Source organism: Corallococcus sp. CA047B (genome assembly GCF_003612065.1).
GTDB lineage: Bacteria > Myxococcota > Myxococcia > Myxococcales > Myxococcaceae > Corallococcus > Corallococcus praedator.
Genome location: NZ_RAWD01000012.1, coordinates 1 through 57345, shown reverse-complemented (window position 1 = coordinate 57345; position 57345 = coordinate 1). Strand labels below are relative to the sequence as shown.

General features: G+C 70.3%; 46 protein-coding genes (1 of these 46 only partly in view). 17 read left to right on the top strand and 29 right to left on the bottom strand.

What is annotated here, in order from left to right:
- Window positions 1-942 carry the 5' portion of a glutamate-1-semialdehyde 2,1-aminomutase gene (gene hemL / locus D7X74_RS04125; protein WP_120531594.1) on the bottom strand. The gene continues 354 nt to the left of window position 1, outside the view, so only the first 942 of its 1296 coding nucleotides appear in the window; its start codon is at window positions 940-942; its stop codon lies beyond the left edge, outside the window.
- A gap of 192 nt (window positions 943-1134) precedes the next feature.
- Here hemL and gloA point away from each other — a divergent pair, with 192 nt between their 5' ends.
- The 4 genes from gloA to D7X74_RS04105 all read left to right on the top strand — a co-directional run bounded on the left by gloA (window position 1135) and on the right by D7X74_RS04105 (window position 6860).
- Window positions 1135-1521, top strand: a complete 387-nt coding sequence (gene gloA / locus D7X74_RS04120; RefSeq protein WP_120531603.1) for a lactoylglutathione lyase — start codon at window positions 1135-1137, stop codon at window positions 1519-1521.
- A 123-nt stretch (window positions 1522-1644) separates the two neighbouring features.
- Window positions 1645-4392, top strand: coding sequence for a YncE family protein (locus tag D7X74_RS04115; RefSeq protein WP_120531593.1), 2748 nt, complete (start codon window positions 1645-1647; stop codon window positions 4390-4392).
- 193 nt (window positions 4393-4585) lie between these two features.
- Window positions 4586-5914: a magnesium transporter gene (gene mgtE, locus D7X74_RS04110; RefSeq protein ID WP_120531592.1), complete on the top strand. Its 1329-nt coding sequence runs from the start codon at window positions 4586-4588 to the stop codon at window positions 5912-5914.
- Window positions 5915-5951: 37 nt separating this feature from the next.
- Window positions 5952-6860: a hypothetical protein gene (locus D7X74_RS04105; RefSeq protein ID WP_120531591.1), complete on the top strand. Its 909-nt coding sequence runs from the start codon at window positions 5952-5954 to the stop codon at window positions 6858-6860.
- A 22-nt stretch (window positions 6861-6882) separates the two neighbouring features.
- Here D7X74_RS04105 and D7X74_RS04100 read toward each other — a convergent pair whose 3' ends face one another.
- The 3 genes from D7X74_RS04100 to D7X74_RS04090 form a co-directional block, all read right to left on the bottom strand.
- A complete protein-coding gene (locus D7X74_RS04100; protein WP_120531590.1) occupies window positions 6883-7632 on the bottom strand; it encodes an SDR family NAD(P)-dependent oxidoreductase in 750 nt (249 codons plus the stop codon).
- A gap of 105 nt (window positions 7633-7737) precedes the next feature.
- Entirely contained in the window at window positions 7738-8658 is a 921-nt protein-coding gene (locus D7X74_RS04095; protein ID WP_120531589.1) for a tetratricopeptide repeat protein, read from the bottom strand.
- Complete coding sequence (locus tag D7X74_RS04090; protein ID WP_120531602.1) at window positions 8655-8867, bottom strand: hypothetical protein; 213 nt, start codon at window positions 8865-8867, stop codon at window positions 8655-8657. Before D7X74_RS04090 ends, D7X74_RS04095 begins: the two co-directional genes overlap by 4 nt.
- A 231-nt stretch (window positions 8868-9098) precedes the next feature.
- On the opposite strand from D7X74_RS04090, the gene D7X74_RS04085 reads away from it, so the two are divergent.
- A complete protein-coding gene (locus tag D7X74_RS04085) occupies window positions 9099-9926 on the top strand; it encodes an SDR family NAD(P)-dependent oxidoreductase (protein ID WP_120531588.1) in 828 nt (275 codons plus the stop codon).
- A gap of 7 nt (window positions 9927-9933) precedes the next feature.
- Here the strand turns inward: D7X74_RS04085 and D7X74_RS04080 are convergent, their stop codons facing one another.
- Window positions 9934-10356, bottom strand: coding sequence for a hypothetical protein (locus D7X74_RS04080; protein ID WP_370450706.1), 423 nt, complete (start codon window positions 10354-10356; stop codon window positions 9934-9936).
- 223 nt (window positions 10357-10579) lie between these two features.
- On the opposite strand from D7X74_RS04080, the gene D7X74_RS04075 reads away from it, so the two are divergent.
- Window positions 10580-11200: a cupin domain-containing protein gene (locus D7X74_RS04075; protein WP_233601955.1), complete on the top strand. Its 621-nt coding sequence runs from the start codon at window positions 10580-10582 to the stop codon at window positions 11198-11200.
- Between the two features lie 3 nt (window positions 11201-11203).
- Here the strand turns inward: D7X74_RS04075 and D7X74_RS04070 are convergent, their stop codons facing one another.
- The 6 genes from D7X74_RS04070 to lspA (D7X74_RS04045) form a co-directional block, all read right to left on the bottom strand.
- Complete coding sequence (locus tag D7X74_RS04070; protein WP_147446463.1) at window positions 11204-11539, bottom strand: hypothetical protein; 336 nt, start codon at window positions 11537-11539, stop codon at window positions 11204-11206.
- Between the two features lie 15 nt (window positions 11540-11554).
- Entirely contained in the window at window positions 11555-12076 is a 522-nt protein-coding gene (locus tag D7X74_RS04065) for an HAD family hydrolase (RefSeq protein ID WP_120531586.1), read from the bottom strand.
- Window positions 12077-12088: 12 nt separating this feature from the next.
- Window positions 12089-13150: an MXAN_5187 C-terminal domain-containing protein gene (locus tag D7X74_RS04060; RefSeq protein ID WP_120531585.1), complete on the bottom strand. Its 1062-nt coding sequence runs from the start codon at window positions 13148-13150 to the stop codon at window positions 12089-12091.
- Between the two features lie 39 nt (window positions 13151-13189).
- A complete protein-coding gene (locus tag D7X74_RS04055) occupies window positions 13190-14491 on the bottom strand; it encodes a prolipoprotein diacylglyceryl transferase (RefSeq protein ID WP_120531584.1) in 1302 nt (433 codons plus the stop codon).
- Window positions 14492-14601: 110 nt separating this feature from the next.
- Complete coding sequence (gene lspA, locus D7X74_RS04050; RefSeq protein ID WP_120531583.1) at window positions 14602-15210, bottom strand: signal peptidase II; 609 nt, start codon at window positions 15208-15210, stop codon at window positions 14602-14604.
- A 32-nt stretch (window positions 15211-15242) separates the two neighbouring features.
- The gene (gene lspA / locus D7X74_RS04045; RefSeq protein ID WP_120531582.1) at window positions 15243-15875 is read right to left on the bottom strand and encodes a signal peptidase II; all 633 of its coding nucleotides are present in this window, start codon (window positions 15873-15875) and stop codon (window positions 15243-15245) included.
- 140 nt (window positions 15876-16015) lie between these two features.
- Here lspA (D7X74_RS04045) and D7X74_RS04040 point away from each other — a divergent pair, with 140 nt between their 5' ends.
- Window positions 16016-16369 carry a hypothetical protein gene (locus D7X74_RS04040; protein WP_120531581.1) on the top strand — a complete coding sequence of 118 codons (354 nt, stop codon included), beginning with the start codon at window positions 16016-16018 and terminating at the stop codon, window positions 16367-16369.
- A gap of 73 nt (window positions 16370-16442) precedes the next feature.
- Here the strand turns inward: D7X74_RS04040 and D7X74_RS04035 are convergent, their stop codons facing one another.
- Window positions 16443-17774: an endonuclease/exonuclease/phosphatase family protein gene (locus D7X74_RS04035; RefSeq protein ID WP_120531580.1), complete on the bottom strand. Its 1332-nt coding sequence runs from the start codon at window positions 17772-17774 to the stop codon at window positions 16443-16445.
- A gap of 255 nt (window positions 17775-18029) precedes the next feature.
- Between D7X74_RS04035 and D7X74_RS04030 the strand changes: the two genes are divergently transcribed.
- The gene (locus tag D7X74_RS04030) at window positions 18030-18791 is read left to right on the top strand and encodes a Mut7-C RNAse domain-containing protein (protein ID WP_120531579.1); all 762 of its coding nucleotides are present in this window, start codon (window positions 18030-18032) and stop codon (window positions 18789-18791) included.
- A gap of 1 nt (window position 18792) precedes the next feature.
- Here the strand turns inward: D7X74_RS04030 and D7X74_RS04025 are convergent, their stop codons facing one another.
- The 5 genes from D7X74_RS04025 to D7X74_RS04005 all read right to left on the bottom strand — a co-directional run bounded on the left by D7X74_RS04025 (window position 18793) and on the right by D7X74_RS04005 (window position 27599).
- A complete protein-coding gene (locus tag D7X74_RS04025; protein WP_120531578.1) occupies window positions 18793-19935 on the bottom strand; it encodes a (2Fe-2S)-binding protein in 1143 nt (380 codons plus the stop codon).
- The gene (locus D7X74_RS04020) at window positions 19932-22742 is read right to left on the bottom strand and encodes a xanthine dehydrogenase family protein molybdopterin-binding subunit (RefSeq protein WP_120531577.1); all 2811 of its coding nucleotides are present in this window, start codon (window positions 22740-22742) and stop codon (window positions 19932-19934) included. Before D7X74_RS04020 ends, D7X74_RS04025 begins: the two co-directional genes overlap by 4 nt.
- Before the next feature lie 65 nt (window positions 22743-22807).
- Complete coding sequence (gene ileS, locus D7X74_RS04015) at window positions 22808-25702, bottom strand: isoleucine--tRNA ligase (RefSeq protein ID WP_120531576.1); 2895 nt, start codon at window positions 25700-25702, stop codon at window positions 22808-22810.
- 89 nt (window positions 25703-25791) lie between these two features.
- A complete protein-coding gene (locus tag D7X74_RS04010; protein ID WP_158622175.1) occupies window positions 25792-26127 on the bottom strand; it encodes a hypothetical protein in 336 nt (111 codons plus the stop codon).
- Between the two features lie 38 nt (window positions 26128-26165).
- Window positions 26166-27599, bottom strand: coding sequence for a sigma 54-interacting transcriptional regulator (locus D7X74_RS04005; RefSeq protein ID WP_199732682.1), 1434 nt, complete (start codon window positions 27597-27599; stop codon window positions 26166-26168).
- Between the two features lie 77 nt (window positions 27600-27676).
- On the opposite strand from D7X74_RS04005, the gene D7X74_RS04000 reads away from it, so the two are divergent.
- Together D7X74_RS04000 and D7X74_RS03995 are read left to right on the top strand one after the other, a co-directional pair.
- On the top strand, window positions 27677-28696 hold the full coding sequence (locus D7X74_RS04000; RefSeq protein WP_120531574.1) for a RimK family alpha-L-glutamate ligase: 1020 nt from the start codon (window positions 27677-27679) through the stop codon (window positions 28694-28696).
- Between the two features lie 202 nt (window positions 28697-28898).
- Window positions 28899-29570 carry a DsbA family protein gene (locus D7X74_RS03995; protein WP_120531573.1) on the top strand — a complete coding sequence of 224 codons (672 nt, stop codon included), beginning with the start codon at window positions 28899-28901 and terminating at the stop codon, window positions 29568-29570.
- 63 nt (window positions 29571-29633) lie between these two features.
- On the opposite strand, the gene D7X74_RS03990 is transcribed toward D7X74_RS03995, so the two are convergent.
- A complete protein-coding gene (locus D7X74_RS03990; protein ID WP_120531572.1) occupies window positions 29634-30632 on the bottom strand; it encodes a hypothetical protein in 999 nt (332 codons plus the stop codon).
- A 197-nt stretch (window positions 30633-30829) separates the two neighbouring features.
- Between D7X74_RS03990 and D7X74_RS42905 the strand changes: the two genes are divergently transcribed.
- From D7X74_RS42905 to D7X74_RS03975, 3 genes are all read left to right on the top strand, one after another.
- Window positions 30830-31801, top strand: coding sequence for a hypothetical protein (locus D7X74_RS42905; protein ID WP_158622174.1), 972 nt, complete (start codon window positions 30830-30832; stop codon window positions 31799-31801).
- A 260-nt stretch (window positions 31802-32061) separates the two neighbouring features.
- The gene (locus tag D7X74_RS03980) at window positions 32062-32904 is read left to right on the top strand and encodes a carboxypeptidase regulatory-like domain-containing protein (protein ID WP_120531571.1); all 843 of its coding nucleotides are present in this window, start codon (window positions 32062-32064) and stop codon (window positions 32902-32904) included.
- A gap of 242 nt (window positions 32905-33146) precedes the next feature.
- On the top strand, window positions 33147-35141 hold the full coding sequence (locus D7X74_RS03975; protein WP_158620298.1) for a cell wall metabolism sensor histidine kinase WalK: 1995 nt from the start codon (window positions 33147-33149) through the stop codon (window positions 35139-35141).
- Here the strand turns inward: D7X74_RS03975 and D7X74_RS03970 are convergent.
- Window positions 35138-36190, bottom strand: a complete 1053-nt coding sequence (locus D7X74_RS03970) for an LpqB family beta-propeller domain-containing protein (RefSeq protein ID WP_370450707.1) — start codon at window positions 36188-36190, stop codon at window positions 35138-35140. The genes D7X74_RS03975 and D7X74_RS03970 overlap by 4 nt on opposite strands.
- A gap of 76 nt (window positions 36191-36266) precedes the next feature.
- Window positions 36267-37886 (bottom strand): N-acetylmuramoyl-L-alanine amidase, encoded by a 1620-nt coding sequence (locus tag D7X74_RS03965; RefSeq protein ID WP_120531568.1) that lies wholly within the window; start codon window positions 37884-37886, stop codon window positions 36267-36269.
- 431 nt (window positions 37887-38317) lie between these two features.
- Between D7X74_RS03965 and D7X74_RS03960 the strand changes: the two genes are divergently transcribed.
- Both D7X74_RS03960 and D7X74_RS03955 read left to right on the top strand, forming a co-directional pair.
- Window positions 38318-39055 (top strand): metallophosphoesterase, encoded by a 738-nt coding sequence (locus D7X74_RS03960; RefSeq protein WP_120531567.1) that lies wholly within the window; start codon window positions 38318-38320, stop codon window positions 39053-39055.
- Between the two features lie 208 nt (window positions 39056-39263).
- A complete protein-coding gene (locus D7X74_RS03955; RefSeq protein ID WP_120531566.1) occupies window positions 39264-39845 on the top strand; it encodes a DUF2378 family protein in 582 nt (193 codons plus the stop codon).
- Window positions 39846-39896: 51 nt separating this feature from the next.
- Here D7X74_RS03955 and D7X74_RS03950 read toward each other — a convergent pair whose 3' ends face one another.
- Both D7X74_RS03950 and D7X74_RS03945 read right to left on the bottom strand, forming a co-directional pair.
- Window positions 39897-40910 carry a hypothetical protein gene (locus tag D7X74_RS03950; protein WP_199732684.1) on the bottom strand — a complete coding sequence of 338 codons (1014 nt, stop codon included), beginning with the start codon at window positions 40908-40910 and terminating at the stop codon, window positions 39897-39899.
- Between the two features lie 419 nt (window positions 40911-41329).
- Window positions 41330-43177 carry a potassium transporter Kup gene (locus tag D7X74_RS03945; protein WP_120531564.1) on the bottom strand — a complete coding sequence of 616 codons (1848 nt, stop codon included), beginning with the start codon at window positions 43175-43177 and terminating at the stop codon, window positions 41330-41332.
- Window positions 43178-43506: 329 nt separating this feature from the next.
- Between D7X74_RS03945 and D7X74_RS03940 the strand changes: the two genes are divergently transcribed.
- Window positions 43507-46101 (top strand): GAF domain-containing protein, encoded by a 2595-nt coding sequence (locus tag D7X74_RS03940; RefSeq protein WP_120531563.1) that lies wholly within the window; start codon window positions 43507-43509, stop codon window positions 46099-46101.
- Window positions 46102-46104: 3 nt separating this feature from the next.
- Here D7X74_RS03940 and D7X74_RS03935 read toward each other — a convergent pair whose 3' ends face one another.
- From D7X74_RS03935 to D7X74_RS03920, 4 genes are read right to left on the bottom strand one after another with little or no spacing between them, the layout of a single operon-like run.
- The gene (locus D7X74_RS03935; RefSeq protein ID WP_120531562.1) at window positions 46105-47136 is read right to left on the bottom strand and encodes a hypothetical protein; all 1032 of its coding nucleotides are present in this window, start codon (window positions 47134-47136) and stop codon (window positions 46105-46107) included.
- A 16-nt stretch (window positions 47137-47152) separates the two neighbouring features.
- Complete coding sequence (locus D7X74_RS03930; RefSeq protein WP_147444208.1) at window positions 47153-47809, bottom strand: hypothetical protein; 657 nt, start codon at window positions 47807-47809, stop codon at window positions 47153-47155.
- A 30-nt stretch (window positions 47810-47839) separates the two neighbouring features.
- Complete coding sequence (locus tag D7X74_RS03925) at window positions 47840-49561, bottom strand: hypothetical protein (protein WP_147446462.1); 1722 nt, start codon at window positions 49559-49561, stop codon at window positions 47840-47842.
- Window positions 49562-49585: 24 nt separating this feature from the next.
- Window positions 49586-50098, bottom strand: coding sequence for a hypothetical protein (locus tag D7X74_RS03920; RefSeq protein ID WP_233595339.1), 513 nt, complete (start codon window positions 50096-50098; stop codon window positions 49586-49588).
- Between the two features lie 456 nt (window positions 50099-50554).
- Between D7X74_RS03920 and D7X74_RS03915 the strand changes: the two genes are divergently transcribed.
- Window positions 50555-52048, top strand: a complete 1494-nt coding sequence (locus D7X74_RS03915; protein ID WP_120531559.1) for a DUF4397 domain-containing protein — start codon at window positions 50555-50557, stop codon at window positions 52046-52048.
- Here the strand turns inward: D7X74_RS03915 and D7X74_RS03910 are convergent.
- From D7X74_RS03910 to D7X74_RS03900, 3 genes are all read right to left on the bottom strand, one after another.
- Window positions 52045-52731: a hypothetical protein gene (locus D7X74_RS03910; RefSeq protein WP_120531558.1), complete on the bottom strand. Its 687-nt coding sequence runs from the start codon at window positions 52729-52731 to the stop codon at window positions 52045-52047. The two genes, D7X74_RS03915 and D7X74_RS03910, sit on opposite strands and share 4 nt — an antisense overlap.
- Window positions 52732-52817: 86 nt before the next feature.
- Complete coding sequence (locus tag D7X74_RS03905; RefSeq protein ID WP_120531557.1) at window positions 52818-53477, bottom strand: DUF3575 domain-containing protein; 660 nt, start codon at window positions 53475-53477, stop codon at window positions 52818-52820.
- A 174-nt stretch (window positions 53478-53651) separates the two neighbouring features.
- Window positions 53652-57257, bottom strand: coding sequence for a M1 family aminopeptidase (locus tag D7X74_RS03900; protein ID WP_120531556.1), 3606 nt, complete (start codon window positions 57255-57257; stop codon window positions 53652-53654).
- Window positions 57258-57345: the final 88 nt, after the last annotated feature.

The window sequence follows — 57345 nt, the reverse complement described above, 5'->3', positions numbered from 1 at the left end:
CACGCACGCCATGCCCGCCGCCACCGCCACCGGGTTCCCGGACAGCGTGCCGGACTGGTACACGGGCCCTTCCGGCGCCACCTTGGACATGATGTCGCGCCGGCCGCCGTACGCGCCCAGCGGCATGCCGCCGCCCACCACCTTCGCCAGCGTGGTCAGGTCCGGCTTGAGCTTGTACAGCTCCTGCGCCCCACCGCGCGCCAGCCGGAAGCCCGTCATCACCTCATCCAGCACGAAGAGCACGCCGTGCTTCTGGCAGAGCGCCTGCAACCCCTCCAGGTAGCCCGGACGCGGCACCAGCACGCCCATGTTGCCCACCACCGGCTCGATGATGGCGCAGGCGATGTCCTGGCCCTTCTCCGCGAAGATGCGCTCCACCGCCTCCAAATCGTTGAAGGGCGCGGTGAGCGTCAGCGCCGCCAGCGCCGCGGGCACGCCCGGCGAGTCCGGCAGGCCCAGCGTCTCCACGCCGCTGCCCGCCTTCACGAGGAACGGATCGCCCGCGCCGTGGAAGCAGCCCTCGAACTTGAGGATGTGCTCGCGGCCGGTGAAGCCGCGCGCGACACGGACGGCCGCCACCGTGGCCTCCGTGCCGCTGGACACCAGGCGCACCTTCTCCAGCGAAGGCATCGTGGCGCAGAGCAGCTCCGCGAACTCCACTTCCGCCGCGACGGGCGCGCCGAAGGTGGTGCCGCGACGGGCGGCCTCCAGGATGGCCTCGATGATGGGCGGGTATGCGTGTCCGAGGATGAGCGGGCCCCAGCTGCCCACCAGGTCCACGTAGCGGTTGCCGTCCACGTCGGTGAGCCACGCGCCGGCGCCCTCCCGGAAGAAGACGGGGTCACCCCCCACGCCACGGAAGGCGCGCACTGGAGAGTTCACGCCACCCGGGATGCGAGCCTGCGCACGGGCGAAGAGGGCCTGGCTTTGAGCGTGTTTCATGCCGCGTTCCATAGCACGCGCCGGGCGCCGCTCCCCGCCTTGCGTAGGGCTCCGGTGTCGCCTTTCCACCCCCATGCGGATGCCTGCCCGCACGGCGACGGACCGCCCTCCCGGACCCGGGGGCTCGCCCTCCCCGGTGGACACCGCACACGCGGCTTCACCCTGACGGCCCCGGCGGTTATGACCGCCCGCATGCGAATCCTCCACACCATGCTCCGCGTCGGCGACCTGGAGAAGTCGCTCGACTTCTACACCCGCGTCGTCGGCATGACGCTGCTGCGCCGCCACGACTACCCGGAAGGCCGCTTCACGCTCGCCTTCGTCGGCTTCGGCCCGGAAGACACCCACCCCGCGCTGGAGCTCACCCACAACTGGGACACGGCGAAGTACGAACTGGGCACCGCCTACGGCCACATCGCGCTGGGCGTCAGCGACATCCACGCCACCGCCAATGCCATCCGCGCGGCCGGCGGCAAGGTCATCCGCGAGCCCGGCCCCATGAAGCACGGCACCACCGTCATCGCCTTCGTCGAGGACCCGGACGGCTACAAGGTCGAGCTCATCCAGCAGAAGACCTGATCCTCCCTACGAGGTCACCTCTTCCGCTTTTCCGGAATCAGCCCGCAACTTCCCGCGGGCCTCCGGGTTCGACGGGGACGCTCCGGTGTCCCCCCGTCGAACCCCAAGAAAAGTGGAGAGTCCATGCGTGTCATCCGTCTGGCCATGGCGGCGCTGCTGCCATGCCTCGTGCTGTCCGGCCCCGCCCGGGCCGCCGGCTCGTTCGTCAACTGGGAGCATCCGCACGTCCACCCGCTGGACCTGACCCCGGACGGCTTGAAGCTGCTGGCGGTCAACACCGCGGACAACCGGCTGCTCGTCTTCAACGTGGCCGGCACGGGCGAACCGGTGCTCACCGCCACCATCCCCGTGGGCCTGGACCCCGTGTCCGTGCGCGCGCGCAGCAACACCGAGGCGTGGGTCGTCAACCACGTCTCCGACAGCGTCAGCATCGTGGACCTCACCACGCTCAACGTGAAGGCCACGGTGCCCACCGACGACGAGCCCGCGGACGTCATCTTCGCCGGCCTGCCCAAGCGCGCCTTCGTGTCCTGCTCCCAGGCCAACACCGTGCTGGTGGTGGACCCCGCCAACCCCCTCAACGCGCCCACGCGCATCCCCATCGAGGGTGAGGAGCCCCGCGCGCTCGCCACGAACGCGGCCGCCACGGAGGTCTACGTGGCCCTCTTCGAGTCCGGCAACCGCAGCACCGTGCTGGGCGGCGGCAACGCCATGGGCCCCGGCGCGTTTCCGCCCAACGTGGTCAGCAACAGCGTGGGCCCGCACGGCGGCGCCAACCCGCCGCCCAACGCGGGCAGCGCCTTCCAGCCGCCCATGAAGCCCGGCAACCCCACCCCTCCTCCGGTCAGCCTCATCGTGAAGAAGAACGCGGCCGGACGGTGGATGGATGACAACGCCGGGGACTGGACGACGCTCGTCTCCGGCCCCAACGCGTCCTTCTCCGGCCGCCCCTTCGGTTGGGACCTGCCCGACCACGACCTGGCCATCATCAACACCACCCTGCTCGACGTGACGTACGCCTCCGGGCTGATGGCGCACGACATGGCGCTCGCCGTGCACCCCTCCGGCCGCGTCACCGTGGTGGGCACCGACGCCACCAACGAGGTGCGCTTCGAGCCCAACCTCAAGGGCCGCTTCCTGCGCGTCATGGGCGCGTCCGTGGACCCCGGCAACCCCAACACGAACACCACCCGCTTCGACCTGAACCCGCACCTCACCTACACCACCAGCACCGTGCCCCAGGCCATGCGCGACCTGTCGCTGGGCGACCCGCGCGGCATCGTGTGGAACGCCAATGGCAGTCGGGGCTACATCACCGGCATGGGCTCCAACACCGTCGCGGTGGTGGACGCCACCGGCGCGCGCATCACCCAGTTCCCCGTGGGTGAAGGCCCCACGGGCATCGTCATCGAGCCGTCCGGCTGGCGCCTGTTCGTGCTCGACAAGTTCGCCTCCACCCTCTCCGTGGTGAACACCGCCACGAACATGGAGGTGGCGCGGGTGCCCTTCTTCGACCCGACCCCCATCCCCATCCGGATGGGACGCCCGCACCTGTACGACACGCACAAGACCTCCGGCCTGGGCCACATCGCGTGCGCGTCCTGTCACATCGACGCGCGGACGGATGGACTGGCGTGGGACCTGGGAGACCCGGCCGGCGACATGAAGTCCCCCACCGGGCAGAACCTGGGCATGGGCCTGCCCGTGCTCAGCACGGGCTTCCAGTCCTGGCACGCGATGAAGGGGCCCATGACGACCCAGACGTTCCAGGACATCATCGGCAAGGAGCCGCTGCACTGGAGAGGCGACCGCGAGGGCATCGAGGCCTTCAACCCCGCCTTCATGTCCCTCAACGGCGACGACGTGCAGCTCACCGTGAATGAGATGCAGCAGTTCGAGAACTTCCTCGCCACGCTCACCTTCCCGCCCAATCCCTACCGCGCGCTGGACAACTCGCTGCCCACGCGCGTGCCCCTGCCCGGCCACTTCACCACCGGCCGCTTCGGCCCCGCGGGCCAGCCCCTTCCGGACGGCAACGCGGTGCGCGGGCTGAACCTGTTCCGGCCGCCCCGGCTGCTCGACAACAACCTGGTGGCCTGCTCCACCTGCCACACACTGCCCACGGGCCTGGGCCCGGACATGTCCTGGAACGGCAACCGCTACGTGCCCCTTCCCGTGGGCCCCAACGGCGAGCACCACCTGGGCCTCGTCGCCATGGATGGCTTCACCAACGTGACCATGAAGGTGCCCCAACTGCGCAACCTCTACGAGAAGGCGGGCATGAACCTCACCCAGACGGTGAGCCAGTCCGGCTTCGGCGTCATCCACGACGGCAGCGTGGACACCATCGAGCGCTTCCTCTCCGAGCCCGTGTTCGCCTTCCAGAGCGACCAGGAGCTGGCGGACATGGTGGCCTTCATGCTGGCCTTCTCCGGCTCGGAGCTGCCCACGGGCTCCAACACCCGCCTGATGGAGCCGCCCGGCCCCCCGAGCCAGGACACGCACGCGGCGGTGGGCCAGCAGGTGACGCTCACCACCGCCAGCCCCACGGCCGCGCAGCAGCTGCGGCTCACCGCCTTCCTGTCCCTGGCGGACGCGGGCAAGGTGGGCGTGGTGGTGAAGGGCCGGCAGGGGGGCATGGCCCGAGGCTTCACCTACGTGGGCGGCAACAGCTTCCAGTCCGACCGGGCCACCCAGACGGTGAGCACCTCCCTGCTGCGCACACTGGCCTCCGCCGGCAGTGAGCTGACCTGGACCGTGGTGCCCAAAGGAACCGAGCGTCGCATCGGCATCGACCGGGACGAGGACGGCGTGTTCGACCAGGACGAGCTGGACCACGGCACCCGGCCGGACGACCCGAACCACCCCTGAGACAGGCCGCGAAGGCAGACAGGCCCCCGGGCCATGAGGCCGTGGCCCGGGGGGCGATGGACGGACCAGGCAGGCGGGCGAAGTTTCAGGGCGATGTTTCGCGCCTTCCACTCGCCGCGCCCTCCTCGGGGGTGTAGAGAGGCCGGCGCGCCGCGCATCGAAGCGCGCGCGCCCTCCCCTTCCGAGGCACTTCATGGTGGAGAGTCCCCAGAGCCAGAACGCGTTGTCCCCCGACGAGCTCCACGAGGCCTGGGCCGTGCTGTCCGTGGACGAGCGCCTGGAAGGCTTCCGCCTGCTGCCCCCGGCGGTGGCGGACGACTTCTTCCTCGGGCTGTCCGCGCGAGAGCAGGCCGAGCTCATCCTGACCCTGCCGCAGGGCGAGCGCCGCACCTGGGTGCGCCTGCTGCCCCCGGACGACCTGGCCGACCTGGTCCAGGCGGTGGAGCCCGAACAGGTCAACGCCATCCTGTCGCAGTTGGACGACGCCAGCCGCCGCGAGGTGAACATCCTCCTGGCCTACGCGGAGGACGACGCCGGCGGTCTGATGAACCCGCGCTTCGCCCGCGTGCGCCCGGACATGAGCATCGACGAGGCCATCGGCTACCTGCGCAAGCAGGCGCGCGAGCGGGTGGAGACCGTCTATTACGCCTACGTGCTGGACACCGAGCAGCGCCTGCAGGGCGTGCTGTCCCTGCGCCAGCTCTTCCAGGCCGCGCCGGACAAGCGCGTGGCGGACGTCATGCAGCGCGACGTCATCACCGTGGCGGAGAACACCGACCAGGAGGCCGTCAGCCGCACCTTCTCCGAACACAGCTTCATGGCCATGCCGGTGGTGGACGAGGCCCAGCGCATGAAGGGCATCGTCACGGTGGACGACATCGTGGACGTGGTGCAGGAGGAGGCCACGGAGGACATCCAGAAGGTCGGCGGCATGGAGGCCCTGGACGCGCCGTACTTCGACGTGGGTTTCCTGGCGATGCTCAAGAAGCGCGCCGGCTGGCTGATGGTGCTCTTCCTGGGGGAGATGCTCACCGCCACGGCGATGGGCTACTTCGAGCATGAGATCGCGCGCGCCGTCGTGCTGAGCCTCTTCATCCCGCTCATCATCAGCTCGGGCGGCAACTCCGGCAGCCAGGCCACCACGCTCATCATCCGCGCGCTGGCGCTGTCGGAGATGCGGCTGAAGGACTGGTGGCGCGTGGCCCGGCGGGAGCTGGGCACGGGGCTGGCGCTGGGCTCGGTGCTGGGGCTCGTGGGCTTCATCCGCGTGATGGTGTGGCAGGCGCTGTTCCACAGCTACGGGGACCATGCGGTGGTCATCGGCCTCACCGTGGGCGTGTCGCTGGTGGGCGTGGTCCTGTTCGGCACGCTGTCCGGGTCCATGCTGCCGTTCATCCTGAGGCGCGTGGGCTTCGACCCCGCGAGCGCGTCCGCGCCCTTCGTGGCCACGCTGGTGGACGTGACAGGACTCGTCATCTACTTCACGGCGGCCAGCCTCTTCCTGCGCGGCACCCTGCTGTAATCCGCGACGCTGCGCCCCCAGGCTCGGAGGCCGTTCCATGATCGTCACCACCCCGCGGCGCACGCTGACCCTGACGGACCCGCCCGGCCATGTCGCCGCCGCCAGCGGGCTGGTGCGCGTGGGGGACTGGCTCTACGTGGTCGCGGACGACGCGCTCCACCTGGCCGTGTTCCCCGCCACCGGGGACGCGCCGGGCCACTCCGTGCGCCTGTTTCCCGGAGAGCTTCCCGACGAGCACTCGGCACGCAAGGCAGCCAAGCCCGACCTGGAGGCGCTGTGCCGGCTGGGCCCCTCCGCCGCGTTCGCGCACGGCGCGCTGCTGGCGCTGCCCTCGGGTTCGACGCCGGTGCGGCGCCGGGCGTCGGTGCTGCCCCTGAACGCGGACGGGACGCTGGCGGGGCCGCCGCGCACGGTGGACTGCACGGGGCTCTACGTGCAGTTGGAGCGCGAGCTGGTGGCGCTCAACGTGGAAGGCGCGGCGGTGACGGGCAGGTTCCTGCGGCTGCTCAACCGGGGCAACGGCGAGGGCGGCGTGGACGCGCTGGTGGACCTGGACCTGGACCGCGTGCTGGGCGGCGTGGACGCGGGCGCGCTGGGGCCGGCGGCGGTGCGCACCGTGCGCCGGTGGGAGCTGGGGGAGGCCAACGGCGTCCGGCTGTCCTTCACGGACGCGTCCGCGCTGCCGGATGGACGCGTGGTGTTCACCGCCACGGCGGAGGACTCGCGCGACCGCGTGGCGGATGGGCCGGTGAAGGGCTCCGCGGTGGGCGTGCTCGCGCCGGATGGGACGCCGGTCTACTTGGACGCGGTGGACGCGGGCGTGAAGCTGGAGGGCGTGGACGCGCGCGTGGAGGGCGGCCGCATCCACCTGCTGCTGGTGGCGGACGCGGACGACCCTTCGGTGCCCGCGCCGCTCCTGGAAGCAGTCCTTCCCGTACCGGGCTGAAGCGGGGCCCGGGCGTCGGACTTCAGCCCTGGCGCTTCACCGGCAGCGCGCCGAAGGACTGCGCCACCGGCATCATCGACACGATGTTGATGTTCACGTGCGCGGGCCGCGAGGCCACCCAGTGCACCGTGTCCGCGATGTCCTCCGGCGTGAGCGGCTGCGTGTTCGCGTACATGGACGCGGCGCGGGCGTCATCACCCCGGAAGCGCACGTTGGAGAACTCCGTGCCGCCCAGGAGCCCCGGCTCGATGTCCGTCACGCGCACCGACGTGCCGTGCAGGTCCGCGCGCAGGTTCAGGCTGAACTGGTGCACGAACGCCTTCGTCGCGCCGTACACGTTGCCGCCCGGATAGGGGAACTCCCCCGCGACGGAGCCGATGTTGATGACGTGGCCCCGGTCGCGCGCCACCATGCCCGGCAGCGCCGCGCGCGTGCAGTACAGGAGCCCCTTGACGTTGGTGTCCACCATCACGTCCCAGTCCTCCAGCCGCGCCGTCTGCGCGGGGTCCAACCCCAGCGCGAGCCCCGCGTTGTTGACCAGCACGTCCACCTGCGCGAAGTCCGCGGGCAGCGACTCGAAGGCCTGCTGCACGGCCGCCCGGTCCGTCACGTCCAGCGTCACCGGCAGGAGCCTTTCGCCCAGCTCGGCCTTCAGCGCGTCCAGCCGCTCGCCCCGGCGCCCGGTGGCGATGACGCGCGCGCCTTCCTTCACGAAGCGGCGCGCGACGGCCAGCCCGATGCCCGCGGTGGCCCCTGTCACCAGCACGTTCATGTGATTCCTCCCACGAGAGAGATGCCCGGCCCGACAGGGCCCGGCCTCGCCGTTACATGGCATGCGTGGGAGGACGGCGCACGCGAATGCGCCCGCCAGCCGGCTTCAGTCCCCGCGGTCGCGGGCGGCTTCCTCGGCGGTGCCTCCCATGGCTTCCACGGAGGTGCGGGCCTGCTTGGCGCGGTCGAACGCCACTTCCTTCTTGCCGATGCCTTCGACCGTGAGGTTCGCCAGCCGGCGGCGTGCCCTCACGATGGCGTCCTGCACGAGCGTCGGATCCGGGTGCGTCTTGAGCGTCTCCACCCAGGTCTCGATGGCCTTCTCGTTGTCGCCCGCGTCCGCGCGCAGCTTGCCCATCTCGAAGAGGGCGTGCGGCGCCAGCTCCGAGTCCGGGAAGCGCGAGCGCAGGTCCGCGAAGGTGCGCAGCGCTTCCTGCCGCTTGCCCTCCATCATGGCCAGCGCCTGGGCCTGGAGGTAGATGGAGTCGTCCACGTACACGCTGGTGGCGAAGCGCTCGGGCAGCTTGCGCGCCTCCAGCTCGCACTGCGGATAGTCCGCCAGCTCGAAGTAGAGCTTGGCCACCTGGTACTGGAGCTCCGCGCCCTGCGGCGGGTTGCGGTGCAGCGCGGCGGTGAGCTGGTCGATGGAGCCGCGCAGGTCGCGGTAGTGCACCCGCAGCAGCTCCGCCAGGATGATGCGCGCGTCCAGCGCCTCCGGGGACTCCGGGCACTGCTGGATGAGCTGGCGGTAGACGGACACCGCCTCCTTCACCTTGCGCTGCTCCAGCCAGTACACGTCCGCGGCGCCCTTGAGGGCCCGGGCGCGCATCACCAGCGCCTCCGGTGCCTCGTCGCGCAGGAGCATGTCGTACGCCTTGCGGTACTCCACCAGCGCTTCGTCCGGACGCTTCTCGAAGATGGCGTCACGCGCGCGCTGCATGTGGTCCACCGGCTTGTCGCGGCAGCCCGTGACGGCCAGCGTCCCCACCGCGAACGCGAACACCCAGCGTCGGGCTGCCTGCTTCATTCGCACGACTCCGGGATGAGGCGCACGCAGCGCGTCTCGTCGCAGCGCACGCATTCACGCTCCGAGGACACGTCCGTGACGCACACGGAGACGCGCGAGGTGCGGGGGCAGTCCTCGGACGTGACACAACGGTAGAGACTCCCGTCGGTCCGGGTGATGTCCACGGACGTGGAGCCGCAGGACTCCAGGTTGTTGCATCCCAGGAGCATGGCCGACACCACCGCCAGAGCTCCGAACCAGGCGCATTGCACGGCCTGCGTTCTAGCCAACTTCCGCCCCCGGGTCACGAATCGTGCGCCCGCCTGCCCGCTCGTCGGGAAACGTGAGGCCGCCCCCCCGGGCCCTTCCGGGCGCATGGCCACTCCCTCACCCGGCGTGCTAGCCCTGTCGCGTCACGACGTTCCACGCCGCCCCATCACCGGGTCAGGAGCCTTGAAACCATGAGCCTTCCCTCTCGTCCCCGCGCGGTGGTGACCGGTGCCGGCAGTGGCCTGGGCCGCGCGCTGTGTGAAGCCCTGGCGGCCCGTCAGGCGCGGGTCGTGGTGTCGGACGTGGACCCGGCCACCGCGGAGGAGACCGCCCGCCGCGTCACCGAACGGGGCGGCGAAGCGCGCGTGTTCCCGTGCGACGTCACGGACCCCGAAGCGGTGGAGGCCCTGGCGCGCGCCGCGGACGACGCGTTCGGCGGCGTGGACCTGCTCGTCAACAACGCGGGCGTGGGCGCGGCGGGGGACGTGGGAGAGCTGCCGCTCGCCGAGTGGCGGCGCGTGCTGGACGTGAACCTGTGGGGCGTCATCCACGGCTGCCACAGCTTCGTGCCGCGCCTGCGCAAGCAGGGCACCGGACACGTGCTCAACATCGCGTCCGCCGCGGGGCTCATCTTCGCGCCGCACCTGGCGGCCTACAACGCGTCCAAGGCCGCCGTGGTCGCGCTGTCGGAGACGCTCTACGCGGAGCTGAGGCCGCTGGGCCTGGGCGTCACGGTGGCGTGTCCCACGTTCTTCCGGACGAACATCGCAGCGTCGGCGCGCTATTCGGATCCGACGCTGAAGGGCATGGGCGCGAAGCTGGTGGATGGCTCGAAGGTGGGACCGGAGCTGGTCGCCGCGCGGTTGCTCACGGCCGTGGACCGGAACGCACCGCACGTGCTGCCCATGATGGATGCGCGCTGGTTCTGGCGCATGCGCCGGTGGATGCCCGGCCTGTTCCTCCACGGCGTCATCGCGGTGGACAAGCACTTCCGCGCGCGCCTGGCGCGCGGAGGCTGAGCGGACTTCAGTTGCTGCGCTGCGAGGACGCCTTGCCGGAGGTGAGCACGGAGGTGTCCACGGACGCCATCGAGTTGCGCTGCTTGACGGTGCGCGCCTTCTGGTCCTGCTTGTCGTAGTGCTTCATGATGGCGGCGAGGTGCGCGTCCGCCACCTTGCACTGGACGACGCTGACCTCCTGGTGACGCCGCCCCAGCTCGCTCCACATCGCGAGCCGGCCCTGGCTGCCCATGAGCCGGTCCTCGACCGCGTCCAGGGCCTGGTCCATCTGCTTGCCTTCGGCCTCCAGCACCGCGAGCCGCGCTTCGGCGTCTTCCGGCGTCGGCCCCCCGCATCCGGTGGACACCACGGCGAGCCCCACGACCGCTGTCAGTCCGAGCCACATCCGCCGCATCCCCACGTCGCCTCCCAGGTGGTTCGGGTCGTCCACCGACCGTCAGGCAGCGCAAGGTAGGAACGGCCTCCGGGAGCGACAACCTGGACTCACGATGGGGGAGCAGGCTTTTTCAGGAACGAACGTTTGGGCCATTTACCCATCCCTCCGGTTTGACGATGAGTCAGAAGGGCCCCCGTTCCAGCGTTGCGCAGCCCCCGGACCCTTCACAGGTTGGCACTGTCATGTTCGCGGTCCGACGCCGCGAGGGAGGTGCGTGATGAAGGACTTCCGCAAGCCGAAGGACTCCCACACGCCGGGCGCTTCACGGTGGATGTCCGTGGGTGCGGTCGCGGGTGCTGCGCTGTCGCTCGCCTCGGCCGGCGCGCACGCGGAAGCCCCGGAGCCCACGCGGCTCTTGTTCAAGGACGACGGGCAGGTGCCCAACAGCCGCTTCCCGGTGCTGGTGTACCGCGCGGTGTTCGCGAAGGAAGGCGACGTGGCCGCGGCGTTCGAGCAGCGCTTCGCCGCCAACGGCTGGCCGCCGCAGTGGCGCTCCAGCGTCTACGACTTCCACCACTACCACTCCACCGCGCACGAAGTGCTGGGCGTGGCGAAGGGCACCGCGAAGCTGATGCTCGGCGGTGAAGCGGGACAGGTCGTCAGCGTGCAGGCGGGGGACGTGGTGGTGCTGCCCGCGGGCACCGGCCACAAGCGCGTGGAGTCGAGCGGCGACTTCCTCGTCGTGGGTGCGTATCCGCGGGGGCACGGCCAGTGGGACCTGCAGCGGCCGGATGCGAAGACACACGACGCGTCGGTGAAGCGCATCGCGCAGGTGCCCGTGCCTTCCAGCGACCCCGTCACCGGGAAGGACGGCGCGGTGCCGCGCTCCTGGAAGTAACCGTCACGACTCCGGCGACGGAGTGCCAGCGTCGGCGGGGAACAGGCGTCCACCGTCGGCGGGAGGCATCGGATCCCGGAACTCGAAGTGGAAGGTGTAGGGCACGTCCAGCGGCTTGCCGTTGTACGTGACGGGCTTGTACTCGCGGGACTGGATGTGGCCAATGAGCTCGCGGACCTGCTCGGGAGAGAGGGCCGCATCCCACTTGCGGGCCTGGCAGTTCTCCGCCCGTCCCAGCTTCGTGATGATGCACTCCACGACCGCGCGTGCCTTCACGGGCCGCGTGCTCGCGCAGCCCGCGAGCACCACGAATCCCGCCAACAACATCCCCCTCTTCATGCGGTGCTTCCTTCTTCAAGGCACCGGGGCGATGCGCGCCCGGTGCTTCAGGATGAACTCACACACCTCGCGCGCGGCGCCGAAGCCCGCGGCGCGCTGGGCCACGTAGTGCACCTTGGAGCGCACCTCGTCCGGGGCCTCGGGCACGGTGGCGGAGAAGCCCACCGCGTTGAGCAGCGGCAGGTCCACGACCTCATCCCCCATATAGCCGCAGTGCTCGGCGGACACGTTGAGGATGCCCAATAGCTTCTCGAAGTGCGCCACCTTGTCGTTGCTGCCGAAGTGCACGTGGCGCAAGCCCAGCGACTGCATGCGCATCTGCGCGGACAGGCTGTCGCCGCCGGAGATGGCGGCCACCTCGATGCCCACTTCCTGGAGGCGCTTGATGCCCATGCCGTCGCGCACACTGTACATCTGCGTCCACCCGGAGTTGGGCACCCAGAAGATGCGGCCGTCGGTGAGCGTGCCGTCGATGTCGAAGATCATCACCGACAGGCGCGCCACCCGCGCCTTGAGGGATTCCAGGTCCTGGTTCATCGCGCGCGACCCCTACTTGGGCACGGCCTTGAGCGAGGCCTTGCCGTCCTTGATGACGACCTTGAACTCCACGGCCTTCGCATTGTGCTGCTTGAGCAGCTCCGGCACCTGCTTGCGCAGCGTGGCCGCCACCGACTCGTAGGACAGCTTGGACGTGTCCTCCTGGCAGCGGCGCTTCGCGGTGACATACGCGTCGTACACCGCGCGCAGCTTGTCGTCGGACATCCCGCCACCCGGGCCGGCAGCAGCAGGCCGGGGTGCGGCGGCGGCAGCAGCCACGGGACGCGCGGTAGCACCCGCCGCCGGGGGCGCGGACTTCGCGGCCATGCCCGGAGGCACGGCAGGACGTCCGGCGACGGGCGTGCCCCCGGCCACCGCGGGCACCGCGGGCGTCAGGGAAGGCAGCTTCGTGGCGCCGGCCACCGCTGGAACGGCGGGGGTCCCCCGGAACGGCGTGCCACCGGCGGGCGCCACCGGGGCGGTGATGGGAGCCACCGCGGGCGTCCCCCGGAACGGCGTTCCTGATGCCGCCACCGCGGGCACCACGGGCTCGTTGATGGGACGGCCGGGGACCTTGGGCTCGTTGATGGGACGGCGGCCCGTCAGCTCTTCAATCTCCTCGATCTCCATGTCGGAGATCTCCTCCGGCAGCTCCACCACGTCCTTGCGGCGCTCACCGGCGGCGGCGGGCTTCTTCTGGGCCTCGGAGCGACGGCGGGCCTTGGCCAGGTCGCGGTGGTAGGTGCCGGCTTCGATCTCCTGGATCGTGCGCACCCACAGTCGCTCATAGGTGAGGAACTTGTTGTGGATGGTCTGCACGCGGAACTTCACCGACGTGCTGCGCACGAAGGCGCCCTTGAGGCGGATCATCCGCTTCTTCAGGTCCTCGTGCGCGCGGATGGGCGCCTGCCGCTCCATGCCCAGGAAGTACTGCTCGTAGGTGTGGCGCAGCTCCGCGAGCTCCGCCTCCAGCGCCTCACACTCCTGAAGGGCGGCTTCGCTGGAGGAGCTGGCGTCCTGCGCGGACCGGGCCCCACCTTTGTTGGCGGACCGGGCGTTATCGGGCGGCGGCATGTATCGGGAGTGTCCTCAACCCGGGGCCTGCTCGCAACCTCAGGCCGCCGACGGTGTCGGTCCCAGGCCAGCGGCCTCACCCGCCGGTCGGTGGCGCGCCAGCAGGATGGCACCAAAGGTGAACATGCACAGGGAGATGAACTGGCTGGTGGACACGTTGTACCAGGCCTCCAGGGGCACGGCCGCCGCCAGCCCTTGGGCCCCCAGCGACTCCAGCAGGCCGTGCAGGGTGCCGCGCTCCACGTCGCCCCGGAACAGCTCCACCGTGGTGCGCAGGACGGCGTAGGCCATCAGCCAGAGGGCGAAGATGTGCCCGTGGAAGCGGCGGAAGCGGCGCGCGTACAAGAGCGCCACGAAGAGCCCCAGCTGTCCCACCGACTCGAAGAGCTGCGTGGGGTACACCGGCAGCGTGGTGCCGTGCTGGACCACCCAGTCGGAGATGCGCACCGCGCCCGGCGCCGCCTGGTGGAGCACCTGCCCGGTGGCCTCCACGACGAAGCGGTCATCCCCCGCCTGGGAGCCGTAGGCCAGGCTGGACGCGTGCCCCAGCCGGCCGAACAGGTCCTGGGCCAACCCGGCGCCAGGGAAGGTCACCCCGGTGTGGGAGTGGCTGCCCGCCATGTCCCCCCAGCAGCAGCCGGCGGAGAAGCACCCCAGGCGCCCCAGGCACTGGCCCAGCGACACGGTGGGGATGCACACATCCGCCAGCCGCAGGAAGTCCAGGTCGTACTTCCGGGCGAACAGGTACGCCGCCAGCCCCGCGCCGATGAGGCCGCCGTAGAACACCAGCCCGCCGCCCAGCGAGAACGCCTGCGTCCAGTCCTTCGCGTAGTCCTGCCAGTTCACCATCACGAACAGCACGCGGCTGCCCACCAGCCCGCCGACGAGCACCCAGAACGCCAGGTCCATCACCTGCTCGCGCTTCTTGGGGCCCTCCGTATCCACGAAGCCCCGGCCCGGCACCGCGGTGACCCGGCGCCACTCGTCCTGCGCCAGCCGCCCCGCCACCGCCACCGCGCAACTGAACCCGGCGGCCAGGAGCACGCCGTAGGTGTGCAGCGGGATGCCCTCGCCCTTGCCGCCCGGGAAGGCGTCCGCGGGCAGCGCGTACATCAAGCCGAAGTACGCCAGCGCCAGCCCGATGGCGGCGAAGCCCCCCGCGCGCAAGAGCTTGTCCTGGAGCGACGCGGGCGCGGCCTTGTCCGTCTTCGCGTCCACCGGCCCCACCGCGCCCTGCCAGCCATTGTAGGCGATGGAGGACACCACCCCCACCGCGACGGCGTACAGCAGGAGCTGCATCCAGAGGCTGGTGAAGGACAGGCGCAGGAGGACGGGGATCATGGGGACCTTGGCCAGGCGGCGAGAAGGCGAACCGCGCCCGGAAACGGCGGGGACAACCAGAGCGGCCGGGCGGGACATTCCCGCGCACCGGCCACGCACCACAGCAGGCGTCAGGCCTTGGCGGGCTCGGAGGAGGGCTTCTCCTTGCGGACGAAGGCGTCCACCACGAGCATGCCCACGCCGATGCAGATGGCCGCGTCCGCGACGTTGAACGACGGCCAGGCGGCCTTGTCGTACCAATGCGCTTCCAGGAAATCGATGACGAAGGCCCGGGCCAAACGGTCGATGTAGTTGCCCAGCGCGCCGCCCAGCACCAGCGGCAGGCCCCACAGCGCCCACTTCTCCGCGGGGTCCGTGCCGGTGAGCTTCCGGAAGTAGAAGAAGATGAGCAGCACCGCGCCCAGGCTCACCAGGTGGAAGAGCGGGCCGCGGACGTTGGGGGGCAGGTCGCGGAACATGCCCCACGCGGCGCCCGGGTTCTCCGCGTAGCGCAGGCGGAAGAAGTCATCCACCACCTCCACGTGCCTGCGCGGCTGGAAGTGCAGGCCGTAGCGGCCGGCCGCCTCCGCGGGCGAATACATCGCGCCCAGGCGCTGGCCCAGCGTGGTGGCCCCGTCGAAGCGGGTGGTGAGGTCCCGCACGACCAGGTACTTCGTCCACTGGTCCAGCACGATGACGCCCAGCGTGAGGGCGAGGAGGATGACGTATTTGCGCGGCACGGGGACGGCTTATACCAGCCCACCCCGGCCCGTCACGGCTGAGGGCTCTGGGGGGTGAGCGGCGGGGTGGAGACGGGCTCCGGCCGGCGCACCCACACGGAGTCCAGCAGCATCAGCGCCACGCCCACCACGATGGCCGCGTCCGCCACGTTGAACGTGGGCCAGCGCATGCCCGGCTGGTTGCGCCAGTGCCAGTCGATGAAGTCGATGACGTAGCCCCGGATGAGCCGGTCCACGAAGTTGCCCAGCGCGCCGCCGGTGATGAGCGCCAGCGCCAGCCGCACCGACTTCTGGGACGCCTCCGTGCGGCGGTACAGCACCAGGATGAACGCCAGCGCCGCCAGGCTCACCACGTGGAAGAACGCCTTGCGCGCGGTGTCCGGCAGGTTGGCGAACATGCCCCACGCCGCGCCCGGGTTCTCCACGTAGCGGAAGTGCCAGTAGTCCTCGATGAAGCGGTACGGCCGGGTGTTGCGCCGGAACTCGCCCTCCTTCGGAGGGTCGTTGTCCAGGTTCTGCTCGCTCAGGAAGCCGGACACGCGCGCCATGCCCTCGCGGCCATCCAGGGCTTCCGTCAGCCGGGACACGGCCAGGTACTTGGTCACCTGATCCGCCGCGAGCACGGCGAGGACCACGACGAGGAGGAGGCGGAGGGAGGCTTTCATGCGGTGTCCGACCTCTATCGCGCCCCCGGGAGCCCTGACAACCCGGGGCCCTCAAGGCGCCCGCCGGGCCGCCTGCCCGAACACTCCCGGATGTCGCCGGTTTCGGGCATGGTGCGCCCATGGCGCCTGTTGAGCCCGACGTGAAACCTTCCACTCCCGACATTGCCCCACCCGGAACCACCACGGCCCCGGCGACGAAGCCGTCGCTGATGGCGCGCTTCAAGGCGCTGATGGTGGATTACGGCCCGCTGGCCATCGCGGTGAACTACGTCATCTTCGGCCTGGTCATCGTGGGCTTCTGGGCGGCCATCCGCGCGGGCTTCCGGCCGGAGAGCACCGGGGCGCAGGCGGGCGCCTGGGGGGCGGCCTACATCGCGTCGCAGGCGGTGAAGCCGTTGCGGCTGGCGGCGGTGTTCGTGCTCACGCCGCTCATTGCTCGCATCCCGCCGGTGGCGCGCTTCCTGGCGAAGAACAAGCACAAGTGGAGCTTCTGAAGCGCTTCTGAAGGCGAGGACCCCGGCCGGACACCGAAGGACTTCCGGTGCCCGGCCGTGTCGCGTCCGCCGGCTAGAAGTTGGGCGTGAGGAAGTCCTTCACCACGCCCATGTGCTGCATGTTGGAGGCGCCGCTGTCACTGGACAGCGCCGGGTAGATCTCCGACAGCGGCGTGTAGACGCGGCTGTCGAGCACGAGCCCGTTGGCGAAGCTGCTGGCGCCAATCACGGTGGGCACGCGGTACTGGTACAGGTCGTTGTCCACGAGCACGTGGTCGTAGGGCTTGCTGCGGCTCGCGTTGGTGCCGTCCTTGTTGTTCTTGTCCACCGGGTGCGGCCCCACGGTCGTCACCACCTGCTTGAAGGTGGTGAGGCAGGACTCGGAGCGGCTGTCGGTGTTGAAGTCGCCGCCGATGGTCAGGTAGTCGGACTCACGGACATTGTCCTTGATGAACTTCACCAGGTTGGTGGCCTCCGTGTTGCGGACGCCAGAGCCGCTGGTGAGCAGGTGCACGCTGACGGCCCAGAGATCGTGCGGCCCCGGGATGTCGATGCGCGCCCAGGCGAAGTCACGGTTGGACACCTGCGTGTCCTTCCACTCGCCGGACTCGATGATGGGGAAGCGGCTGATGATGCCGTTGGGGATCTGCGCGCCGGTCTCGCGGTAGTACGAGAAGCTCGGGCCGAAGGTCGTGTCGACCATCTCGCGGATGTCCGCCGTGGAGTTCGCCTTGTAGTTGAACTCCTGGATGAGCACGACGTCGGGCTTCACGCCCTGCATCAGCCGGATGCCGTGACCCTGGTCGTAGTCCTGGCCGTTACCGCTGGTGATGTTGGCCGCCATGATGCGGATCTTCGTGTAGCCAGCATCGGAGTCCGAACCACCGTCCGTGGTGCCCGCGTCGCCTGAGCCCGCGTCCGTGGTGCCAGCGTCCGTGGTGCCAGCGTCCCCGGAGCCCGCGTCGACCGTGGTGCCCGCGTCGACCGTGGTGCCAGCGTCCCCGGAGCCCGCGTCGACCGTGGTGCCCGCGTCGACCGTGGTGCCTGCATCCACCGTGGTGCCTGCATCCACCGTGGTGCCAGCGTCGACCGTGGTGCCCGCATCCACCGTGGTGCCCGCATCGACCGTGGTGCCCGCATCCACCGTGGTGCCAGCGTCGCTCTCGGAGCCCGCATCGGCGTCGGGGCCCGCGTCGATCGAGCGACCGCCGTCCTCTCCGCCGCCGCCCGCATCGACCGTGCTGCTGCCGGCATCCGTCCCGGTCCCCGCGTCGTTCTGGGTTCCTGCATCCACCGAGGTCCCGGAGTCCGGAGGCCTCGTCGGCTCATCACCCGGACCGCAGGCGGTCGCCAGGGTCCCCACCGCCACGAGGGCGCGGAGAAACGGGGGGAGCTTCATCGACATACGGGAACCTGAATCCTTGCTTCCGAGGGGGACGAGGGGCTGACCCGTCGGCTTCGGCGCGCCGACTGGCGCGTGATTATAGAAGTTTGCAGGGTGGCTGTCCCATGACCGCCCGTGAGGTTTTTGCTGCTCCTTTCGCAGAATCCGAGAGCCCCCATCCGCATGTATCTGCGGAAGGCTTGAATTCAAGGAAAGGCATCGCCACAACAGGCAACGACGCAGCGATACAACGCAGCGGGACGTGAGGAGTCCACGATGTCAGCACGGCAGCTCACGGTGCGTTTCCACGGCGCACTGAACGACTTCCTCGCGCCGGAGCGCCGGGGCGTGGCGTTCACGCATGCCCTGCAGGGTAGCCCTTCGGTGAAGGACCTCATCGAGTCATTGGGGCCGCCGCACCCGGAGGTGGACGTGGTGTTGGTGGACGGCGAAGCGGTGGGCTTCGAGCACCGGGCGCAACCGGACACGAGCCTCGTCGTCTACCCCGCACTCCAGGCGCCCGGTGTTCCCCCGGAGGCGCGCGTGGGACCGCCGCTCCCGGAGATGCCTCGCTTCGTGCTGGACGTGGGCCTGGGGCGGCTGTCGGGCTTCCTGCGGATGCTCGGCTTCGACACCCTGTGGCGCAACGACTTCGCGGATGATCATCTGGCGCGCTTGTCACGCCAGGAGTCGCGCGTGCTGCTCACGCGCGACCTGGGCGTGCTCAAGCGTTCGGAGGTGGTGCACGGCTACTTCCCGCGCGCCACGGATCCCGCGCACCAGTTGGTGGAGGTGGTGCGCCGCTACGAATTGACGTCGCGCATGCGGCCCTTCAGCCGCTGCATGGCCTGCAACGCGCCGCTGTCCACCGCCACGCCGGACGAGGTGCAGGGCCGCGTCCCCGAAGGCGTGGCCGGACGCCACTCCCACTTCCGCCAGTGTCCCGGCTGTCAGCGCGTCTTCTGGCCCGGCACCCACCACGACCGCATGCAGGCCCTGGTGGACACGCTGCGAAGGCTGGAGGCCGTCGGCACCTGAATCAGCGGCTCCGGGGGACCGTGGCCCACACTTCCGGGCCCCGGGGTTCGTTCTTCTCCAGCACCAGATCGAAGGTGAATTCCACCGTGCGCGCCAGCCGGAGGAAGAACTCCTTGGCGAAGGAATCGACGGAGAGGCCCAGGTCCCGCATGTCCAGCGTCACCGGAGCGCGCGAGGTGATGCGCAGGCTGGTGCCCTCCAGCACCGTCACCACCGCATCCGCCGTCACCGGCAGCTTGATGCCGGCCGCACAGACGCGCCCCCGGATGTTCACCGGGATGGCCGTGCCGAAAGGCACCGCATCCAGTTGGTAGCGGCCGTCCAGCGTGTCCACCGAGTCCAGCGTGAAGTCCACGGACTCGAGGGTCTTGAAGAAGAACTTCCCCAGGTTGAAGTCGCGGACCGGCTCACCCGTGCGCACGGAGCGGGTCTTCGCGCTCACCTGCGCGGTGCAGGTGTCCAGGCGGAGCCACTCCTCGAACCGGATGGTCGCCTCCACCTCGTCCAGGAAGCCCACGAGCGCCTTCTCCTCCAGGTCGTTCGAGGACTGCTTGCGCACCCGGAAGGTGACGACCGAGCGCTGCGGCTCCGCTGGCCCCGGCGTCTCACAGGTGAGCCGCGGGTCCGCGAGGATGGTCTTCTTGATGGCCTCCGCGTACTTCACATACCCCGTGCAACGACAGACGTTCCCGGAGATGGCCTGACGGATGCGATTGTCCAGCTGGGCCACGGGGATGGGCCTGCGGGCCAGCTGATCCATCAGCACGTCGGCCGCCATCAGGAAGCCCGGGGTGGAGAACCCGCACTGGAAGGAATAGCACTCCAGGAACTCGCGCTGCAGCGGGTGGAGCTGCTCGCCCGGACCCGGGAGTCCCTCCACCGTCGTGAAGTGCAGCCCTTCGATGGAGTCCATGCGCGCGTAGCACGCCAGCATGGCCATCTTGGGACTGCCGGGCGCCTTCTGCGCCACGACCTTGCAGGCCCCGCACGAGCCGATGCCGCAGCTGAGCTTCGTGCCGGTGAGGTTGAGCTGTTCATGCAGCACGTCGACGAGCAGGTCCTCTCCCGACGCGACGACGGTCCTCGGGGTGCCGTTGACGTGGAGGGTGTATTCGCGCTCGGTGCGATTGAGGGACTCGGTCATGGCTTCAGCGCCTCCAGCACGCGCGCGGGGGTGAAGGGCAGGACGCTCAGGCGTACTCCCGTGGCATGGGCGACCGCGTTCGCGATGGCCGGCATCACCGTGGTCATCACGGCCTCCGCGATGCCCTTCTTCCGGATGGGAGGGCCGGACTTCAGGATCTGCTGTCCTTGCGGAAGCGTCAGCAGCCGCAGCTGCACGCCCGAAGGTGGCATGTGCGTCGCCCGGGGGACCGGATAGCGGTGCAGGTTGAGCAGGCCGTCCACGCCGACGGGCGCCGGAGGGATGTTCTCGAACAGGGTCATCCCCAGTCCCATCGCGAAGCCACCGTCCACCTGGCCTTCGAGGATCTTCTGGTGGTGGACCTCGCCCGCGTCCAGCAGGGTGACGGCGTCCACGACATCAATCACCCCGGAGCGGGTGTTCACCGTCACCGCGATGAGATGACCGGCCGACGCGTAGACGCTGCGGACGTGGTGCTTCGCGTCGTTCGCCACGCCGTCGAAGGGGACGTCCACCCGGGCGACGTGCCGGTAGCCCTTCACGTCATCGGCATCGCCTCCGTGGAGGACGGCGAGCCCGTCGATGTAGCGCAGCCGCGTCGTGCCCCCCACGGTGTACTCCGAACAGGCGTACGCGTTGCGGTAGTAGGTGTGCACGATGGCGCCGGTGCACAGGCCGTCCTCCTTCGCCCGGGCGTGGGCCCTGGCCGCGAGGTCCTCCATGGGAATGGGACAACGGCCCGACGCCACCAGCTTCCCATCCTCCCAGTGGGCGTCCTCCGGGACGTCGCCCCAGATGGCCGCCGCGCACGGCTTCAGGCCGTGATCGAAGACGACCCGCGCGGCCTCCTCGACCGCGTGGATGTGGAAGAACGCCGTCACCGAAGCACTCATCGTGTTGTCCAGCTTCGGCGTGTTCCGCGGCTGGCCCGGGGCGTAGGCGCCCTTGGTCAGCCGGATGTGTTCGGAGTCGAAGCGGCCCAGCACGCCCATGACGACCCGGGACGCATCCCGGCCCAGCAGCGGTCGGGTGGCGATGGCGAGCGAAGTCTCACTGCCCTGCCCCATCTCGATGGCGGTGGAGCGCACCGTCACCTCGCCCGTCGGACCGATGCTGACCTCGGCGAAGACCGCGTCCTCGCTGGTGCCAATCGCTTGCATCGCGCAGGCGAACCCGACGCCGTACTTCACCAGCCCGTTGCCCCGGGCGGCGTACTCGGCCCGCTTCGCCTCCCGCCCGGTCCAGAGCGGCTCCTTCGCGGCCAGTGCGCAGAGATGCTCGGTGTCCAGATGGTGCCGCAGCTCGAAGCCCGTGATGTCGACGTCGTTCTGCTTGAGCAGCTTCTCGCGCCGGAACGCGATGGGATCCACGCCAACCGTGGTCGCGACCTCGTCGATCATGGACTCGATGGCGAAGGCCGCCTGCGGAATTCCGAAGCCGCGCATGGAGCCGGAGGGAGCGCCGTCCGTGCTGATGCCGTAACCGCTGATGGCGTTGTGCGTGAAGCGGTACGGCCCGGCGGCGTGGAGGGCACACAGCTGCACGACGGGCTTGGTGAGGTTCAGCACGCCGCCGCCGTCCATGGAGATGGTCGAGTCGAGCGAGTGGAGGACGTACCCGTCCTCCGGCTTCTCGGGGTCCTTGAGACCGTAGGCCAGCACGTTCTGGACCACGGCGGCGTGTCGCTTGATGCCGCTGAGGAACTGCTCGTACCGGTCAAAAGCCAGGCGCACGGGCCCGTCGCAGAAGAAGGCCGCCAGGGCCAGGTACATCGGGAAGGTGGCGAGGTCCCGTCCCCCGAAGCCCCCGCCAATCGCATAGGTCGTCAGCTCGACCCTGGGGGCCTCATCCTCGGGCCACAGGGCGGTGAGCGTCTCCACGCCTTCCCGGTCCTTGCGCGGAGACTGCGTCCCCGCCGCGATGCGCAGGACCCGCTTGCCTTCACCATCCCGGGTGAGAAAGGCGAGGCCCGTCTCCAGCTCCATGAACATCGGATCGATGCTCTGGCTGAAGAAGGTGCGGCGCAACACGGTCATCCCCTCCTCGGAGACGGACCGGCGGATGGCCTCGCGTGCCTTGTTCGCCTGGAGGTTGATGGCCCGCTTCGCGGGGTCCACGTCCGGCCCCAGCGCGTTGGGGTCGTGGTCCTTGTGCCCCTGGGAGGAGAATTCGAAGTCCTTCACCTGGCTGCGGATGAAGTGGGTGGCGCCGTAGATGGCCTCTTCCTTGGAGACCCTGGCGCCCAGCAGCGGATTGACGAGCCGCTGGATGTCCTGCTGCCACTCCACCCGCGAGCTGGCATCGAAGCGCAGCAGCGGGCTGCCTTCATGTCGGCTGGGGTCCCGGTTCCAGGTGGCGAACTTCCGCAGGTCGTGGCTCTTGCGGAACAGGAGGATGGCCACGGGCTGACCGATGTGGTCCGCGTAGCCGCCGGGCGGGGTCAGCCAGTACATCCCGAAGAAGTCGGGCGCCACGCTCTTGTCCCCCAGCGCCAACCCCTGGGCCGGGTGCACGACCGTCCGAGCCCCACCCCCACCGGGGGGCTTCTGCCTGTACGGCGCCGTGAAACCGCGCGCGTGGAGGTCCGCGGCCTGGAAGACTTCCGGCGGCTGGATCTCCAGCATCGCGAAGACCTCCGCCAGCCGCGCGTCATCCAGTCCCAGATACTTGCGGTCCGCGGAGGTGACGCGAAGCAGGTAGGCGTGACGGCACTCCCCCTCCCAGCCCAGGTCCCGCGTGTTGAAGTCGCGTCCGTAGACCTTCTTGCCGCGGACCTTGTCTTCACGGTCACCAAGGAATGGGGGCATGTGGCCCCATGACCTAACACACCCAAAGTACGGGCATGCATCCCCTCAGGGTGAGACGTCTGTCTTCAGGACAACGCTTCCCGACACTTGAGGCACACCTCGTCGCCCTGCCCCACCGCCTCCGAATACACCCAGCAGCGCGGGCACTTCGTCCCCTGGGCCGGCAGCACCTCCACGGACAGGGACGCGCCGTCACCGAACGCCTGGGACACATCCAGCGCCGTCGCCGCGTCGGAGGCCGTCTGTGCCCATTCCACCTGGCTCACGATGAACAGCCCGGGCAACTCCGACAGGTGCGCCTGGAGCAGCTCCGCCACCGGGCCCGTGGCCGACAGCACCACGCGCGCCTCCAATGACGCGCCAATGCGCTTGTCCCGCCGCGCCACCTCCAGCACGCCCTGCACCGCGCTGCGCACCGCGAAGAGCTTCGCGTAGCGCTCCGCCAGGCCAGGCGCCATCGCGCCCTTCGGCTCCGGGAAGCCCGCCAGGAACACGCTCTCCGTGTGCTCACCCGGCAGGTGCTGCCACGCCTCCTCCGCCGTGAAGCTCATCACCGGCGCGAGCAGCGGCAGCAGCACGGTGACGACCTCATGCAGCACCGTCTGCGCCCCCCGGCGCGCGGGCCCGTCCGCCTTCGCCGTGTAGAGCCGGTCCTTCAGGATGTCGAAGTACACGGCGGACAAGTCGTTGGCGCAGAAGTCCACCACCGTCGCGTAGACGAGGTGGAACTCGTAGTCCTCATAGGCCTGCCGCACCCGGGTCACCACCTGCGACAGCCGCCCGCGCGCCCACTGGTCCAGCGGCGACAGCGCCTCCGCCGGCACCGCGTCCTTCGCCGGGTTGAAGTCGTGCAGGTTGCCCAGCGCGTAGCGCAGCGTGTTGCGGATCTTCCGGTAGCCCTCCGACAGCCCCTTGAGGATGGCATCCGACAGGCGCACGTCGTTGCGGTAGTCGCTGGCCGCCACCCACAGCCGCAGCACCTCCGCGCCGTATTGCTGGATGACCTTGTCCGGCGCCACCGTGTTGCCCCGGCTCTTGGACATCTTCTCGCCGTGGCCATCCACCACGAAGCCGTGCGTGAGACACGCCTTGTAGGGCGCCACGTCGCGCGCGCCCACCGACACCAGCAGCGAGGAATGAAACCAGCCCCGGTGCTGGTCGCTCCCCTCCAGGAACAGGTCCGCCGGCACGCGCTGCCGCTTCTCCAGCACCGCGGAGGCCATGCACGCGGAGTCGAACCACACGTCCAGGATGTCCGTCTCGCGGTGGAAGTCTCCCGTGCCGCAGCGGGGGCAGCGGAAGTCCTCCCCGAGGAAGGCCTTCACCGGCGTGCGGTACCACACGCCCGCGCCTTCCTTCTCCACCGCCGCCGCCACGCGCTCCATCACCTCCGGAGACACCACCGCGTCGTCACACCCGTCGCAGTACGCGATGGGGATGGGCACGCCCCAGCTGCGCTGCCGGCTGATGCACCAGTCCGGCCGGCCCTCCAACATGCCCCGGATGCGCGACTGGCCCCACGACGGCACCCAGCGCACCTTGTCCACCTGCTCCAGCACCGCCTGACGGAACGTCTGCGTGCCGTGGAAGGCCGCGTCCATCGGGATGAACCACTGGTAGGTCGCGCTCTGGATGACGGGCTGGTGGCAGCGCCAGCAGTGCGGATAGCTGTGCGTGACCGTGTCTGACTTGTCATTGAGCAGCGCGCCCCGCTGCACCAAGAGGTCCAGCACGACAGGGTTGGCCTCGAAGACGCGCCGGCCCGCGAGCGCCTCGCCCACCGTGTCGTCGTAGCGGCCGTCCGAGCGCACCGGGTTGTAGATGTCCAGCCCGTACGCGAGCCCCACCTCGTAGTCCTCCTGCCCGTGGCCCGGCGCCGTGTGCACCAGCCCCGTGCCCGCATCCAGGGTGACGTGGCCGCCCAGCAGCACGCGCCCCTGCCGCTCCAGGAACGGGTGCTGGTACGTCACGTGCTCCAGGTCCTCGCCCGTCGCGTACGCGAGGATGCGCGAGGGGTCCACCAGCGCCGGGGACGACACCTCCCCGGTGGGAAGCTGCACGTGCTTCACCGCCAGCTCGTCCGCCTTCACCTCCGCCAGCACCTTCGCCAGCAGGTCCTTGGCCACGCACAGGACGCGGTCCTCCAGCCGGTAGAAGACGTATTCGAACGTGGGGTTCACCGCGATGGCCAGGTTCGCCGGCAGCGTCCAGGGCGTGGTGGTCCAGATGACGAAGGACACGCGCTGGCCGCGCAGCTGCGGCAGCCGCTCACCGAGCGAAGCCCCCGCGTCGAAGGCCACGTACACGGACGGAGAGGTGTGCTCCGCGTACTCCACCTCCGCCTCCGCGAGCGCCGTCTGGTCCTGGAGGCACCACGCCACCGGCTTCTTGCGGCGGTACAACATGCCCCGGCGCGCGAACGTGGCCAGCTCCCGCACCTCCTGCGCCTCGTAGGTGAAGTCGAGCGTCTTGTAGGGCGCGTCCCACGAGCCGAAGACGCCCAGCCGCTGGAACTCCGCCTTCTGGATGTCCACGAACTCCAGCGCGTACTCGCGGCAGCGCTCCAGGAGCGCGTCGCGCGACAGCGTGCGCTTGTCCAGCTTCTGTTCCTTCAGCCGCTTCTCCACCGCCTGTTCGATGGGGAGGCCATGCGTATCCCAACCGGGGATGAAGTCACACGGGCGTCCGGAGAGGTTCCGGTACTTCACCACGATGTCCTTCAACACCTTGTTGAGCGCGTGCCCGGCGTGCAGGTGGCCGTTGGCGTACGGGGGCCCGTCCGCCAGCACGAAGGGCTCACGGCCCGCGTTCTTCTCCAGCAGTTGCTTCCACACCCCGCGCTCCGCCCACCACGTGAGCAGGCGCGGTTCGAGCTGCGACAGGTTCCCCTTCATGGGGAACTCCGTGCGCGGCAGGTGGACGGTGGCGTCGAGGTCCTTGCGGGAGGGGGCGTCGCTCATGGCTCAGCGGCCGTAACATCCTCCCGCCAGGGCTTCAATCCGGACGGCCCGGGGCCGGACGCTCGCGGCGCCCCGCCCCCTGCCCTGCGTCACTCGTCGTGGTGATCCTCGTCGCCGTCGTGCCCGGTGTGCGCCGGCTTGGCCTTGGGGCCGCCCTTGGGGCACTTCTTGTTGCACTTGGCCATCGCGGTCTTCATCTTCACCGCGCAGCGCTGCATGCAGGCCTGGTTGTCCGACGTCGCCTTCGCGGACGCATGGCCCGGCTTCGGACAGGCGAGGGTGCACGACTGCATCTGCCCCCCCACCGACTGGTTGCAGTTCGTCTGACACTGGTTGGGCGCGCCGGCGAAAGCCGGAGGGGCCAGCAAGGCGACGCCCAGGGTCAGTGCTCCCATCCAGCCACGCACAGCGGTTCGGGTCTTCATGGTCATGATGATGTCCGACGCAGGGCGGGAACTCTACTTCAGCGCGGTTTCAGGCCCTTGGCGTCCAGTTGGTACTTCTTCACCAGCCGCTCGATGGACTTGCGGTGCAGGCCGCTCTCCCGGGCCGCGCGGGACAGGTTGCCCTCGCAGCGGGTGAGGACGCTGGTGACGTACTCCCGCTCGAAGTTCTCCAGCAGCTGCTCCTTGGCGTCCTTGAAGGCCAGGTGCTCGTTGAAGGGCAGCGGCCCCTCGCGGGCCTGGCCCCGGACGCGCGGGGGCAGATGGGAGGGGAGAATCTCCTCGCCCTCGGAGAACGTCAGCACGTGGGACAGGACGTTCATCAGTTCGCGCACGTTGCCGGGCCACGCGTAGGCCATCAGCAGGCCCAGGGCCTCCGCGGAGAAGCGCTTGCGGCCGTGCTTGTCCACCACCTCCGGCTCCGCCAGGGCCTGCTTCAGGATGAGCGGGATGTCGTCGCGGCGCTGGCGCAGGGGCGGCAACTGGATGTTGATGACGGACAGGCGGAAGTAGAGGTCCTCGCGGAAGTTGCCCGCGGCGATCTCCTTCACGAGGTCGCGGTGCGTCGCCGCGATGACGCGGACATCCACCTCGATGACGTCGTTGCCGCCCACCCGGCGCACCTCGCGGTTCTCCAGCACGCGCAAGAGCTTGGGTTGCAGGTCCAGGCGCAGCTCGCCCAGCTCGTCCAGGAAGATGGTGCCGCCCTGCGCGCGCTCGAAGGCGCCGGGGCGGCCGGACGTCGCGCCGGTGAAGGCGCCCTTCTCATGGCCGAACAGCTCGCTCTCGATGAGGTTGGGCGGGATGGCGCCGCAGTCCAGCACCACCATGGGGCCCTTCTTGCGGCCGGACAGTTCGTGGATGGCGCTGGAGACCAGCTCCTTCCCGGTGCCCGTCTCCCCCTGGATGATGACGGACACGTCCATGGGCGCGATGCGCTTGATGAGCCCGAACACCTGCCGCATCTTCACGCTCTGGCCCACCATGCCGCACAGCTCGCCCTCGCGGTCGGGCTCCACCGCCACCTCCTCCTCCAGCGGCGCGAAGGTGATGACGGAGGAGCCGGCGCGGATCTGCGAACCCGGGGACAGGTAGGCCCGCTCAATGCGCCGGCCGTCCAGGAAGGTGCCGTTGGTGGAGTTCAGGTCCACCAGCAGGTAGCCGCGCTCGGTGTACTGGACCTCGAAGTGGTGGCGGCTCGCCGTGCGGTCCTCCACCAGCACCAGGTCGTTGCCCGGGTGGGCGCCGCAGCGAAGCCGCTCCTTGTCGCTGGCCATGGAGCGCCCGGTGTCCGGCCCCGCCGTCACCAGCAGCCGGCACTTGTGCAGCTTCACGCTGGCGCGCGGATCCACCACCTGCGTCTCCCCGAGCAGGGAGGACTGGGACGCCAGTTCGAGTCCCACGTCGCCTGGATTCGTGTGGATGTCGTCGGGATGCGGGTTGGAGGCGGTCATCAGTGAACGCGAGGATAGCAAAGGGAGCCCACGCACCATGCCTGACGGCCCGTGCGTGCTAGTGTCCCGCGCCCCGCATGCCCCCCCGAAAAGTGAAGCCGAAGAAGGCGCCCGTCCCGCCTGGAGCGCAGGCACCCGAGCGTGGCGACGCACCGCGCCCACGCCGCCCACGCGCCAAGAAGACCGTGGCCATCCTGTCCCGCAAGCGCTCGCTGTACTCGACGCGCCGGCTGGTGGAGGCCATCAAGGCGCGCGGGCACCGGGCGCTCGTCTTCGACACGCTGCGCTGCTGCCTGATGCTGGCCCAGGGCCGCCCGCGCATGACGTACCGCGGTGCGGAGGTGAAGGGCGTGGACGTGGTGATTCCCCGCATTGGCGCGTCCATCACCGCCTACGGCCTGGCGGTGGTGAACCACTTCGAGATGATGGACGTGCCGGTGCTCAACCCCCCCACCTCCATCGCGCGCAGCCGCGACAAGCTGCGCGCGCTCCAGTTCCTGGCCCGCGCGGGCCTGGACATGCCCAGGACGGTGATGGCGCATGACCGCGGCAACGTGCGCAAGCTGGTGCAGGAGGTGGGTGGCCTGCCCGTCATCATCAAGCTGATCAAGGGCACCCAGGGCGTGGGCGTGATGATCGCCCACACGCTGCCGGAGGTGCAGACCATCCTCGACACCTTCTGGGACCTGGGCCAGGAAATCGTGCTGCAGGAGTTCGTCGCGGAGAGCGAAGGCCGCGACGTGCGCGCGCTGGTGGTGGGCGACACGGTGGTGGGCGCCATGCGCCGCAAGGCGAAGAAGGGCGAGTTCCGCTCCAACATCCACCGGGGCGGCGAGGGCCGCGCCATCGTGCTGCCCCCGGACTACATGGAGGCCGCGGTGAAGGCCGCGCGCATCATCGGGCTGGAGGTCGCGGGCGTGGACATGCTGGAGGGCCGGCATGGGCCGCGCCTGATGGAGATCAACTCCAGCCCCGGCTTCGAGGGCCTGGAGGGCGCCACCGGTCAGGACATCGCCGGGACCATCGTCGAACACGCGTTGGTGTACGCGGGGACCCGGGGCAGTGCGCTCGTCGCGCGCGCGGGGCGTGCGCTCTAGCGGGGGGGCCTGCTAATGGTGTGACAGCAGGCACGCGAGCAGTAAATGGGCGCCTGCCCGCCTGCTTCACGGCGTGCGTGCGAGGCCTCACGGTGCGCACGGTGCCTTGCATGCTCCACAGGAATACGGGAATGCCAACCGGCGCGGATTGTCGGGGGGTGTTGGCAGCGACAGGGATGCGCCTCTAATCTGGCAACCCCCGATGAAAACGCTGCACAAGCCGCTGCAGATCACCGTCTACCAGGATGTGTTGTGCTCCTGGTGCTACCTCGCCGACCTGCGGTTGGACGTGCTTCGCCAGGAGTTTGGCGAAGCCGTCCGCTGGAGCGTGCGACCCTACCCGCTGCGGCTGCACGACGTGCTGCCCACGGAGCGCGAAGTGCGCGGATTGGTGGAAGAGGTGAAGCGCGCCCAGCGCGAAGCCGAACCCACCGCCGCGCTGCTCTCCACGGACCTGTGGCTGGGGGGTGACCCTCCCCGCTCCAGCGTGCCGGCCCTGGCGGCGCTCGAAGCCGCGCGATTGCAGGGTCCGCAGGCGCGGGCCTTCCTCGCGCGGTCCATGCAACGCGCGGCACTGGAACAGGGCGTCAACGTGTCGCGCTCGGACGTGGTGTTCGAGCTGGCATCGCGCGTGGGCCTGTCCATGAACCAGTTCTCCGCGGCCTTCCGGTCGGAAGAGACGCGCCGGCTCATCCACGACGAGCACCGGCTGGCCAACAGCCGCGGCGTGAGGGGCGTCCCCACGCTGGTCATCGGCGGCCGGTGGATGCTGTGCGGCCTGCGCGAGCTCACCGAGTACCGCGAGCACATCCTCGCGTGCCTGGGCAAGGTGACCCTGCCGCGCTCCGGCTCCGCCGAGCGGCTGGTGCACTGATCCTCCCCCCACGGCGCGCCTTCACTTCCTTTTGCGAAGGCGCGCGGTGGAGACGAAAGGACGTCAGCCGTGCAGCGGGCCCGCGACCTCATCCGAACGGGGGCGCAGCGCCAGATACATGCCCGAGATGAGCAGCTGGGCCAGCGCCATGGCGGGGATCAGGCCCACGCAGCAGGCGAAGAAGCCCGCCAGGGCGATGGCGCCCACGAGGAAGCCCACGCCCACCATGGCCAGGCGCTGGCCCCGGGCGTACTCCCAGCAGCGACGCAAGAGCTGCAGCGGGCCCGGCGGCACGTCCTCGTACGCGAGCTCCGGCTGGACGAAGTACAGCGGGAGCGTCACGTAGATGAAGGGGATGAGCAGCACCGCGGAGACACCGCCCATCACCGCCAGCACGGGCGCCACGGCGTCCCAGCGCGCGGCGGGCGACGTGTCCGCGTCCATGTTCCACGGCATGTCCCCCCCGAAGCCCGCGCCCATGGCCACCAGGAACCCCAGGGCGCCCAGGATGAGCAGCGGCACCACGATGATGGCGAAGACGACGAGCATCGTCAGCAGGTACGGCCCCACCTTGTGCATCTGGCTGAAGAGGCGCGCCACGTCCGCGCGCCCTCCCTGCAGCACGTCGAAGCACACGCGCAGGAGGCCCAGCTGCACCAGCCCCTGCACCACCAGCTGCGCCAGGAAGCCCACCAGGCTCAACACGACGGCCAGCACGGTGCTGTCCAGCGCGCTGCCGATGCCCTGGCCCAGGGTCACCAGCAGCTGCGAGCCGAAGGACACGCCGAAGCTGATCAACACCGCCAGCGACAACATGCCCCACTCGCGCTGGAAGATGGGCCAGCACACCTCCCACAGCCCACCAATGCTCCAGTTGTCCCGGTTCAGCGGGAACTCCGCGCCGAAGCGCGCCCGGCACGTGGGGCAGCGCGGGGAGGTTCCGCCCTGGCTGCACGTGTCGCACATGAAGTTGCCGCACCGCGCGCAGGTGCCCGTGGCGACCTGTTCGGGGTGCAGCGCGCAGGACGCCCCCGCCTCCCGTCCGAAATCCATGTCCGACATCCGTGTGTCTCCCTGTGGCGCGGTCCCCGGCCCCAGGCCCTGGGGCGCCCCGTGCGTCATATCAGCGGGCGCCCTTCCCCTCCGCCCTGGCAGGCAGGCCGCCGGGATGAATTAAAAGCGCCACCGGCCGTCATGAGGGCACAGAGGTTGCGGAGCGGGACGCTTTGGGGGTCCACTTCCGCGCCAGGAGATTCTCCATGAACCGCTTGCTCGCCCTGGTCGTCCCCTTCGCCCTGCTGATGGGGACCGGCTGTGTCGTGGACGGCCACTATCACCGCCCCACCCGCGCGGCCTACGTCGCCCCCGTGGTGCAGTACCGCTTCGCCGGAGCGCACCCCATCCCCGACGACTACGGCAGCGGGTGGTGCCCGGAGGACTACAGCCACGTCCACGACTACGAGCCGCCCCAGGCGTCCTACGTCTACACCGACGACGTCTACTACTACCGGGGCCCGACGCTGGTCTGGTACTGGGACTACCACCCCATCCCCAGCGGCGGTTACTGCAGCTTCCACGGGCGCCACTCGCACGACTTCTACCCGCACGGCTCCTGGGGCCATGGGTACTCGTATGACCGCGGCAGCCGGGGCTACCGCTGGGACCGGACCCACGCGGCCTCCGCCGGGAACATCCGCTACAACACCGGCCCGTCGCGTCAGGCGGCTCCGTACAACGGCAACGGCAACAGCAACGTGGGCCGCCGCGGCCCTCCGGGTGGAAATGGCACCGGCGCCCGTCCGCCCAGTGGTTCCTCCAACAACGGCTGGGGCCGCAGCAACGCCGCCCCCGCCGCGAACAGCCGGCGTGACAACGACGACGACAACAAGGGCAACAGCGGTGGCTGGGGCAGCCCCGGCAACAAGAGCCGCGACGACGACAAGGACAACGACAGCCCCCGCAGCAACGGCAACAGCGGTGGCAACGGTGGCGGCTGGAGCAGCCCTGGCAACAGCGGGAGCAGCAGCGGCAACAGCGGGAGCGGCAGCAGCGGCAGTGGCCGGAGCAGCAGCGGCAACAGCGGCAGCAGCGGTGGTGGCTGGGGCAGCCCCAGCGGCAGTGGCCGAAGCAGCAGTGGTAGCAGCGGCAGCAGCGGCAGCAGCGGCCGGAGCAGTGGCAGCAACGGCCGGAGCAGTGGCAGCAGCGGCGGCGGCTGGAACACGGGCAGGTAGCTTCAGCACCCACAACAAAGGCGGGGCGCGCGGGTAGGCGCTCCGCCCGCTCCCTGGCATCCCACGCAGGACCCCGGCACCGGGCGCGGCCTTCCGTCACTGGCGGAAGGCAGGCTCCCGGTGCCGACGTGTTTTCAACATCCGGAAGCCTCGCCGTCCCAGGCCTCCTGCCCTCGCGCACACCGGGGCGTCCTGCAGGGGACGGACGGAGCCCGGCGACGGATTGCGATCGCGACGGACCGTGAAGATGTTGCGGCGCGATGAGACACTTTATTCGGGCGGCGGGTGGTGCCGTGCTCGGGCTGGTGGCACTGGCCTGTGGCGACGGCGGCTTCACACCGGACCCCGGCGTGCGGACCGAGGACGCCGAGGCCGTGGACCTGGAAAACCTTCGCATCCTCGTCAGCGGTCAGGCCGCCGTGTTCCCGGAGGCCGTGCGCGCAGGAGCGCCTTCGCTGGCCGGGATGGCGCTCACCGTCGAGGAGCCCCTGCGCGTGGCCGTCAACGACGCGGCCGCCACCTTCGCCACCGGTGAGGTGTCCGAGGACGGCGCGTTCCGCATCACCGACGTGCCCGTGCGCGACATCCACCAGGGGCTGGGGGTGGGGCTGGCGCACGACGGCCTCGTGCGCAGCACCACGCTCATCTACGACACCGCCTTCACCGGCACCCGTCCACGAACGGACATCATCGACGCGCACGCGTGGGCCCTGCCCATCGCCTTCGTCGACCAGCTGGGCACCGCCGTGGGAGCGCCCCGGCTCGTGGGTCACACCGGCGACCCGGCGGCCACATTGGCCACCGCGGGCTTCGTGCTCGGACGCGTGGTGGACCTGAACGGTCAGCCCGTGAGCGGTGTGCGCGTGGCGCTTGATCGCGCGGAGCTGGCGGACCGGCTCTACTACCCGTCCGAGGACCTCACCTCGGTGAGCCAGGCGGGCACCGCGTCCCACGGACTGTTCCTCTATGTGCACTCCGCTGCCGGTGTGGAGTCCTTCCAGGTGTCCGTTGAAGGTCAGGACGCCTACGTCGCGCGCAACGTGGACGCCGGCCCCGGCCTGGGCGTGGTGCTCACCGTGTATCCGGGACGCTACGCGCCGTAATTTCCCCTCGATACGAGGCCTCCCGCGAGGGGCCTCCCTCAAGGGAGCCTGGACCCGCCTTCCGCCGCCGCACGATGTCCGGCCGTTGTCGTATCTCACCCCGACAAGTCGGATATCCCTGCCTTCGGCGGACATGCGACGGCCCTGGCGTCGTATTGCCGGAGCGGCCCTTGAGGCGTGATGTTGTGGGCAGGTGCGATGCTGGCGTTCCGGGGGGGACGCGGACAATGAGCGGCCGATCCATGCCACGAAGCACGGCGTTGGTCCGTGCCCTTGCGCGCAGTTCCGCGGCCGCCGCCTGCCTGGTGGGCCTGTTGGTGCTGGTGGGTTGGGCACTGGACGTCATGGTGCTCAAGTCCATGGGCGCCGCGCTGCCGGCGATGCGGCCCAGCGCCGCGCTCGGATTGATGTTCGCGGGCGGCGCCCTGGGCCTGCGCCTGCGGTGCGGCGCGAGCCCCCGACACCGCCAGTTGGGCACCGTGCTGGCCTGGGCCACCGCCGTCGTGGGCGCGGCGAGCCTCGTGGACGGGCTCGTCATCGGGGGCATGCGGGGCGGACTGGATGCGCTGTTCCTGCGCCTCTTCGGCGAGGACGGCTTCGCGTCGCCCGGCATCAAGCCCTCGCCGCTGACGTCGCTGTGCCTGATGCTGCTGGGCCCGGCGCTGGCGCTGCTGGACAAGGGCTCTCCCCAGCGGCTGTCCTGGTCCGACGCGCTGGTGGCGCTGGCGCTGATGGCGGCGCTGCTGGGCCTCAACGGCTTCCTGCTGGGCCCGCTGGTGACGCCCGCCGTGCCGTTCTTCCAGGAGCGCAGCATGGGGCTGCACACCACCTGCATGCTCATCCTCCTGGCGGTGGGCACGCTGTGCGCGCGTCCGGACCTGGGGCTGATGGCGCGGCTCACGCAGGACACGCTGGGCGGCTTCGTGGCGCGGCGGCTGGTGCCGGTGACGCTGATGGGGCCGCCAGTGCTGGGGCTGACGCTGGTGGTGATGCACCTGTCGGGCAGGCTCAGCCACGACGCGAAGTTCCCCCTCTTCGCGACCGTGGTGGCCGCCGGCGGCGCCACGCTGGTGCTGATGGCGGCGCGCGCGCTGGACCTGCTGGACACCGAACGCAGACGGGCCACCACCGCGCTGGAGGCCTCCGAGGTGAGATTCCGCACCTTCCTGGACACCGCGCCCGACCCGATGGTCGTGCTGGACGCCACCGGCCGCGTGCGCTTCGCCAACGCGGAGGCGGAGCGCGTGTTCGGCTACCGGCGCGAAGCCCTGCTGGACCGGAGCGTGGAGCTGCTGGTGCCCGAGGGCCTGCACGGCCCGTCCAACCCCAGCGCCACGCCGCGCCCCACCGGAGGCGGGCGGATGGTGTCCGGCCGGCGCCAGGACGGCACCTGCGTGCCCCTGGAGGTGCGGCTGTCCCCGCTGGAGGGCGAGGAGGACGCCACCACCATCGCCGTCCTGCGCGACGTCACCGAGCGCCGCGAACTGGAGAAGCTGCGCGAGGAATACGTGGGCCTCATCTCCCACGACCTGCGCAACCCCCTGCACACCATCAACCTGCGCGCCCACCTGCTCCAGCGCGCGCTGCACGAGCGGAAGCTGGAGCGCGAGGGCCACATGACCCAGGCCATCATCCACAACGTGGAGTGGATGAACACGATGATCGAGGAGCTGCTGGAGGGCTCACGCCTGGAGTCCGGCAGTGTCACCCTGCGCCGCGAGTCGCGCGACCTGGGCCGCTTCCTGGAGGAGGTGCTGGAGCGCGACGTGGCCCCCGACGCGCGCGAGCGCTTCCGGCTGCACCTGGGGTGCTCGGTGCCCCCCGTCCTCATGGACGCCGCGCGGGTGGAGCGCGTGGTGACCAACCTCCTGACCAACGCCATCAAATACAGCCCCAAGGGCACGCCGGTGGACGTGCGCCTGTCCGCCGTGCACGACCAGGCCGTGGTGTCGGTGAGCAACCTGGGCGCGGGCCTGGCCGCCCGCGACGCCGCGCGCCTGTTCGACAAGTACTACCGCACCGAGGATGGACGCTCCGCGGACGGCAAGGGGCTGGGCCTGGGGCTCTACATCAGCCGGCTCATCGTGGAGGCCCACGGCGGCCACATCTGGGTGGAGAGCGAACCGGACCAGGGCGCCACCTTCTTCTTCAGCGTGCCGCTGGACGTCGCCTCGAAGCCCGGCTCCACGGAATCCGAAGCCACCGAACCCGAGGCCGTGAGGCAGCGGGCCGGCTAGCGGGACGTGAACCAGCGGGGCAGCCAGTCCGCGCCCTTCGCCGTGGTGAGCCGCGTCTGGCCCGTGCCGTCCGCGCGCATCAGGTACAGGTCGGTGTCGCCGTCGCGCTCGGAGACGAACACCAGCGCCTTGCCGTCCGGACTCCACGCCGGCATGTCGTCGCGGTGGGTGCCGTCCGTGAGCGCCACCGGAGCGCCGCCCGCCACCTGCGCCACCCAGATGCGGCTCTTGCCGTCCGCCGACCGCGCCACGTACGCCACGCGCTGGCTGTCCGGGCTGAACACGGCCTCGCGCTCGTCGCCCGCGTAGCCCTCGCCGGACAGCACGCGCAGGTCGGAGCCATCCGGCCGCACCAGGTACATCCGCTCCCGGCGCTCGCGGTTGCTCACGAACAGGAGCCACTTCCCGTCCGGGCTCCATCGCGGCGAGCGGTCCTCCATGTAGAACGTGGTGATGCGGCGCGGCTCGCCCGTGCCGTCCGCGCGGTAGACGTAGACCTCCGGATCCCCGTCGCCACTGCACACGCACGCCACCTGCGTGCCGTCCGGGGACACGTCGGGCTCGAAGCAGCCCTGCTTCACGTGCGTCACCTGCGTGTCCACGGCGTTCGCGGTGGGCAGCGCGCGCACCACGTCGCTGAAGCCCTGGGCGTCCGACTCCGTCACCAGCCACGTGCCGTCCGGGCCCCAGCTCGCGTTGCGCGCGCGGGTCCGGGGCGGATGCAGCGCCACCGTCGCGCCGCCATCCAGGGGCTGGACTCGCAGCTGCTGGAACACGCGCCCGTTCGCCTCGCCCGACGCCACCACCAGCACCTGGCGGCCATCCGGTGACGGGGGACCGGGGTATTCATCCTCCGGCGCGGAGGTGACCTGCGTCTCCTGCCCGTCAGGCGTCACCCGCCAGACGTCCTTCTGTCCCGCCCGTTCGGAGAGGAAGACGATGGTGCCCGGCAGGGCCCTGCGCTCCGCTTCCGACAACTGCGACGGGGTACCCGGGGCCGCGGGGGAAGCGCCGCCACAGCGGCCCTCGCACCCCACGGCGCCCAGCAACCCGAGCACGGCGCACCACGTCCGTGCCCGGAGGGGCCCCAAACGCGCCTTCCGTTCAAGGCCCCGTGCCTTCACCTCAGCGCACCCGGACGGCGTCGGCGATGACCACCGAGCCCGCGGCCTGCCAGCGGCTCAGCTGCACCTTGTTCCAGCCGGCGGTGAAGCTGTACGAGCCCAGCTGCACCCACTGGCCGCCGTTGGCCTGCTGGTTCACGGTCGCCGTGCCCAGGTTGGTGCCGGCCGCGTTGAAGGAGATGAACGCCGCGGCGGAGGAGCGGTTCGTGCCCGCCACCCACCACGCGTCCACCGTGCGCGTCTGCGCGGTGGGCAGGTAGAACCAGAACGTCGCCGGCTCGGAGATGGCCTCCGTGGCCGCGTAGTAGTAGCCGCTGCCGTAGTAGCCGGCGCTGGTGCCCGCGGTCCACGTGCCCGTCAGCTCGAAGCGCGCCTGGGCCGCGTCGTTGTTGGCGCTGTTGCTGTCGATGATGATCTGCCCGGTGGGCGTCGTGGTGCCGCAGTAGCTGTTGATCTTGCTCAGGTAGGACGACCACGGCCAGTTGGGACCCGGGTCCGTGCGCGTCGCGGGCTGCAGCTTGCCGTGCGCCACGATGTGGTAGCTGTCCTTCAGGATGGCGTTGTCGCGCGCGATGTCGCACGACAGCTTGGCGGACGCGTCAATCTGACCGGCCGGGAAGCTGGTCTGGCTGGCGAAGCCGCCGTGCTCGATGCCGATGGTGAAGTGGTTGGACTGCGTGCCGTTGAGCCAGCACTCCTTGCTGCTGTTGAGCGAGCAGTCGTACGTCGCGCCGATGTGGAAAGCGCGGTTGGCCTCGTTCACCAGCTGGGACACTTCGCTGCCGCTCTCGTTCACCACGTAGTGCGCGCTCACGCCCGACGCGCTGTTGGTGAGCCAGCTCCAGCACGAGGAGTAGCTGCCTTCACACGTGTGGATGATGATCATCGACGGGTCGCCCGCCGCGCCCGACGTGCGCGCGCCGTAGTTGCTGCTGGGCGCCGGACGCCAGATGGACGCCGCGTAGTTCGGCCCCGCCGCCATCGCGCGGACCTGGGGGCGCTCGAACTTCGCCTCCACCTTCACGGGCTCCAGCGTGGCGGCCACGGAGCCGTCCGTGTTGAGCGCCACCGCGCCCTCGTTGATGACCGCGTACACGCCCTTGTGCACGTGCTCCGCCTGCGCCTCCACGTTGCTGATGCCGCTCAGCCGCGCCACCACGGACGCCCACGCGCCCAGGTCCCCGCGCTCCACCTTCGCCTCGGTGGCGAACTGGGAGAGCAGCGCCGCGCCCGCGCGGATGTTCGCCGCCGCGTCCGTGCGCACCGCTTCCGCCGACACGCCGGCCAGCGCCGCGCCCTGCTCCAGGTCCGCGCCGCGCAGGGCCATCAGGCCGAACGCGGGCTGCTGGCCCGGGAACTCCTCCGTGCCCCGCACCATCTGCCAGCGCGTCTCCGTGTAGGAGACCGCCTTGAGCAGCTCCGCCGGGACGTTGAACTCCTGCGCGGCCTGCGCGAACAGCGGATCCAACTCACGCGGCTGGGCGCTGCCGGCCGTGTCCGTCGGCTGCGACGGCGTCTCGGTCTCGGAAGGGGTGGGCTCCGTGGGCTGCGCCTGAGGACCACACGCGGACAGCACCAGGGCGGCGGCGGCCGCCGCGAACGGATTGCGGAACGTTGACATGAGGGAACTCCAAAGTCGGGGGAGGACTCCATGACCCACCCCCGCATTTCCACGGGAGAGGCCCACGTCACTTCTACAGCACCACGCGTGCCAGCCCGTCCGGCCCGTCACCTTCGTCCAGTTTTCTTCCGCGACCGGTACATCCATGCACCACCCTCGCGAACCCCGTCCGACACCCCTTGACTCCAAGCCCCTGAAATCATGGAATTGCCTACATCCCAGGGCCCGTGGATGCGGACCGACGGTGCGAGTGGTGCATGCTTGTCGCACTGACGTGTTTCAGGACATCCGTGACGTAACGTTTTGTTACATCTTTTCCTGTATCAGGTTGGAATTCGGACAGGAGCGGACCGCACGGGCGGCGGGCCCGGGCGGAGGGCGGGTGCGAAGGGCCACCACGGGGGCGGGCCATCCGCTATGACGCCAGCATCATGCGGCTCTTCGGCATTGGCGACACACACCTGCCCTCCACGCGGCAGAAGGACATGCACCGCTTCGGTTGGACGGACCATCCGCTCCCGCTGCAACGCGCGTGGGACGAACGGGTGCGGCCGGAGGACGTGGTCATCGTCGCGGGCGACATCTCCTGGGCCACGCGGGCGCACGAGGTGATGGACGACCTGGCGTGGCTGGACGCGCGGCCCGGACGCAAGGTGCTGGTGCGCGGCAACCACGACTACTGGTGGGGTGACTCCGCGTCCAAGCTGCGCAAGCTGCTGGAGCCGTTCCGCACGCTGGAGGGCTTCCTCCACAACAACGCGGTGGTGATGGGCCCGTGGGTCATCGCCGGCACGCGGCTGTGGACCGCGCCGGAAGCGCCGCCCATGCCCGGCGGGGAGATGGGCGACGAGCCGTCCGACGCGGGCTACGTGGAGCGCGAGACGCGAAGGCTGGCCACGTCGCTGGAGGACGCGCGCAAGAAGGAGCAGGCCAGTCCCACGCCGCTCACGCGCATCGTCGCCGTGCACTTCCCGCCGGTGTACGCCAACGAGCGGCCCACCGCGTTCAGCGCCCCCATCGAAGCGTTCGCGCCCAAGGTCTGCGTCTACGGCCACCTGCACGCGGGCGGAATCAGCGCGGGCTTCACCGGGGACCGGGGCGGCGTGCGCTACGTGCTCGCCTCATGCGACGCCGCCGGCTTCGCGCCCCTGCTGCTCGACGAGCGCTGACGGCGCCCCCGTGCGTTTCCTTCCCCGTGCTTGACGGGCTGGGATGCACCCGACCCACCACGTCGTCCTGTCCGCCCTGACACCCGGCGTTGTGCAGGGGAATCCCACCGGGTAGGAGTCACGGGGCAGGTGCTTTGTCGACAGACGGGAGTGTCCCGTTAAGCTGGGGTTCGCTTCCTCACCACCGGGAAGCAAGGAGTTGGAAGTCATGCCGTCGGACAAGACCGAGCTCGCCGCCAGGATCGCCATCCTCCAGTCCGGGGATTCGGTCCGAGGGCTCATCTTCAAATCCGTGTTCAGCCTGGTGCAGCAGCACGCGGGCGCGAACGGGATGGAGAAGGTTCGCGTGGGGGAGCTGGACCACGACTACGCGGAGCTGCGCTCGTATCCGGCGAAGGAGCTGCTCTTGCTGCTCTACACCGTGGCCGACCTGCTGGAGGGCCAGTTGGGCTCGCCGGAGGCCGTGTTCCAGGCGTGCGGCGAGGTGAGCATCACGCGCTACTCCACCGGGCCGGGGATGCTCATCTTCGGCATCATCTCCCGAGGCGACCCGCAGAAGCTCTTCGCGGGCGCGCAGATGGCGTACAGCGCGGCGGTGTCCTACGGCAACCGCGAGTACCTCACCACGGGGACCAAGTCCGGCACCCTGCGCATGCGCCGGGACATGATGCCGCCCGCGTACCACGTGGGCATCCTCACCGGTTCGCTCAAGGTCCTGGGGCTCACGGGCAACGTCACCGCGAAGCAGCAGGGCCTGGACCGCGTGGACTACGACATCCAGTGGAGCTGAGGGCCGCGGTCCTCCCGCGCCCGCCGCTCCCCGCACCGCGTCGCCGCTGCTTCAGTCGACGCGGGTGAAGGTCACATCCAGCTGCGCGACGACGCGCTCGCCGACGGACGCGAAGCACTCGAACGTGTGGTCCGCGCCGCGCACCCTGGTGCGGCGTGAGCCGAACACCACCGTCTGCCCCGCGTAGGCCAGGCTGTCCGCGGACAGCTTCACGTCCTTCGCCACGAAGCGGGCGGTGTCGCACTGCTCCAGCGAGCGGCCCAGCGTGGTCGCCATGCGCGTCATCCCGCCCGCGACGACGGCCACCGGCATCACCGGGTGCATCGCGAAGTGGCCCTTGCACAGCTCCGTCGTGACGACCAGCGACGAGCGCAGGGTGTCCCCGTCCATCCGCCAGTCCGACAGCTCCAGCGGCTTGCTGTACGGGTTCTGCCGCAGCTTCGCCCACTCCTCCGGGGTGCGCTGCACGTTGTCCGCGGGGCGGGGGGCGGCGCGCATCTCCAGCTTCGCCTGACCGAACAGGCGGGTGAAGGCGGCGGCGGACAGCACGTTGTAGTCCACCTCCAGCCGGAACAGCGGCGTGCCGTCCGACGCGGAGAGCAGCGTGCGCGCCGTGCAGGTGCGCTTGCCCGTGTACTCCGCCTGCGCCAGCGCCCACAGCAGGTCCGTGGTGCGCTCCTGCGGCTGCGACGACAGCCACTGACCGCGCGCGGCGCTCGCCAGGTAGAAGTGCTGCCCGTCCTTGGGCGCCACCAGCGCGGAGGCACAGGAGCCCAGGATGGCCAGGTGACGGCCCGCCTCGCCCAGTCCAATCGGCATCGCCTGCGCGTCGGGGTCCATCTGCACCGGCACCCGAGCCACCACCTCACCCGGCAGCACCGTCACGTCCTTGAGCGCGAAGTACGGATCACGCACGCAGATTCGCGGGTACAGCTCCTGCGCGCTCAGCACCGTGTACGGCGCCGCCTCCGACAGGGGCATCAGCGGGCGCTCGGCCCACGGCATGACGGACTTCACGGCGGAAACCGAGGAGGACATGGAGGCAGGGGCGATGGCCTGGAGCATGGAAGGCTGACCTCGTTTCAGACGCCGGGTGTCGGGGGACACCTGGCCGCAGGGTAACCAAGTTCTCGTACGCCGGGACAGGATTATTTCTGCCCCGCGAAAAGATTCTCGATTCATCGGCCAAAGTGTTGCTGCCCTACCGTATTTTTTTATCCAAACCGGAATTCGTAGACGTCGGCGGTGCAAGATGAAGCAGCCGAGCGCCTGCGTAAAGCCCTGGTTGGACCCCACTGTCGGCCACTGAAGGGTCGTTCCGACCCCAGGGCAACCCCTGAAATCCCAATGATTCCAGGGGCTTGTACCTCGAAAGGTGTTCGGAACAAAGAAATGACCCCGCGTGAAGAGTGAGAAGATTCTCTTTTCGCGGGGTGAAGTCCTCGTGCGTCAGGTTCCGGGGCGCCGGAAATCCTGGCGCCGGCCTACAGCTCCACCTGGCTGCCCAGCTCCACCACGCGGTTGGGCGGGATGCGGAAGTAGGCGGTGGCGCTGCGGGCGTTGCGGCTCATCCAGGAGAAGAGGGCCTCGCGCCAGCCGGCCATGGCGCGCTTCTTGGTGGGGATGAGGGTCTCGCGTCCCAGGAAGAAGCTGGTGCCCATGAGCTGGAACTGGAGGCCCTTCTCCCGGCAGCGCTTGAGGATGTCCGGGATGCTGGGGTTCTCCATGAAGCCGTAGCGGGCGATGACGCGCACGAAGCCCTGCTCCAGGGGCTCCACCTCCACGCGCTCGGCGCCCACCACGTGGGGAATCTCCTCGGAGATGATGGTAAGCAGCACCACCTGCTCGTGCAGCACCTTGTTGTGCTTGAGATTGTGCAGGAGCGCGGGCGGGGTGCCCTCCGGGTTGCCCGTCATGAAGATGGCGGTGCCGGGCACGCGCACCGGCGGGTGGTCCCCGAAGCTGCCCAGCAGGTCCTTGAGGCTGATGCTCGACGCGCGCAGCTTGGCCGCGAGGATGTCGCGCCCCCGCTTCCACGTGGTCATCAGGGTGAAGATGCAGACGGCGAGCAGCAGCGGGAACCAGCCGCCGTCGACGATCTTCGTGGCGTTGGCGCCGAAGAAGGCCAGGTCCACCAGCATGAACAGCCCCGCGATGGGCAGCGCCACGGCGCGGCGGACGCCCCAGCGCTCGCGGGCCACCACGTAGGCGAGCATCGTGGTGATGCCCATGGTCGTCGTCACCGCGATGCCGTACGCGGCCGCCAGCCGGCTGGAGGAGCCGAAGCCCAGCACCAGCGCCACCACGCCCACCAGCAGCGCGCTGTTGAGGCCGGGCAGGTAGATCTGCCCCATCTCCTCCGCGGACGTGTGCACCACCTCCATGCGCGGGCAGTAGCCCAGCTGCATCGCCTGCCGGGTGGTGGAGAAGGAGCCGGAGATGAGGGCCTGCGAGGCAATCACGGCGGCGGCGGTGGACAGGGCGACGAGCGGGTACAGCGCCCAGTCAGGAGCCAGCAGGAAGAAGGGGTTTCGGGCGGCCTCCGCGTGGCGCAAGAGCAGCGCGCCCTGTCCCAGGTAGTTGAGCACCAGCGACGGCAGCACCAGCATGAACCAGGCGCGCCGGATGGGCCCCGCGCCGAAGTGGCCCATGTCCGCGTAGAGCGCCTCGCCGCCCGTCACCACCAGGATGACGGCGCCCAGCACCAGGAAGCCGTGCCACCCGTTGTCCATGAAGAAGGTCACGGCGTGCACGGGCGACAGCGACCAGAGCACCGCGGGGTTGTGGATGAGCTCCTTCACGCCCAGCACCGCCAGCACCAGGAACCACACGCACATCAGGGGACCGAACACCGCGCCGATGCCGGCCGTGCCCTTGCGCTGCACCAGGAACAGCAGCGCCAGGATGACGAGCGAGATGGGGATGACGTACGGCTCGAAGACGGGGGTGGCCACGCTCAGGCCCTCCACCGCGCTGAGCACGGAGATGGCCGGGGTGATGACCCCGTCGCCGTAGATGAGCGCCGCGCCGAACAGGCCCAGGGTGATGAGCAGGGGCCGCGCGCGGTGCGACTGGCCTCGGGGGCGCTGCATGGCCAGGGCCATCAGCGCCAGGATGCCGCCCTCGCCCCGGTTGTCCGCGCGCATCACGAAGATGAGGTACTTCACCGACACGATGATGATGAGCGACCAGACGATGAGCGACAGCACGCCCAGCACGTTGGCCGGCGTCGGGGTGACGCCGTGCGTGCCGGTGAAGCACTCGCGCAGGGCGTACAGCGGGCTGGTGCCGATGTCTCCGTAGACGATGCCTACCGCGCCCAGCGCCAGCATCGCGATGCGTTTGGGGGAATCCGGCCCCTCCGAGGAGGGGGCCGTTGAATCCGAGGGTGCGTTCACGGCCCCCGCTTTAGCCGAACCCCGGGCCGCCGCAACCGTGGCCACGTCCCTCCTCTGCTTTCCAAGCACCGCCGGGTGTTCCCATGTGGGCACCGCCCCCCTTGCCCCCCAGGGCGCCGCTCCCGGGAACGAGGCGCGTGCGGTCCACCAACGGTTCCGGGGTTTGGGTGTCCTGCATCCGTGAAAGCGGGGATGGCGGGACCCGGGACGCACTGCGTGCAGAGGGCGAACGTGGTTCCATGGAGGGGCAGCGGGGGGATGGCATGACGATGGTGGCGACCAGCAGGCTGGGCGAGGCGCGGCATTTCGGGGCGCATGCCCCGGAGATCGAGGAGCGGCTGGCGCTTCTGGCCGAGGCCTCCAGGGTGTTGGCGGATGCATCGCTGGAGCCTCCCGCGGTGATGGAGCGGCTGTGCGGGCTGGTGGTGCCGCTGTTGGGGACCGCGTGCGCGCTGCGGCTGCTCTCGGAGGACGGGCTGTGGCTGCGCACGGTGGCGTCGGCGTCATCGGCGCCGGAGTCCCGGGTGCGCTTCCAGGCGCTCATCTCCCAGCGGATGCGCGCGGACGAGGGCGTGGCGGCGGAGGTGCTGGACACGGGCGAGGCGCAGCGGGTGGAGGCGGTGCTGGTGCTGCCCCTGCGGGCGCGCGGGCGAGCGATGGGGACGCTGACGGTGTGGCGGGACGCGCCGGAGCCCCGGACCAGCGAACCGTTCGAGCCGTTCGACCCCGGAGAGCAGCTGCTGTTGCAGGAGCTGGCGGACCGGGCGGCGATGGCGCTGGACGTGGCGCGGGCGTACGCGGCGGAGCGGCAGGCCCGTCAGGCGGCGGAGGTGGCGGCGGGCAGGCTCTCGCGGCTGCAGCACGTCACCGCGGAGCTGTCGGAGGCGCTCACCGCCGCGCGCGTGGCGGAGGTGGTGCTGGAGCAGGGGCTGGCGGTGGCGGACGCGACGGGCGGGGGGCTGTGGCTGGTGGATCCGGACACGGCGCGCGTCACGCTGCTGCGCTGCGCGGGCTGCACCCCGGACGCGGAGGAGCGGCTGCGGCGGGTGCCCCTCACCGGGGAGGCGCCGGCGGCCCGCTGCCTGCGGGATTTGCGGCCCGTGTGGCTGGAGCGCGGGGACGCGCTGGAAGGGATGAAGAAGCCCGCCCCGTCGTCGGCGTGTCTGCCCCTGGTGGCGGACGGCCGCGCGCTGGGGGCGCTGGTGTTCGCGTTCAGCGTGCCGCACGGGTTCGACGAGGACGAGCGGGCCTTCCTCCAACTGGTGGCGCACCACGCGGCGCAGGCGCTGTCGCGGGCGCGGCTGCTGGAGCGGGAGCAGCGGGCGCGGGCGGCGTTGCGCGAGGCGCACCAGACGCTGGAGGCCATCATCCAGGCGAGCCCCGCGGCCATCATGTTGTTGGACCCGGACGGCACGGTGCGGCTGTGGAATCCGGCCGCGGAGCGGATGCTGGGGTGGACGGCGGAGGAGGTGACGGGGAAGGTATTGCCGGCGGTGCCGCCGGAGCACTGGGATGCGTTCCGGCACAGCCTGGAGCGCGCCACGCGGGGCACGGTGCTGGACGGCGCGCACCTGGCGGGGCGCAGGCGGGACGGCAGCGCGGTGCAACTGGCGGTGTGGACGGGCCGGGTGCACCCGGCGAACGGGCCGCCGCAGTGCCTGAGCATGATGGTGGACATCACCGAGCGTCAGCGGGGCGAGGCGGCGCAGCGCTTCCTGGCGGAGGCCGGCGGGGTGCTGGCGGGGAGCCTGGAGGAGGAGGAGACGCTGGAGCGCGTGGCGCACCTGGCGGTGCCGGCGTACGCGGAGACGTGCGGCGTGTTCCTGGAGGACGAGTCCGGCGGGGTGCGGTGCGTGGCCACGGCGGGCGGGGGCGAGCCCGGCGAGGTGCCGCCTCCGGGGCTGGCGGTGGTGATGCGGGTCATCCAGTCGGGGCGGCCGGAGACGCGCTCGGGGTTGTCGGACGGGGACCCGACGAGCGCGCACGCGGGCGGGACGTTCGCGTACCTGTGCGTGCCCTTGCAGGTGCGGGGGCACACGCTGGGGGCGCTGACGTTCGTCACGTCGAAGCGGGCGTACGACGCGCAGGACCTGGCGCTGGCGCAGGAGCTGGCGCGGCGGGCGGCGCTGGCGCTGGACAACGCGAGCCTCTACCGGGACGCGCGGCAGGCCATCCGGCTGCGCGAGGAGTTCCTGTCCATCGCGAGCCATGAGCTGAAGACGCCCATCAGCGCGCTGGTGCTCCAGGTGCAGAGCCTGATGGCGGGGCTTGCGCGTTCGGGGGCGCAGTTCGATCCGGAGCGCCTGCGGCGGGGCCTGGAGCGGGTGGACCGGCAGGTGAAGCGGCAGACGCTGCTGGTGAACGACCTGCTGGACGTGTCGCGCCTGAGCGCGGGGAAGCTGGAGCTGGTGCTGGTGCCACTGGAGCTGGGTGCGCTGGTGCGGGAGGTGGCGGAGCGCTTCGAACCGGAGTTCGCGCGCTCGGGGACGCCGCTGGAGTTGTCCCTGGCGCCGGAGGTGCGCGGGCAGTGGGACCGGCTGCGGTTGGATCAGGTGCTCACGAACCTGATGTCCAACGCGCTGAAGTACGGCCGGGGCAACCCGGTGCGCGTGGAGTTGGACGTGGTCGAAGGCAGGGCGCGGCTGCGGGTGAAGGACGGCGGCATCGGCATCGCGAGGGAGCACCTGCCGCGCCTGTTCCACCGCTTCGAGCGCGCGGTGTCCGAGCGCAACTACGGCGGCTTCGGGCTGGGGTTGTGGATCGCCCGGCAGATTGTCGAAGCGATGGGCGGCTACATCGAGGTGGACAGCGTCCTGGGCGAGGGCTCCACGTTCCGCGTGGAGCTGCCGCACGGGTGAGGGTCAGCGGCGCAGGACGGTGGGAAGGCCCTCGGCGATGACGCCACAGCCGCGCTCGGGGGACCGGGGGTGCAGGACGTGGCAGCGTTCAGGACCCGCGCAGTCCGTGTCCTGGGTGCAGGGCTGGACGCAGTAGCCGCTGGCCGCGTCGCAGGTGAGCCCCCGGGCGCAGGGGGTGGCTTGCGAGCAGCGCGTGCGGCATTCGAAGGCCTGGGTGTCCAGGCTGGGCTCCGCGAAGCCGCGCAGGCAGTCCTGGTTCTCGGCGCAGGGCGCGTCGTCCTGACAGGCGGGACCCACGAAGGGCTGGCAGACGGGCACTTCGCCGTCGTAGCCCTTCTCGCAGCGCTGGCCCTGGGCGCAGGGGCGGTCGCGGCAACTGGGGATGCAGGCGCCGCGCACGCGAAAGGCGTTCGTCGCGCACTCGGTCCCCAGGGTGCAGGTGTCGGGGTCGTGCACGTCGCACGGCAGGCCGCAGCGCTCCTGGAGGCAGAGCAGTCCCGGGACACAGGTGTCCTCCGGTTCCGGACCGGAGGCCGAGCACCGCTCACCGGCGACGCGCAGGCCCAGGCGGGTGCAGCGGCGGAGGCTCAGGCCGGACGCGGAGGTGTCCACGGGGTGGCAGGTCTCCCAGGACATGCAGTCGGACGCGTCGTCGCAGAAGCCGCGCAGCGAGCGGCATTCGCGGAAGCCGAAGTCCGGGCGGTGCGCGCACACCTGCCCCGGGGGACACGCGTCATCCGCGTCGCAGAGGTCCCGGCAGGACAGCGAGGCCTGCGTGTCCGCGTGGCAGTTGGAGGGGACGAACGGAAGGCGGACGCCGTTGCTCAGGACGACGACGTCGGGAGGCAGGGCACCGCCGGGGGCGTCGGGGTCTTCGTCCGGGCCGTCGTCCCCGAGGTCCAGGTGGACGGGCCGCCGGGTCAGGTCGGCCTGGGAGGTGAGGTCCGGCCCCGGCCACGCGAGCCACACCGCCGTGCCCACCGCGAACACCGCGGCGAGCAGCGCGATGAGGAGGCAGAGCGTGCGCGGATTCACGGGGTGCCCCTGGGGCTCATCGACCTGGGCTCGCCGCGAGCACCTGCTGCATCCACCGCTGACTCTCCTCGTCCCGGGTCACGAGCCCGTCGAAGCGACCCGCGCGCATCATGTCCACGAGGGCACGGTCCTCCGCGATGAGTTCGGCGGCCGCGAAGGGAAACATCACGGTGGAGCACCGACCTGGGACGAAGTCGGACTGCTCCGGCAGCAGGTCCATGAAACATGCGAGCTGGTGGAGTAGCGCCTCCACGTTGGAAGCCACCGGGACCACGTGCGGCTCCTCCTGAACGTCGACGTAGAGCACGGGCTGCACGCCGTGAGCATCCGCCAGGTCCGGCACGACGCCGTAATAGTATTCGAGGTTCGAGACCTGCCCGAAGAGGACACAGGAAGGGAATGGCGTCTGTCCCTGACCGCGCAGCCCTGCGTTCACGTCCAGGACCCCGTCCGTACCGGAGCCCGGGCGATACAGCACGAAGTCCCCCAAGGTGGCACGTCCCGTCCGTGCATAGAGCCCGGCGAGCATCGGGTCGAGCGGCGCACCGAGCCACTGCATTCCCAGTCGGGGGGCGTCGGGAGCGGGCGGATCCATCCTCACCGGGAAGCCGTGTCGGCGGCAGGTCTCCACCAACCGCGTCCATCCCGCCCCTCCCACTTCGCGCCCGGCCACGTGAACCTCTTCTCTCGAAACGCTGACGTCTCAAAGGCCCAGCATGACTTCGACGTCCCGCAGCGCGGCCTTGTGCGCGGAGGACAGGGCCGCCGCGGATTTCGACGGATCGTACACGACGTGAAACCACTGTCCGAAGTGCTTGCGGGTGATGCGCGCGACCTCATCCACTTCATTGGCGGAAATGCTTCTCGGACTCCTCCGGACCAGGGTCCAGACCGAGTTGATGCTCGTATGGACCTCACGGGACATGCCCACCAGGTTTCCCGAGACATTGATGTTCCGGAGGGGGAACAGGTGCGCGTATTCGAGGGGAACCAGATGGTGCACCGGATACGTGGCCACGAGCTCCGGTCCCAGTGTTCGCGCCAGTTGGGGTTGAAGCACGTCGAAGTACTCCTGCCGCGCCCACTCCCGGAGCTTGTCCTTCTCGTACTTGCTCTGAAGGGGCGTCCGCAGTCGCTGTTCCATATCCCGCAGCAGGGATTGGAGTTTTGCCTTCTCTCCCACTCCGAGCGCGGCCACGCCCTCCGCCTCCGCCTTCATCCAGATGCGCTGCAGGGCTTCGCGCTCCCCCGGCGGCGTCCGGATGAGCACCGTGCGAAACCACTGCGCTGCCTTCGCTCCGCCCTTCCCCAGCACCGCCACCACCGTGGGCGCCACAGCTTCGAACATCCCGAGCGTGCCCCTCGCGATGAATCCCCCCACGTACCAGTACGCGAGCTGTTCGAAGGACCACGCCCCCGCGAGACGTGCGTCGTCCCTCACCTCCTGCCGCCAGTGGCGCAGGATGTCCTCGTGCATCGCGCGGTACTCCTTCGCGATGTCCTCCATCGCCTCCGGTGGCGCCGGGGGCTCCAGCAGCTTCGCCGCCACCACCCGCCACTGGGCCCCGGCATCACCGCGCACGTGTCGCCCTTCCAGCTCCACTTCGACCGTGCGGCGTCCCACCGCGTTCCCGAAGGGCAGCAACGCCTGGACCCACGGCATGCGCGGATCCCCGCTCGCGGGGACACCCTGGCGTCCCAGCCCCTCCTGGACCTCGAAGACTCCCGGTTCGCTCTCCTGGAGCAGCCGCATGCCTTCGAAGTGCAGCCGTGCCTGCTGACGCACCCTTCCCTCCCGGGGAACGCCCGGAACGGGCAGCAGTTGCCGGGCCACCCCCAACGCATCGGACAGCAGGGGCTCGGACACGCCGGGCAACGACTCCGGCACCGTCCGGGCCTGCTCCGCGACCCGCCCTGACACCGTCTCCAGGTCGAAGCGCCAGCGCTCCGGCTCACGCTCCAGGGTGAAGCGCAGGCGCCGACTCTTCGTCCCCACCAGCGTGGACAGACTTCGCGTCAGCGCCTGGGAGAAACCCTTCCAGTCCCCGGAAGCTCCGGTCCCCCGTCCCACGGCCGTGCGCCGGAAGGACAGCAACGTCAGCGCGCCTCCGTGCGCCTGATACTCGAAGACCCACGCCTCGCCGGGGACTCCACGCTCACCCGCGACCGTCCAGAGCTCGCGCACCAACCGGTCCGCTTCGGCCCGCCGGGCGCGCTCATCGCCCACGGGGCTGGCACGCTCCAACTGGCCTTCCGATGTGAACCCCAGGTCCTCGTGCTCGGCACCTCCAACGGACGCGCTGCTCACGTCCACGTCGAAGGCGCCATCGCTCACGCACGCCGCCAGCCCGAACGCCCAGAACAGTCCCAGCACCGGCAGCATCCGGTGCCAGGACTGCGCCACCACCCCTCCGGGAAGCCTCATCGCCCCCCGAACCTACGCGGGAAACTACAGCGCCAGGAGCAGCAGGGACGCCTGCTCCTCGGGCGAGGCCGCGAGGAAGGCGTCCGGCAGCGTCACGACCGAGGGCGGCCGGAGGGAGGAATCACAGCTGCGCCGGCCTTCGTAGCTCCGTCCCGGCTCCGTCGCCTTCAGCCGGTACGTGCAGTCGTTCACGTACACCGTCATCTCCTGCGGCGACAGCGTCAGCGTGACGGGGCGGCCCCAGAAGCCTCCCTTCGCCTTCAGCACCTCCCCCTCCTTCTTCACCTCCAGGTTCACCAGCGAAGAGCCGATGTTGCCCTTCACCTGCTGATCCTTCAGCTGCAACACCACCGGGATATCCGCCACCCGGCCCCGTAGCATTCCCGGCAGCCGGGACAACTGGAACGCCTGTCCCGTGACGTTGTCCTCCGTTATCAACAGGTCATACCCGGCCAGCGGAAGACGCACGGACAGCGCCTCCCGGGGCTCCGCGGCGACCGCGGCGCCCAGGCCCGCGAGCACTCCCAGGACCGCCATCCCCCGACGCAACGCTCGACCTTGGCGCATCATGAACACCATCCTCCCGGACCCTTCGGGGGCCCACGTCGTCATTATCGACAAGGTGTGACCTTTCCAGGGAACGGGCACACCGGCTGGACCGGAGTCGTTGCGCGGTGATGGCCATTCCCCATTCGCCCCGCTTCCCTGCTCGGGAACCCTCCCCCGCCGGTGCTTCTCGAAGGACCTCCGCGCCGTGCGGCGACCGGGCAGGCGTGACGAGGGCCCACGGGGTCCGCTCGCCTGTCCCCGCACGGGCCCTCCGGCCTGAAGTCCCCTGATGCCCACGGCTTGCGACGTGCTCCAGAGGACAACGTCGGGCAACGACAGTCAGGGTTTCCAGGGGGTAGCCCCTGTGTGGGAGGGGTCCCACCCTACCGTCGTCGATATCGGTGTCGAGCCGCGCCCGCGGACCGCCGAGGAGGGGACTTCGACATGGCCTGGATGCGGAGGAAGACACTGCTCGCTGTCGCGCTCACGTCGCTGGGCCTGCTCGCGCCCGCGTGCGGTGGAGGCGACGGGGTGGACTCCGACACGCCCCCCGACCAGGACGGGCCGGTCATCGTCCCGCCCACCACCTCACAGCTTCGCATCGTGCAGGCCGCGCCGGGCGCGCCCGCGATGGACGTCTACCTCGCCGGTGACGCCACGCCCGTGGCCCGCGCCGTGGCCTATGGCACCACCACGTCCTACCTCACGCGCGAGCCCGCGAACGTGACCGTGGAGCTGCGTCCCACGGGCGCGGCTCCGGACTCAGCGCCTGTCGCCTCCATGCCGGTGCGCCTGGAGGCCGGGACGCGCTGGACGGTGGTGGCCGCCGGCCGGTTCCAGGCGACGGACTCCGAAGCGGCGCTGCGCACGGTGCTGCTGCGCGACAACCCCGTGCCCGCGGACCAGGGCCAGTCCCGCGTGCGCATCGTCCACGCGGGCTCCGACGTGCGGGACGTGGGCGTGGACCTGGGCAATGACGGCTCGGTGGAGGTGGCGTCCCTCTCCCGCTTCCAGAACTCCGGCGATGAAGCGCTGGTGGTGCCCTCCGGCGCCGCGCTCCAGGTGGGGCTCGTCACCGGAGGCACGGACCAGGTGCTCACGTCCTTCACCGTGCCCGCGCTCGGCTCGGGCACCGATACGCTGCTCGTCCTCACCGGCCTCTGGGCCGAACCCGCGCGCGCGGGCGACAGCTTCTCGCTGCTCACCGCCGGCCGCGACGGCACCCTGGCCATCCTCCGCCAGAACCCGACGCTCTACGTGCTGAACGCGTCCCCGGACGCACCGCCGCTGGACCTCTTCTCCAGCGACCGCGAGCTGACCGACGCCCTGCCCTACGGCGCGCTGTCCAGCTCGCTCCAGGTGCCGCCGGGCACCTACGTGCTCGACTTCTTCGCCAGCACGCCGGGCAACGCGCGGCCTGCTGACGCTCCGGTGGCCACCGCCACGACGCCCGTCCTTGTCCCGGGCGAGCGCTACCTGATGGTCGCCACGGGATACCTCTCGCCCCCTGGCCCGTCCGCGTCGGCGTTCACGCTGCTGCCCCTCACGGAGCGCTTCGCGAACGACCCCACCAACCTGCGCCTGCGCTGGGTGCACGCGGCGTCGGACACGCCCACCGTGGACGTGGGCCCGCTGGGTTCGGAGCGCCGCGTGCTGCCCGACGCTCCCTTCCTGGGCGTGCCCTTCGCCAGCGCCACCGCGCAGGACGGCCTGCCGCTGCCGTCCGGTGGCACCGTGACGCTGGGCGTGGTGCCCTCGAACGATGCCAACCGTTCGCCGCGCGCGACCTTCAAGCTCACGCCCCAGCCGGACACGCGCGTCTTCGCCGTCTCCACCGACCTGCCGGGGGCCGCACCGGGAGCCTGGGACCTCCAGCTGCTGCTGGTGGACACCTCGCGCACGCCGTGGACCGTGAGCGCGCAGCCTCGCGAGCCCTAGAAGGCCCAGCCCAGGTTGACGAGGACGCGCTGGGTGAAGCTCCAATCCGTCCGGTGGCCCTTCTGCATCTCAATCTCAACGGGAGGCTCACCGATCACGCTGGCACCCACCATGTCGTAGGACACGGCATCACGCCGCGCGCCCAGCCCTACGCCGGCCTGCACGGTGAAGCCGGGCTCCAGCACCACGCTGTAGCCCACGAGCGCCATGCCTCCCAGGGACCAGGTTTCCGACTCGCTGGGGATGAGCGGAAAGCTGATGCCCCCACCCGAGGGAAAGTTCCCCACGTTCTCATAGGTCTGCCGCCCGTAGCTCAGCTCCAGTCGCGGTGACACCCACAGGCCCTGGGGCGCGGTGCCCGACAGGTAGAAGCGCACCGCCGGTGCCAGGCCCACCCGGTATTGCGTGGTGTCCGTCCCCTCGAAACCAATCTCCGGCGGATCATCCATCCGCGACCGGTCGTGCTGGACGGACCCGAACACGCCCAGGCTCACGGAGACGTGCTCATCCAGTACGCGCTCCCCCTCGATGGCCAGTTGGGGATACAGCCCCTCCAGCGGCAGCGCCAAGGACACCACGTTGCGCCGCGCCACGGGCACCGACCCCGTCGTGATGCCCTCCTGCGCGAACACCGACGTCGACACCAACGACAGCAACAGTCCCAACTTCTGGATAGACACCATGTGATGAGCTCCTGTCATGCGATTGGACCCTTGTGGCACCTCGTTCGAGGCCTCCCCGCAAGGGATTGATTCACGCCCCGTGAGCCCTAGAAGGCCCAGCCCAGGTTGAGCAGGAGTTGCTGCGTGAGGGCCCAGCTTTTGTCCTCGCTCTTGTGGATGGAAGTGCGGCCTTGCAAGTCCTGGGAGCGGTACTCGGCGGAGGAGAATTCACGCCGGGCGCCCAGCCCCACACCCGCTTGGACTGTGAAGCCAGACTCCAGCACCATGCTGTAGCCCAAGGCCCCCGCCCCTCCCAGGAACCAGGATTCATAATGGTTCTCGTTGAAGGCCTGATTGACCGCCGCGGAGCCCACCGTCTTGTTGGAATCACGCCCGTAGCCCACATCCAGGCGTGGGGACACCCACAGGCCCTGGGGCGCGGTGCCCGTCAGGTAGAAGCGCATCGCCGGGGCCAGGCCCGCCTGGAAGTAGCGGGCGTTCTGCTCCCCCAGCTCGTCGACCGGCACGTTGTCGTACTGCCGATGGTACTTATACAGGGACACGAACACCCCCAGCCCCACGGAGACACGGTCGCTCAGCACGTGCTCTCCATTGAGTTCCACCCGGGACTGCGCGCTCACCGGCACCGACACCGTCAACACGTTGCGCCGCGCCCCAGGCACCGGGCCCGTCGTGAGGCCTTCCTGCGCGAACACCGACGTCGACACCAACGACAGCAACAGCCCCAACTTCTGGATTGAAACCATGTGCTGAACCCCTCGTCACGAGTCCGGACCCTCACGGTCCGCTGTGCGGGGGAGCCCTTCGCAAGCGATGTGCCAGCGTGCTCACAGAGGGAGCGACCGGGCGTGAAGCCTGACATCCTGACAGCGTGTCAAACGCGCGCGGACGCGCACCTGTCAGCGTGTCATGTCATCGCGTCACGGCGCGGTGAGCGGGGCCAGGGCCTGCTCGCGGCGAAGTTGGAGCACGCGCACGTCCGGGTCCACCACCAGCCGCTCCGGCGCGAAGTCCGAGCGCACCGTCACCCGCGCCCCTGCTCCCGCGAGCGGCTCCACGCGCACCCGCGCCTCGTGGAAGTCCGTGGCCGGCGCCGTCTCTGTCGAAGGTGTCGCCGGGCGCTCGCCCTTCACCACCGCCACCTCCACCGGCATGCGGCCGGTGCCCACGTTCGTCACCGTCGCCGTGGTCACCCACTCGGCGCCCTCCTTCATCACCCGGGCCTCGGTGACGCGGTACTCCGGCACCACCACCTCGAAGAAGGCCTGTTGGGTGAACGCGTCGAAGGCCGCCGCGTCCGGCGCGAAGGGGCGCATCACGGCGAGGAAGTCCTGCAGCACCGGGTGGTCCGCGTCGGTCATGTAGCGCTTCAGGAAGGCCTGGAGCCCCGCGTGCATCGCGGGCCGGCCCATCAGGTCCTCCAGCATCCAGAACGTCCAGCCGCCCTTCTCGTAGAAGACCGCCGTGTCGCCCTCGCGCGAGCCATCCAGCTTCACCAGCGGCCGTTCGCCATCCACGCGCCGGTCCTTCGCGTAGCGCTCCTCCATGCGCCGCGCGGCCTGCCGGCGCGCCTCCGGTCCGTCGAGCTGTTCAATCAGCTTCAGCGCCGAGTAGTGCGACATGCCCTCCGACAGCACGTCCCCGCCCGGCCCCTTGCCGGGGATGAGCAGGTTGCCCCACCACTGGTGCGCCGCTTCGTGCGCGGTGACCAGCAGCACCGCGTTCACCTCCGGCGACGTGAGCGTGAGGAACCCGATGGACTCCGAGAACGTGATGTCCGTGGGGAAGCCCTGCGCGTAGTTGTCCAGGCCGGCGAACTCCGACAGCTTCAGCTCCGCCCACGGAAACGGGTGGAACCACTCCGAGTAGTACCGGCGCGCGCCGTCCAGCCCCCGCGACATCTCCTTCACGTTGAAGCCATGCGACGGGTGGTGGAACACCACCGTGCCCTCGCCCTCCACCCGGTCCCACCTGCCCGCGATGATGTTGAAGAGGCTCACCGGATGGTCGCTGCGCCAGACGGTGGTGCGCCGGCCGTCCTTCACCGTGTCGCTCTCCCGCACGCCCACGGAGTTGAGCGTGTAGGCCTCCGGAGCGGACAGGCGGATCCGCGTGGTGAACGGCGTGCCGGTGCCCCAGGCCGCCTCCGTGGGCCCCACGTAGAAGTCGTCCGGGTACACGCGCGGCTCGTAGCGGTTCTCCTTCGGATCCACGCCGCGCTCCTCCAGGTAGCCCACCACCGGCGCGAACGTGGGCTCGAAGCTCGTGAGCACCACGCCCGAGGGCAGGATGAACTCCTTGAGCGTGCCCCCCTCGCGCGATGCCCCGTCCGGCACGCGGCCCTGGAACTGGAAGCCCACCTTCAGCGTGGCCCCGGGCACAAGCGGCGGGGACGGCGTGAAGACATACAACCCCGAGCGGTCCTCCGGCGCCGCGTCCTTCCCCTCCACCGTCCAGCGCACGTCCTTCCAGGCATCGCCTCCGGAGAGGGCGAAGCGCGCCAGCGGCGTGGCCTGACGGTTCACCAGCGTGTACGTGCCTTGCGTGCGGAAGGCGCTCGCCTCCGGTTCCAGGTCCACGTCCAGGTCCACGTCCACCAGCGCGGGCTGCGGCGCGTCCTTCCACGTCGCCAGGTTCTGCTGCCAGTACTGCTTCGCGCGCAGCTTCGCCGCCGCGCCCTGATACCCCTGCCCCACGAGCACGCCCAGCCCCACGAGCGCCACCGCCGGAACGACCAGGTACGGCGAGAGCCGCCACGCGCCGCGCGCCAGCCCGGACGGCTTCAGCGCCTCCAGCGTCGTCACGGAGTCCCGCGCGCGCCGCCCGTCCAGCCGCACCGCCAGCGCGGTGAAGAAGACGGCCATCCCCAGCGCCGCCACGCGGTTGAGCACCAGCGCGGAGCGGTCCACCTGGAACGCGCCCAGGTCGGTCCACCGCACCGCGTCCCACAGCGGCCAGTTGGTCACCCAGGTGAGGTCCCCGCGCACGGCGAGGAAGCCCGTGAGGCCCAGCGCGCCCAGCGCCAGCGCGTACGTGCCGAAGCGTCCCCCCGTCACCGAGCGCGCGGCCAGGATGAAGCCCGTCCACAGGAAGAACGTGGGCATCAGCAGCAGGCCCCACACCCACACGTACGGCGTCAGCGTGAGCGGCACCGTGCCCTGCGACAGCTGCACCAGCGTGCCCGCGAGCGCCATGGCCGACAGCAGCGCCACCGCGACCAGGCTGTTCGCCAGCGCCTTGCCCAGGAGCACCGACAGCGTGCGCACCGGCGTCGCGTCGTGGACGGGCGCGAAGCCACACGCCTGCTCCCGCTCCAGCGACTCCACCACGTAGAACATCAACAACAGACACACGAGCACCGACGCCTGATTCATTGAGCGCACCGCGAAGCGCCCCGGCACCAGCAACAGCTCCGTGTCGAAGGGCCCCGTCGCCGTGGCGGCCTGCGACACCATCTGCAACAGCAGGAGCGGCAGGAACAGGTAGAGCCCCGGCTGCGACAGGAGGCCCCGGGCCTCGGCCCGCGTCACCGTCCACAGCCCCGCCCAGAACCCCGGCGGCTTCACGCCCATGCCCAGCGCGGACAGCGGCGCCTGCGCGTGGGACAGCGCCACCTGCGCGGGCGGGGCCTCGATGCGGTCGCGCATCGCGCGCGAGGGTTTGCCCCCCACGTCCCCCCGGAGCACGCGGCGGAAGTGGCGCTCGCTCCAGGCCACCGCGCCCAGGCCCAGGCCCACGAGCGCGAACCGGCTGACGACGAAGAGCGCGTCCAGCCCCACGGGCTGCGTGTTGTAGAAGTCCACGCCCCGGTCCACCTTGGTCCACGTCTCCGTGAGCCAGCGGAAGCCGCCCGGATCCAGGGCCATCAGGAACCGGTTCACGCGCGGATCCAACCAGCCGGGCGACCAGTTCCAGAGGAAGAAGGCGCACAGGAAGAACAGGCCCACCGGCAGGAAGTACACCGGCACCGCGCGGCGCGTGCGCTCGCCCATGGCGAAGGCGGCCCCCGCCATGAAGACAATCAAGGGCAGCGCGAACCACGCCGCCGCGCGCACGTAGTGTCCCAGGACGAAGGGGCCCCGGAACTCCGCCGCGGCCCCCGACGGCACGACGTGGTGGAAGAAGACGAGCAGGCCCATCATCGCCGCGAGCGCCATCACGTACGCGCCCAGCACCGCCAGGAACTTGCCCCACACGTACTCCGCGGGCGTCAGCGGCGTGGTGTGGAGCAGCGGCTGCACGCGCGCCTCGTCGTCGGAGATGACGGCCATGCCCGCGCCCACCGACACGAAGAAGGTGAACAGCAGGAAGGTGAGCAGCAGGACCGTCTGCGCGACCGCGAAGCCGCTCGTCACCCACGCCTTCTTGCCGCCCACCTCCGTGCTGCCCGAATCAATGGTGACGCTGCCCGACGACACGCCCCACGTGACGAACACCAGCAGCACCAGCAGCACCCAGAACAACGGACGGCGCACCTGGTGGCGCCACTCCGTGCGCGCCACGTGACGCAGTCTCGACAGGTTCATTCTCCCACCGCCGCGGCCGGCGCCGGGGGCGTGGGCGCGTCCTTCATCAGCAGCAGGTAGGCGTCCTCCAGCGTGGGCGGGGTGCGCT

What these genes read in the sequence shown, in the direction of transcription:
- D7X74_RS04105 (WP_120531591.1), top strand. Translation starts at nt 5,952, where the DNA reads ATGATCGTCACCACCCCGCGGCGCACGCTGACCCTGACGGACCCGCCC.
- D7X74_RS04095 (WP_120531589.1), bottom strand. Translation starts at nt 8,658, where the DNA reads ATGAAGCAGGCAGCCCGACGCTGGGTGTTCGCGTTCGCGGTGGGGACG.
- D7X74_RS04005 (WP_199732682.1), bottom strand. Translation starts at nt 27,599, where the DNA reads ATGACCGCCTCCAACCCGCATCCCGACGACATCCACACGAATCCAGGC.
- D7X74_RS04030 (WP_120531579.1), top strand. Translation starts at nt 18,030, where the DNA reads ATGTCAGCACGGCAGCTCACGGTGCGTTTCCACGGCGCACTGAACGAC.
- D7X74_RS03945 (WP_120531564.1), bottom strand. Translation starts at nt 43,177, where the DNA reads ATGCTGGCGCTGGGCGCGGTAGGCATCGTCTACGGAGACATCGGCACC.
- D7X74_RS04070 (WP_147446463.1), bottom strand. Translation starts at nt 11,539, where the DNA reads ATGAAGAGGGGGATGTTGTTGGCGGGATTCGTGGTGCTCGCGGGCTGC.
- gloA (WP_120531603.1), top strand. Translation starts at nt 1,135, where the DNA reads ATGCGAATCCTCCACACCATGCTCCGCGTCGGCGACCTGGAGAAGTCG.
- D7X74_RS03960 (WP_120531567.1), top strand. Translation starts at nt 38,318, where the DNA reads ATGCGGCTCTTCGGCATTGGCGACACACACCTGCCCTCCACGCGGCAG.
- D7X74_RS03905 (WP_120531557.1), bottom strand. Translation starts at nt 53,477, where the DNA reads ATGGTTTCAATCCAGAAGTTGGGGCTGTTGCTGTCGTTGGTGTCGACG.
- D7X74_RS04020 (WP_120531577.1), bottom strand. Translation starts at nt 22,742, where the DNA reads ATGCCCCCATTCCTTGGTGACCGTGAAGACAAGGTCCGCGGCAAGAAG.
- D7X74_RS04085 (WP_120531588.1), top strand. Translation starts at nt 9,099, where the DNA reads ATGAGCCTTCCCTCTCGTCCCCGCGCGGTGGTGACCGGTGCCGGCAGT.
- D7X74_RS42905 (WP_158622174.1), top strand. Translation starts at nt 30,830, where the DNA reads ATGAACCGCTTGCTCGCCCTGGTCGTCCCCTTCGCCCTGCTGATGGGG.
- D7X74_RS03990 (WP_120531572.1), bottom strand. Translation starts at nt 30,632, where the DNA reads ATGTCGGACATGGATTTCGGACGGGAGGCGGGGGCGTCCTGCGCGCTG.
- D7X74_RS03900 (WP_120531556.1), bottom strand. Translation starts at nt 57,257, where the DNA reads ATGAACCTGTCGAGACTGCGTCACGTGGCGCGCACGGAGTGGCGCCAC.
- D7X74_RS03975 (WP_158620298.1), top strand. Translation starts at nt 33,147, where the DNA reads ATGCCACGAAGCACGGCGTTGGTCCGTGCCCTTGCGCGCAGTTCCGCG.
- D7X74_RS04115 (WP_120531593.1), top strand. Translation starts at nt 1,645, where the DNA reads ATGCGTGTCATCCGTCTGGCCATGGCGGCGCTGCTGCCATGCCTCGTG.
- D7X74_RS03940 (WP_120531563.1), top strand. Translation starts at nt 43,507, where the DNA reads ATGACGATGGTGGCGACCAGCAGGCTGGGCGAGGCGCGGCATTTCGGG.
- D7X74_RS04065 (WP_120531586.1), bottom strand. Translation starts at nt 12,076, where the DNA reads ATGAACCAGGACCTGGAATCCCTCAAGGCGCGGGTGGCGCGCCTGTCG.
- D7X74_RS03910 (WP_120531558.1), bottom strand. Translation starts at nt 52,731, where the DNA reads ATGGTGTCTATCCAGAAGTTGGGACTGTTGCTGTCGTTGGTGTCGACG.
- D7X74_RS03950 (WP_199732684.1), bottom strand. Translation starts at nt 40,910, where the DNA reads ATGCTCCAGGCCATCGCCCCTGCCTCCATGTCCTCCTCGGTTTCCGCC.
- D7X74_RS03965 (WP_120531568.1), bottom strand. Translation starts at nt 37,886, where the DNA reads ATGTCAACGTTCCGCAATCCGTTCGCGGCGGCCGCCGCCGCCCTGGTG.
- D7X74_RS04025 (WP_120531578.1), bottom strand. Translation starts at nt 19,935, where the DNA reads ATGACCGAGTCCCTCAATCGCACCGAGCGCGAATACACCCTCCACGTC.
- ileS (WP_120531576.1), bottom strand. Translation starts at nt 25,702, where the DNA reads ATGAGCGACGCCCCCTCCCGCAAGGACCTCGACGCCACCGTCCACCTG.
- D7X74_RS04075 (WP_233601955.1), top strand. Translation starts at nt 10,580, where the DNA reads ATGAAGGACTTCCGCAAGCCGAAGGACTCCCACACGCCGGGCGCTTCA.
- lspA (WP_120531582.1), bottom strand. Translation starts at nt 15,875, where the DNA reads ATGAAAGCCTCCCTCCGCCTCCTCCTCGTCGTGGTCCTCGCCGTGCTC.
- D7X74_RS04090 (WP_120531602.1), bottom strand. Translation starts at nt 8,867, where the DNA reads ATGCTCCTGGGATGCAACAACCTGGAGTCCTGCGGCTCCACGTCCGTG.
- D7X74_RS04000 (WP_120531574.1), top strand. Translation starts at nt 27,677, where the DNA reads ATGCCCCCCCGAAAAGTGAAGCCGAAGAAGGCGCCCGTCCCGCCTGGA.
- D7X74_RS03920 (WP_233595339.1), bottom strand. Translation starts at nt 50,098, where the DNA reads ATGGCGGTCCTGGGAGTGCTCGCGGGCCTGGGCGCCGCGGTCGCCGCG.
- D7X74_RS04035 (WP_120531580.1), bottom strand. Translation starts at nt 17,774, where the DNA reads ATGTCGATGAAGCTCCCCCCGTTTCTCCGCGCCCTCGTGGCGGTGGGG.
- D7X74_RS03915 (WP_120531559.1), top strand. Translation starts at nt 50,555, where the DNA reads ATGGCCTGGATGCGGAGGAAGACACTGCTCGCTGTCGCGCTCACGTCG.
- D7X74_RS03955 (WP_120531566.1), top strand. Translation starts at nt 39,264, where the DNA reads ATGCCGTCGGACAAGACCGAGCTCGCCGCCAGGATCGCCATCCTCCAG.
- D7X74_RS04060 (WP_120531585.1), bottom strand. Translation starts at nt 13,150, where the DNA reads ATGCCGCCGCCCGATAACGCCCGGTCCGCCAACAAAGGTGGGGCCCGG.
- D7X74_RS04055 (WP_120531584.1), bottom strand. Translation starts at nt 14,491, where the DNA reads ATGATCCCCGTCCTCCTGCGCCTGTCCTTCACCAGCCTCTGGATGCAG.
- D7X74_RS03980 (WP_120531571.1), top strand. Translation starts at nt 32,062, where the DNA reads ATGAGACACTTTATTCGGGCGGCGGGTGGTGCCGTGCTCGGGCTGGTG.
- D7X74_RS03995 (WP_120531573.1), top strand. Translation starts at nt 28,899, where the DNA reads ATGAAAACGCTGCACAAGCCGCTGCAGATCACCGTCTACCAGGATGTG.
- D7X74_RS04010 (WP_158622175.1), bottom strand. Translation starts at nt 26,127, where the DNA reads ATGAAGACCCGAACCGCTGTGCGTGGCTGGATGGGAGCACTGACCCTG.
- D7X74_RS03925 (WP_147446462.1), bottom strand. Translation starts at nt 49,561, where the DNA reads ATGAGGCTTCCCGGAGGGGTGGTGGCGCAGTCCTGGCACCGGATGCTG.
- mgtE (WP_120531592.1), top strand. Translation starts at nt 4,586, where the DNA reads ATGGTGGAGAGTCCCCAGAGCCAGAACGCGTTGTCCCCCGACGAGCTC.
- D7X74_RS04100 (WP_120531590.1), bottom strand. Translation starts at nt 7,632, where the DNA reads ATGAACGTGCTGGTGACAGGGGCCACCGCGGGCATCGGGCTGGCCGTC.